Source organism: Rhodovulum sp. DZ06, assembly GCF_050586345.1.
Lineage (GTDB): Bacteria > Pseudomonadota > Alphaproteobacteria > Rhodobacterales > Rhodobacteraceae > JBOCEF01.
The window spans coordinates 1-42,345 of record NZ_JBOCEF010000045.1; the positions used below are offsets into that span (position 1 = coordinate 1).

35 protein-coding genes are annotated in these 42,345 nt (G+C 71.5%); 18 read left to right on the forward strand and 17 right to left on the reverse strand.

Annotated features, from left to right (window positions below):
- Positions 1-471 precede the first annotated feature (471 nt).
- Together ACQ5SO_RS16910 and ACQ5SO_RS16915 are read right to left on the reverse strand one after the other, a co-directional pair.
- Positions 472-3,318 carry a hypothetical protein gene (locus tag ACQ5SO_RS16910; RefSeq protein WP_430942808.1) on the reverse strand — a complete coding sequence of 949 codons (2,847 nt, stop codon included), beginning with the start codon at positions 3,316-3,318 and terminating at the stop codon, positions 472-474.
- A 69-nt stretch (positions 3,319-3,387) separates the two neighbouring features.
- Positions 3,388-4,026 (reverse strand): peptidoglycan-binding domain-containing protein, encoded by a 639-nt coding sequence (locus ACQ5SO_RS16915; RefSeq protein ID WP_430942809.1) that lies wholly within the window; start codon positions 4,024-4,026, stop codon positions 3,388-3,390.
- A 116-nt stretch (positions 4,027-4,142) separates the two neighbouring features.
- On the opposite strand from ACQ5SO_RS16915, the gene ACQ5SO_RS16920 reads away from it, so the two are divergent.
- The 4 genes from ACQ5SO_RS16920 (at position 4,143) to ACQ5SO_RS16935 (ending at position 6,640) form a co-directional block, all read left to right on the forward strand.
- Positions 4,143-4,517 carry a hypothetical protein gene (locus ACQ5SO_RS16920; RefSeq protein ID WP_430942810.1) on the forward strand — a complete coding sequence of 125 codons (375 nt, stop codon included), beginning with the start codon at positions 4,143-4,145 and terminating at the stop codon, positions 4,515-4,517.
- Positions 4,514-4,822, forward strand: coding sequence for a hypothetical protein (locus ACQ5SO_RS16925; protein WP_430942811.1), 309 nt, complete (start codon positions 4,514-4,516; stop codon positions 4,820-4,822). Before ACQ5SO_RS16920 ends, ACQ5SO_RS16925 begins: the two co-directional genes overlap by 4 nt.
- A 182-nt stretch (positions 4,823-5,004) precedes the next feature.
- A complete protein-coding gene (locus ACQ5SO_RS16930; protein WP_430942812.1) occupies positions 5,005-5,868 on the forward strand; it encodes an aldo/keto reductase in 864 nt (287 codons plus the stop codon).
- A 112-nt stretch (positions 5,869-5,980) separates the two neighbouring features.
- Positions 5,981-6,640 carry a TetR family transcriptional regulator gene (locus ACQ5SO_RS16935; RefSeq protein WP_430942813.1) on the forward strand — a complete coding sequence of 220 codons (660 nt, stop codon included), beginning with the start codon at positions 5,981-5,983 and terminating at the stop codon, positions 6,638-6,640.
- 130 nt (positions 6,641-6,770) lie between these two features.
- On the opposite strand, the gene ACQ5SO_RS16940 is transcribed toward ACQ5SO_RS16935, so the two are convergent.
- From ACQ5SO_RS16940 to ACQ5SO_RS16955, 4 genes are all read right to left on the reverse strand, one after another.
- Entirely contained in the window at positions 6,771-8,084 is a 1,314-nt protein-coding gene (locus ACQ5SO_RS16940) for a TRAP transporter large permease (RefSeq protein ID WP_430942814.1), read from the reverse strand.
- Positions 8,077-8,598: a TRAP transporter small permease gene (locus ACQ5SO_RS16945; protein ID WP_430942815.1), complete on the reverse strand. Its 522-nt coding sequence runs from the start codon at positions 8,596-8,598 to the stop codon at positions 8,077-8,079. The genes ACQ5SO_RS16940 and ACQ5SO_RS16945 overlap by 8 nt, the downstream gene beginning before the upstream one ends.
- 154 nt (positions 8,599-8,752) lie before the next feature.
- Positions 8,753-9,730, reverse strand: a complete 978-nt coding sequence (gene dctP, locus ACQ5SO_RS16950) for a TRAP transporter substrate-binding protein DctP (protein ID WP_430942816.1) — start codon at positions 9,728-9,730, stop codon at positions 8,753-8,755.
- 62 nt (positions 9,731-9,792) lie between these two features.
- Entirely contained in the window at positions 9,793-10,680 is an 888-nt protein-coding gene (locus tag ACQ5SO_RS16955) for a shikimate dehydrogenase (protein ID WP_430942817.1), read from the reverse strand.
- A gap of 173 nt (positions 10,681-10,853) precedes the next feature.
- Here ACQ5SO_RS16955 and ACQ5SO_RS16960 point away from each other — a divergent pair, with 173 nt between their 5' ends.
- From ACQ5SO_RS16960 to ACQ5SO_RS16985, 6 genes are all read left to right on the forward strand, one after another.
- Positions 10,854-11,513, forward strand: coding sequence for a TetR/AcrR family transcriptional regulator (locus tag ACQ5SO_RS16960; protein WP_430942818.1), 660 nt, complete (start codon positions 10,854-10,856; stop codon positions 11,511-11,513).
- The gene (locus ACQ5SO_RS16965) at positions 11,510-12,454 is read left to right on the forward strand and encodes an alpha/beta hydrolase (RefSeq protein ID WP_430942819.1); all 945 of its coding nucleotides are present in this window, start codon (positions 11,510-11,512) and stop codon (positions 12,452-12,454) included. Before ACQ5SO_RS16960 ends, ACQ5SO_RS16965 begins: the two co-directional genes overlap by 4 nt.
- Entirely contained in the window at positions 12,451-12,942 is a 492-nt protein-coding gene (locus ACQ5SO_RS16970; protein ID WP_430942820.1) for a DUF3237 domain-containing protein, read from the forward strand. Before ACQ5SO_RS16965 ends, ACQ5SO_RS16970 begins: the two co-directional genes overlap by 4 nt.
- A 538-nt stretch (positions 12,943-13,480) precedes the next feature.
- Complete coding sequence (locus ACQ5SO_RS16975; RefSeq protein WP_430942821.1) at positions 13,481-13,885, forward strand: CidA/LrgA family protein; 405 nt, start codon at positions 13,481-13,483, stop codon at positions 13,883-13,885.
- A complete protein-coding gene (locus tag ACQ5SO_RS16980) occupies positions 13,882-14,598 on the forward strand; it encodes an LrgB family protein (RefSeq protein WP_430942822.1) in 717 nt (238 codons plus the stop codon). Before ACQ5SO_RS16975 ends, ACQ5SO_RS16980 begins: the two co-directional genes overlap by 4 nt.
- Positions 14,599-14,764: 166 nt before the next feature.
- Positions 14,765-15,967 carry a T6SS phospholipase effector Tle1-like catalytic domain-containing protein gene (locus tag ACQ5SO_RS16985; RefSeq protein WP_430942823.1) on the forward strand — a complete coding sequence of 401 codons (1,203 nt, stop codon included), beginning with the start codon at positions 14,765-14,767 and terminating at the stop codon, positions 15,965-15,967.
- 72 nt (positions 15,968-16,039) lie between these two features.
- Here ACQ5SO_RS16985 and ACQ5SO_RS16990 read toward each other — a convergent pair whose 3' ends face one another.
- Positions 16,040-17,800: a DEAD/DEAH box helicase gene (locus ACQ5SO_RS16990; protein ID WP_430942824.1), complete on the reverse strand. Its 1,761-nt coding sequence runs from the start codon at positions 17,798-17,800 to the stop codon at positions 16,040-16,042.
- 226 nt (positions 17,801-18,026) lie between these two features.
- On the opposite strand from ACQ5SO_RS16990, the gene ACQ5SO_RS16995 reads away from it, so the two are divergent.
- Together ACQ5SO_RS16995 and ACQ5SO_RS17000 are read left to right on the forward strand one after the other, a co-directional pair.
- Positions 18,027-18,944, forward strand: a complete 918-nt coding sequence (locus tag ACQ5SO_RS16995) for a CehA/McbA family metallohydrolase (RefSeq protein WP_430942825.1) — start codon at positions 18,027-18,029, stop codon at positions 18,942-18,944.
- Positions 18,945-19,070: 126 nt separating this feature from the next.
- The gene (locus tag ACQ5SO_RS17000; RefSeq protein WP_430942826.1) at positions 19,071-19,814 is read left to right on the forward strand and encodes a nitroreductase; all 744 of its coding nucleotides are present in this window, start codon (positions 19,071-19,073) and stop codon (positions 19,812-19,814) included.
- 75 nt (positions 19,815-19,889) lie between these two features.
- Here the strand turns inward: ACQ5SO_RS17000 and ACQ5SO_RS17005 are convergent, their stop codons facing one another.
- The 5 genes from ACQ5SO_RS17005 to dctP (ACQ5SO_RS17025) all read right to left on the reverse strand — a co-directional run bounded on the left by ACQ5SO_RS17005 (position 19,890) and on the right by dctP (ACQ5SO_RS17025) (position 25,561).
- Positions 19,890-21,398, reverse strand: coding sequence for a malonate--CoA ligase (locus tag ACQ5SO_RS17005; RefSeq protein ID WP_430942827.1), 1,509 nt, complete (start codon positions 21,396-21,398; stop codon positions 19,890-19,892).
- On the reverse strand, positions 21,395-22,648 hold the full coding sequence (locus ACQ5SO_RS17010; RefSeq protein WP_430942828.1) for a malonyl-CoA decarboxylase domain-containing protein: 1,254 nt from the start codon (positions 22,646-22,648) through the stop codon (positions 21,395-21,397). The genes ACQ5SO_RS17005 and ACQ5SO_RS17010 overlap by 4 nt, the downstream gene beginning before the upstream one ends.
- Positions 22,645-23,961 carry a TRAP transporter large permease gene (locus tag ACQ5SO_RS17015; protein ID WP_430942829.1) on the reverse strand — a complete coding sequence of 439 codons (1,317 nt, stop codon included), beginning with the start codon at positions 23,959-23,961 and terminating at the stop codon, positions 22,645-22,647. The genes ACQ5SO_RS17010 and ACQ5SO_RS17015 overlap by 4 nt, the downstream gene beginning before the upstream one ends.
- Positions 23,961-24,509, reverse strand: a complete 549-nt coding sequence (locus ACQ5SO_RS17020) for a TRAP transporter small permease (protein ID WP_430942830.1) — start codon at positions 24,507-24,509, stop codon at positions 23,961-23,963. Before ACQ5SO_RS17020 ends, ACQ5SO_RS17015 begins: the two co-directional genes overlap by 1 nt.
- A gap of 74 nt (positions 24,510-24,583) precedes the next feature.
- Complete coding sequence (dctP, locus tag ACQ5SO_RS17025; RefSeq protein ID WP_430942831.1) at positions 24,584-25,561, reverse strand: TRAP transporter substrate-binding protein DctP; 978 nt, start codon at positions 25,559-25,561, stop codon at positions 24,584-24,586.
- A 133-nt stretch (positions 25,562-25,694) separates the two neighbouring features.
- Here dctP (ACQ5SO_RS17025) and ACQ5SO_RS17030 point away from each other — a divergent pair, with 133 nt between their 5' ends.
- Positions 25,695-26,393 (forward strand): GntR family transcriptional regulator, encoded by a 699-nt coding sequence (locus ACQ5SO_RS17030; protein WP_430942832.1) that lies wholly within the window; start codon positions 25,695-25,697, stop codon positions 26,391-26,393.
- Here ACQ5SO_RS17030 and ACQ5SO_RS17035 read toward each other — a convergent pair.
- Complete coding sequence (locus ACQ5SO_RS17035; protein ID WP_430942833.1) at positions 26,382-26,675, reverse strand: CcdB family protein; 294 nt, start codon at positions 26,673-26,675, stop codon at positions 26,382-26,384. The two genes, ACQ5SO_RS17030 and ACQ5SO_RS17035, sit on opposite strands and share 12 nt — an antisense overlap.
- 31 nt (positions 26,676-26,706) lie before the next feature.
- On the reverse strand, positions 26,707-26,952 hold the full coding sequence (locus ACQ5SO_RS17040) for a type II toxin-antitoxin system CcdA family antitoxin (RefSeq protein WP_430942834.1): 246 nt from the start codon (positions 26,950-26,952) through the stop codon (positions 26,707-26,709).
- 163 nt (positions 26,953-27,115) lie between these two features.
- Here ACQ5SO_RS17040 and ACQ5SO_RS17045 point away from each other — a divergent pair, with 163 nt between their 5' ends.
- A complete protein-coding gene (locus ACQ5SO_RS17045; RefSeq protein WP_430942835.1) occupies positions 27,116-29,032 on the forward strand; it encodes a PHA/PHB synthase family protein in 1,917 nt (638 codons plus the stop codon).
- A 5-nt stretch (positions 29,033-29,037) separates the two neighbouring features.
- Here the strand turns inward: ACQ5SO_RS17045 and ACQ5SO_RS17050 are convergent, their stop codons facing one another.
- Both ACQ5SO_RS17050 and ACQ5SO_RS17055 read right to left on the reverse strand, forming a co-directional pair.
- A complete protein-coding gene (locus ACQ5SO_RS17050; RefSeq protein ID WP_430942836.1) occupies positions 29,038-29,370 on the reverse strand; it encodes a hypothetical protein in 333 nt (110 codons plus the stop codon).
- Positions 29,367-30,086 carry a DnaA N-terminal domain-containing protein gene (locus tag ACQ5SO_RS17055; protein WP_430942837.1) on the reverse strand — a complete coding sequence of 240 codons (720 nt, stop codon included), beginning with the start codon at positions 30,084-30,086 and terminating at the stop codon, positions 29,367-29,369. The genes ACQ5SO_RS17050 and ACQ5SO_RS17055 overlap by 4 nt, the downstream gene beginning before the upstream one ends.
- Positions 30,087-30,592: 506 nt before the next feature.
- On the opposite strand from ACQ5SO_RS17055, the gene ACQ5SO_RS17060 reads away from it, so the two are divergent.
- Positions 30,593-31,906: an AAA family ATPase gene (locus ACQ5SO_RS17060; protein ID WP_430942838.1), complete on the forward strand. Its 1,314-nt coding sequence runs from the start codon at positions 30,593-30,595 to the stop codon at positions 31,904-31,906.
- Positions 31,903-33,003 carry a ParB/RepB/Spo0J family partition protein gene (locus ACQ5SO_RS17065; RefSeq protein WP_430942839.1) on the forward strand — a complete coding sequence of 367 codons (1,101 nt, stop codon included), beginning with the start codon at positions 31,903-31,905 and terminating at the stop codon, positions 33,001-33,003. The genes ACQ5SO_RS17060 and ACQ5SO_RS17065 overlap by 4 nt, the downstream gene beginning before the upstream one ends.
- A gap of 254 nt (positions 33,004-33,257) precedes the next feature.
- Here ACQ5SO_RS17065 and ACQ5SO_RS17070 read toward each other — a convergent pair whose 3' ends face one another.
- On the reverse strand, positions 33,258-34,265 hold the full coding sequence (locus ACQ5SO_RS17070; RefSeq protein WP_430942840.1) for an AraC family transcriptional regulator: 1,008 nt from the start codon (positions 34,263-34,265) through the stop codon (positions 33,258-33,260).
- A gap of 134 nt (positions 34,266-34,399) precedes the next feature.
- Between ACQ5SO_RS17070 and ACQ5SO_RS17075 the strand changes: the two genes are divergently transcribed.
- Positions 34,400-35,206, forward strand: a complete 807-nt coding sequence (locus ACQ5SO_RS17075; protein ID WP_430942841.1) for a crotonase/enoyl-CoA hydratase family protein — start codon at positions 34,400-34,402, stop codon at positions 35,204-35,206.
- Between the two features lie 232 nt (positions 35,207-35,438).
- Positions 35,439-42,248: a CARDB domain-containing protein gene (locus tag ACQ5SO_RS17080; RefSeq protein ID WP_430942842.1), complete on the forward strand. Its 6,810-nt coding sequence runs from the start codon at positions 35,439-35,441 to the stop codon at positions 42,246-42,248.
- The last annotated feature ends 97 nt before the right edge of the window (positions 42,249-42,345 follow it).

Genomic DNA, 42,345 nt, shown 5'->3' on the forward strand with positions numbered 1-42,345 from the left:
TGCTTTCCGTCTCCGTCCCGACCCCGTGGCGACCGCCTCGGCTCCGGTGAGGGCGGTGTATATGGGCCGCGATCAGGGGCTGCAACAGGAAAATGAGCGGGGCGGGGAAATTTTCGGAGCGGCCCGGATCGGGCCCCGCCGCCGCCCCGGCGCGGCAGGCGCGGCTTAAGCCGCTCCGGGCGCGTCCAGGGGCGCTTTCGGGCGCTTTCGGGGCCGCTGAGCGCAGGTTTCGCGCCCCCGCCCCGGGATCGCCGCCGTCGCCGATCCGCGGCGCGCCGGGGGTCTGTCGGGGCCGCGGGCGCCCCCGACAGGCCCCCGGCGCGGCGCCTTCCGTTACGGCGCCCACCCCGCCGCAGGCGAAAAAAACCGCCCCGCGCGAGTCGGATCGCCGGATTCGCCCCGCGCTTCCCCCGCTCGCCCGCCCCAAGAGACGCGACTCGCCCCCCGTCGCGACTCGCGCGCCGTCCCGGGTCAGGCGATGAACCTGTCGATGAACGCCTCGATCAGCGCCCGGCGGTCCACCGCGCGGTCCAGCGAATCCATGTAGACGTATTCAAGCCCCCCCGCCGCGCCCACGCGGATCCGCACCGCGAACCAGTGCCCCACCCCGCGCCGGCGGAAGGCCGGCCAGTCGGCGCTGGTGTGCATCACCAGGCGCAGCTCGCCCGCCGGGGGCGGCCCGACGCGCCCGCCCCCGTCCCAGGCCCGCCAGGCGTCCCGGAACAGGCGCAGCCCCGCGACCCCCGGGTCGGCCCCGATCACCCCCTCCAGCATCGCGTCGAGCTGCAGGAACTGCGCCACCACCGGGATGGTCGCGTCGTGCCCGGCACGCTCGATCACCCGCGCCACCTCGTCATCGGCCATGTTCACCGCCATGCCGACGTCAAAGCCGCCGCCCGGGGCCAGCGTCGCCGCCGCCAGCGCCCAGAGCCGGTCATGCGCGTCCGGCCCGGCCGGGTCATCGTCCAGCAGGTTGAACACCGCCCGCATCCCGCAGGTGTTCCGGCCCTGCGCCAGGCAGCGCCGCCGCCCGTTCCCCGCGGGGGTGACCGCGTCCGCCCGCCCGTCCTCCTCCGCCGGCGCCGCGAAGGGGTCGGCGGAAACCTTGCCCTTCAGCGCGCCGACATCCCCGGCCCGGTCGCCGGTCCACGGCGCCTCCCAGCCCCGCTTCGCCACGTCGATCAGCACCAGGCGGTGATCGCTGATGAACCTGCGGTGGAACAGAAGGAACAGCCGCCGGGTCTCGATCCCCAGGTCCGTGAAGCGCGCGATCTCCGCCCGGACCTCCGCGGGCAGCCGGTCCCCGAGCTCCCCGGCCAGCGCCTCCAGCGCCGCGATCAGCCCGCGCCAGTCCTCGAGGCTGCCGGGCGGCTTCTCCACCAGCGCCGCCGCCCTGGCCCGCTCGGCCGCCCGCGCCTTCGGGAAGGCGGTGCGGCTGCGGCAGGCCATGTGCCAGATCGGCAGCAGCGCCTCGCGCAGCAGCTCGACATACCAGTCGCGCACCACCTCGTGCTCCACCATCCGGGCGATGAAGGCGGCGCGCATCACCCGCTCCTCCCAGCAGGGGAAATGGACGTGGCAGGTGTACTCCCCCTCCCGCGCGCGGTTCACGTAGACGCAGTCATAGGGCTCGTTCAGGAACGCCCCGTCATCGCCCGGGGCGGCGGTGCGGATGGTCTTCTCCTGGCGCAGGGTGGTGTTCTCCACCGCGCCGCTGCGGCGAAAGCCATGGGCGCCCATCCGCGCGTCGAGATCGGCCAGCTTGCGGCGCGGCACGTTGGCGTCCCCGGCGATGAAGACCGGCCCGTCCGCCCCCGCGCCCGCCTCGGCCTGAAGGGCCAGCGTCTCCACCCGCAGGTCCTCGGGCGAGCGGCCGCGGTCCGGGTCCGGCCCGCCCCCCGAGGCGGCGGGGGTCCACATCGCGTGGATCAGGAAGGCCCGGACCGCCTCCGCGCTCATCGGCAGCTTCACGTCCCAGGCCGGGCGGCCGTTCAGCCGCCGCCCCACGGTCCGCGCCTCGGTCTCCACCATGTCGTGCAGCAGGCATTGCAGCGGCCGGCCGCGGCGCACGGCGCCGTATTTCTCGTAGCGGCCGACATAGACCCCGAGGATGCGCAGCGCGTGCAGCGGCCCGTCCTCGGGCGGCGGCCCGTCCGGGTGATCGGGACGCGGCGCCATCCGCACCCCGGCCTGGCAGATCACCGCGTGCAGGCTCAGCAGCCCCGCGTGAAACTCGCCGAGCCCCGCGACCAGCTCCATGAAATCGTCGCGCCCGATCGCCATCAGCATCCACAGGGTGAAATGCGGATGGTCCGGCGACGGCGGCGTCGCCATCGGGTCCGCGGGGTCCAGCCCCGGCGGCAGCAGCCCGTCCGCGTGCAGCGCGGCCAGGATGCGCAGGTCGAACTCCCCCGGGTCGGCGGGCTTGTCCTGCGCCTTGTCCAGCAGGACCAGCGCGGCGTGCAGCCGCCGATGCTCCTTCGCCAGCCAGATCTGCGCGTCCAGCCGCCGCTGCCCCGAGGGCGGGTCGAACACGTAATGCTCCGGCAGCATCCGGTAATACGGCAGCAGCGCCTGCAGCGCCCAGACCCGCCGCTCCACGTCCCCCCAGGCCGAGAGGTCCACGTCGAACGCCCCGGTCGGCGGCTCGACCAGCGCGCCGCTGTCGACGCTGATGTCATTGGTCCATTCGGGCCGCCCGTCGCCGGCGCAGGCGGCGTTCAGCCGGTCGGCCAGCGCGTCGAGGAAGGCCTGCGCGTCCGAGCCCATCTCCAGGATCACGAAGCTGTCGACCTCGAGGCCCAGGATCACGTCGGCGAGGAACTCCAGCCGCACCGCGTTGCGGTCCGAGTCCAGCGGCTCGCGCCGCACCTGCATCCCCTGCTTCACCAGGTCCCCGGTGAAGTTCTGCACGTTCCAGAACCCGGTGCGCATCCGCAGGCCGGGGGCGGCGAAGGTGTTCATCGGGTCGCCGATATTGACGCGGCGCGCCTCCTCCTTCTCCTCCCCGGTCTCCGACTCCGTCCCGGACCAGGACGGCGCGGCGTCGAGACCGTCCATCGCGTCCCCCTCGCCGTCGCTCTCCTCCGCCCCGGACATCTCCTCCAGCGCCTCGCGCGGGGGGGGCGAGGCGCTGCGCGCCCGCTTCATCCCGCCGCCGCGGCGCGCGGGGGGGGCGCCATAGGGCGCGGCCGCAGCGCGCAGCGCCCGCCCGGCGACGGCCCGCCTGCGCATCACGCGGGCGTTGCGCCCGGCCGGGTGCGGCCCGCCGGGGCAGTCGCACTCCGTCTCGTCCTCCTCGCACCGCGCGCAGATCATCGCCGCCCCCCTGTTCGCGCCCCTGTCCGCATACCGCCCCGGCCCGGCCCTTCCGGCCCGCCCGGCCCGTCAGGCCTCGCCCCGATAGACCTGCTCCATCGTCTCCAGCGTCGCCGCGTCGGGCCGCCCGGTCGGCTCCAGCCCCCGCTTCTGCTGGAAGGCGCGCAGCGCCGCGGCGCAGGCCTGCGGGTCCCGCTCGCCCGGGGCGAGGAGGCCGAGATTGACCATCCGCTGCAGCAGCCCGTCGGTCCCGTCCTGCGGCCGCAGCCGAGAGAAGGTCAGCGCATAACGCTCCACCGCGCCGCGCTCGGTCACCTCCAGTTCGCCGCGCTGCACGTCGGGCGGGACGGGAACCTCCAGCCGCCCATGCGCGTCGGTGACCCCCTCGTGCCGCACGCCCCCGACCAGCAGCGCGAAATCCAACCCCGCCCGCGGCCGCCCCAGCGCGTCGAGCAGGCGCAGCCGGAACAGCTCCGGGATCCCGCGCAGGCGGAAGCGGTGGCGCAGGCCGGTCCCGGCCGCGCGCTCGGCCGGCGCGATGTCGGGAATGACCACCACGTCGCCGGGGCGCAGCACCTCGCCATAGCGCCGCGCCGCGCGCAGGCCGGCATTGTCGGGATGCGCCCAGACGGTCTTCGGAAAATGCCCGTGAAGTTCGGCGATGGCGGGCAGGCACTCCCCATCGCCGCATGTATACCGGATGGCCATGCGTGTTTTTCCCCAGAAGATTCCCCAGAAGAAACGTCCCCACGTCTCTGCCTTTCGGTCTACCATACGGCGATTCGTCAGAACATCCCACCAGCAAAACGGGCGCTTGGCGCGACATGCTCAGGATTTCGCAAGAACAACTTGACCGGCTGGGGGCGGACCGGCGCGACGACTTCCGGCGCCGCCTGCACGCCCATCTCGCCGCCCGGGCCGCGGCGGCGGGGGGCGACCCGGCCGCGGCGCCGCTCGACGCGATCATCGACCAGGGGATGGACGAAGCCCGCCGCTTCGGGCTGCGCAGCGAGGCCGAGGTGGTGCGGCTGATCGAGCTGCGCACCGCCGCCCGCCCCGACGCCCTCGCCCCGCCCCTGCCCGACCCCGCCGCCCGCCTGCTGTCGCAGCATGGCGCGGACCCCGCCGACCGCCTGTCGCGCTTCGCCGCCTGGCAGCAGGCCCGCGCCCGGCGCGCCGCCGGGGCGGATCCGCGATGAGCGGGGGGTTCGGATCGCAGCCGGTCGGCGACCCGGTGCAGCCCTGCCCCCTCGGCCAGGGCGCCGACGCCCGGCCCCGCCGCTGGATCGAGATCGAGCTGGTGGACGAGGACGACCAGCCCGTCGCGGGCGAGGAGTTCCGCGTCCGCCTCCCCGACGGGCAGGAGGTGACCGGGACCCTCGACGCCGACGGCCATGCCCGCATCGACGGGCTGCGCCAGGGCGGGACCTGCCAGGTCTGCTTCCCGCAGCTCGACGAAGCGGCCTGGAGCGTCATCGAAACCGCCGCGGCCCGCGACGGCTGACCCCGCCCCCCTGCCCGGCGAGTCCGCCCCGCGGCCGTTGAATCGCGCCCATTGATGCGCGCCGCTCATCAACGGCGTGACGCGCGCCCCCCTAATGCCCGCGCCCGCCAGGGCCTACCTTCCGGTGCAACGACCCGGCGCCCCCCCGCGCGCGCCGCCCACCGGCAAGGAAAGGCGAGACCATGATCCGCTCCGAAACCTACACCCTGTCCAACGGCGTCGAGATCCCGAAGCTCGGCCTCGGCGTCTGGATGATCGAGGATGACGCCACCCCCGCCGCGGTGAAGGCCGCGGTCGACGCGGGCTACCGCCATGTCGACACCGCCCAGGCCTATGCCAACGAGGCCGGGACCGGCCGCGGCGTGCGCGAGGCGGGCGTGGCGCGCGACGCGCTCTTCGTGACCACCAAGCTCGACGCCGGGATCAAGTCCTACGCCGAGGCCGTCGCCGCGATCGACGGCTCGCTGAAGACCCTCGGGCTCGACGTGATCGACATGATGATCATCCACTCGCCCCAGCCCTGGCGGAATTTCGGCGACGAGGACCGCTTCTTCGACGGCAATCTCGAGGCCTGGCGCGCGCTGGAGGAGGCGCACGCGGCCGGCAAGCTGCGCGCCATCGGCGTCTCGAACTTCCAGCAGGAAGACCTGCAGAACCTGTTCGACAACGCCTCGGTCAAGCCGATGGTCAACCAGGTCCTCGCCCACGTCTCCAACACCCCCGCCGCGCTGATCGACTTCTGCCAGTCGAACGGCGTGCTGGTCGAGGCCTACTCCCCCATCGGCCATGGCGAGGTGCTGAAGAACGAGAAGGTCGGCGAGATGGCGGCGACATACGGCGTCTCCATCCCGCAGCTCTGCATCCGCTACCTGCTGCAGCTCGGCCTCCTGCCGCTGCCGAAATCGGCGACCCCGGCGCATATCGCCGCGAACGCCGAGGTGGATTTCGAGATCTCCGCCGCCGACATGCAGGCGCTCAAGGAAATCGAAACCATCAAGGACTACGGAGAGCACAGCGTCTTCCCCGTCTATGGCGGCAAGATGTGACGCCTGCGCGGGGGGCGGCGACGCCCCCCGCAGCCCCGTTCACGGCGTGGACGGAGAACTGGCGCCCGCCGCCCCCTTCTGGCAGGCTTCCATCCAGGGGGATGACGTTCCGATGGCCGAGGCGCGCGAGAAACTGATCGAGACGGCCGAGCGGCTCTACGCCCTGCACGGCGTCGACGCCGTCTCCATCCGCCAGGTCGTGGCCGAGGCGGGGCAGAAGAACGTCTCCGCCGTCCACTACCATTTCGGATCCCGCGACGGGCTGCTGGAAACCATCGTCGCCCTGCGCACCGAGGGGCGCAACGCGATGCGCCACGACATGCTCAAGGCGCTGGAGGCCGAGGCCCCCGACCTGCCGCAGACCATCCGCGGCGTCGCCCGCGCGCTGGCCCTGCCGCAGTTCCAGGGCCTCGCGCGCGGCCGCCCCACCTATTCGCGCCGCTTCATCAAGCAGGTCCACCAGCGCCACGAGGTGCTGAACGCGATCCTGTCCAAGGGCTACGATTCCGGCCTGCGCGCCTGTTTCCGCATGTTGCGCGCGAAGATGCCCGAGGTGCCGACCCAGGTGCTGGTCCACCGCTACATCCACGCCAACGCCGTCGCCATCGACGCCGCCGCCAATCTCGAGGACCGGATCGAGGCCGATCCCGACGCGCTCGACGACCGGCGCATCGCGCTGCATGTCGCCTGCTGCATCGATTCCGTCGCCGCCATCTTCGCCGCGCCGGTCTCGGCCGAAACCCTCGCCATCGCCGCCGACCCCGCGCCCTGAGCGCGCCCCCCGCGCAAGCCCGCCCGCCCGCAACGCGAGAGGGCGACGCGAAGAACGACGCGAAAAGGGCGCCCCGCAAGGCGCCCCTTCCCCGTCTCCGGGCCCGTCTATCGCCCGGATTCCCGGCCCCTCAGCCCTGGTAGCCGATCAGCCGCGGGAACCAGAGCACGAAGTCCGGCACGAAGGTGATCACCGCCAGCGCCGCGAACAGCGCGATGATGAAGGGCCAGACCTCCTTGATGATCTTGCCCACCGGTTCCTTCGTCACGTTCGAGACGATGAACAGCAAGAGCCCGTAAGGCGGCGTGATCAGCCCGATCATCGCGTTCACCACCGCCACCACGCCGAAATGCACCAGGTCGATGCCCATCGCCTGCACCGAGGGGATCAGGATCGGGATCACGATCAGGATGATCGCCCCGCCCTCGATCACGCAGCCCAGCAGCAGCAGCAGCAGGTTCACCGCCAGCAGGAACCCCATCGGGCTCAGGTCCAGGCTCGCCAGAAGCATCGCCAGCTGGTCCGGCACGTCCTCGCGGGTGATGACGTAGTTGAAGGTGATCGACCCGCCGATCAGCACGCCGATGGACCCGGCGGAGCGGGAGCCCGCGCGCAGCGTCTCCCAGAACGCCTTGAAGCTGACCGAGCGGTAGAGGATCACCGAGATCATCAGCGCATAGGCCGCCGCCACCGCCGCCGCCTCGGTCGGGGTCATCACCCCGCCATAGATCCCGCCCAGCAGGATCACCGGCAGCATCAGCGCCGGGAACGCCTCCTTCGTCACCCGCGGCAGCTCCGACGCCGGCACCGCGTCATCCACCGGAAAGCCCCGGCGGCGGGCGACGAGGTAATTCACCAGCCCCATCATGAAGGCCATCAGCAGCCCCGGCGCCATGCCCGCCGCGAACAGGTACCCGACCGACTGGTCGGAGACGAGCGCATACAGCACCATCGGGATCGAGGGCGGGATGATCGGCCCCACCGTCGCCGTCGCCGCCGTGATCGCCGCCGCATAGGCCGGGCTGTACTTGCCGTCCCGCGTCATCAGACCGATCACGATCTTGCCCATGCCCACCGCGTCGGCCACCGCCGAGCCGGACATGCCGGAGAAGATCACCGAGCTGACCACGTTCACATGCCCCAGCCCGCCGCGGAACCGCCCCACCAGCGCCTGGCAGAAGCGCAGCAGCCGGTCGGCGAGCGAGCCGATATTCATGATGTCCGCGGCCAGGATGAACAGCGGGATCGCCAGCAGCGTGTAGCCGTTGAACAGCCCCTGCAGCATCTGCTCGGGCCCGATCGACGGATCGAAGCCCCGCGGCAGCACCGCGTCCTTCATTATAAGGTAGAGCAGCGAGCCCGAGAACATCGCCAGCCCGACGCTGACCCCGAACAGCGCCAGCACGGCGATCAGGATCATGGAGAGCGTGAAGGGATCAGTCATGGTCGTAGCTCTCGGGATGGGACTCCACGTCCTCCGGGCGCCGGTCGCCCACCAGCCCGCCCCAGGCGAGCATGAGCATCCGCACGACGACCGCGGCGTGGAAGGGAATGTAGATCGCGAAGACAAGGTCGAACGGCCAGCGGAACGCCGCCGTGCGCTCGATCTTCATGAAGGTCACGTAGTCCCAGGCATGGGGCAGCGTCCAGGCGAAGATCCCCGCCACCGTCAGCCCGGCGGCGACGTCCATCGCCCGCCGCGCGCCGCGCGGCGCCGCGTTGTACAGGATGTCCAGCCGGATCATGTCGCCCGACCTGATGACGAAGCTGAAGCTGAACAGGATCCCCCACAGCCAGGCGATGGTCACCCATTCCACCGTCCACAGCACCGGCAGGCCGAAGACGTAGCGGAACAGGATCTGCAGGATGAAGACCACGAACATCGACAGCAGCAGCGCCGCCGACAGGTGGTTGGCCCAACCCGAGATCCGGTCGGCCCAGTCGCGCAAGGTGCTCATGGGTTAAGCTCTCTGTGGGGAGTCTCTGTGGGGAAAGGGGCCGCCCGGCCCCCGCGGCGGGGCGCCTCGGCGGAGGCGGAGGGGACGCGCGCGCCCCCTCCCGTCGCGCTTCGGCCCGGGGGGCGCCGCCCCCCGGCGCCTCGGCCGCGCGAGATCACTTGCCGACGGCGGCGATCTCGTCGATCAGGCCCGCGGGCCAGTCGGCGTCCTGCTTCTCGTCGGCATAGACCTTCTTGACGTTGTCCAGGAAGGCGTCCAGGTCGGGCGTGTAGATGACCATGCCGTTGGCCGCCATGTCGGCCTCGAGCGCCGCTTCCTGCTCGACCGTGATCTTGTCCAGCGCCGCCTCGAAATTGGTGGCGCAGGCCTGCACCTTCTCCTGCTGGGCCGGGGTCATGGACTTCCACTTGTCCAGCGAGATGGTGAACTGGTTGTTCGACACCAGGTGCGCGGTCTTGCCGATATGGGTCAGGACCTCGTCGAACTTCATCGCGCGGGTGGCGGGGAAGCCGTTGTCCTGGCCGTCGATCGCGCCGGTCTGCAGCGCGGTGTAGACCTCGGTGAACGGCACCGGCACGGTGGTGGCGCCCATCGCGCGGCCGACCAGCTGCCAGCCCTCGCCCGGGGGCATGCGCAGCTTCACGCCGTCGAGCTCGGCGGGCGTCATGATCTTCTCGTCGCCTTTGTAGCCAAGGTGCCGCGCGCCGATATAGGGGTTGGCCAGCACCTTGACGTTGGCCTTCTCCTCGATCTCGGCCAGCAGCCCGTCGAGAACCCCGCTCTGCCACGCCGCGCGCATGTGGGCGTAGTCGCGGAACAGGAAGGGCGCGCCCAGGATCTTGGTCGACGGCACCTGGTTGTAGAAGTCGAAGATCGCCAGGTTCCCCATGTCGAGGTTGCCGCGCTGCATGGCGGTCAGCTCGGTGCCCTGCTTGAACAGGGTGGCGCCGTGATAGGACTTGAAGTCGAACTCGTCCCCGAGGCATTCGCCGAATTCGGCCCGCAGCGTGGTGGTGCGGATGTCGCCCTCCTGCACGGTGTCCGAGTAGATCAGCTCGACCTTGTCCGCGGCCATGGCGGCCGAGGCGGACAGGACCAGGGCCGCGAGGCCGGAGGTGAGGGTGAAGCGCATGTCGGTTCCTCCCATTTTGCGCGTCGAAGCCGGACGGGTCCGGCGGCGTGTCGGCGGTGGTCTCAGGCGCCCATGGATTCGAACGTCGCGCGCATGCGCGCCGCGTCGGGCGTCTTTCCGGTGAACAGCTCGAAGGCGCGCACGGCCTGGAACACGGCCATGCCCGCGCCCGACAGGGTGCGGCAGCCGCGGGCGCGCGCCGCCGCCAGCAGCGCGGTCTCGAGCGGGAAGTAAACGATGTCCGCCACCCAGTGGCGGGGGTCCAGGAGCGACAGGTCGATGGCCGCGCCCGGCAGCTTGGCCATGCCCATCGGCGTCGCGTTGACGATGCCGTCCGCCTGCGCGGCGGCCGCCGCCAGGTCCGGGGCGACCTCGGCGCGGCCCGGGTCATGGGCGTTGATCGATGCGGCCAGCGCCGCCGCGGCCTCCGCGGACATGTCGGCGATCAGCAGCCGCTCCGCCCCCGCGCCCACCAGCGCATGGGCCACCGCGCCCCCCGCGCCCCCGGCCCCGAGCAGCAGCACGCAGCCCATCCCGGCCCCCGGCAGCCCGCGGGCCAGCCCCTCGGCGAAGCCCCAGCGGTCGGTGTTGTGCCCGAAGCGCCTGCCATCGCGGAACACGACGGTGTTCACCGCCCCGACCCGCCGCGCGCCCTCGGACAGCGCGTCAAGCTCCGCCATCACCGCCTTCTTGTAGGGGAAGGTGATGTTCAGCCCCGCATAGCCCTCGGCCTCGGCCCGGTCCAGGAGGGCGCCGATGGCCGGACCCGGCGGGTCCATCAGGTCGGTGTCGAGAAGATCGTAGCGCAGCGCGATGCCCTGCGCGGCGCCCTCGGCCCGGTGCATGGCGGGCGTGCGCGACCCCTGGATGCCGGCGCCGATCAGGCCGACGCGCAGCGCGCGCGGCTCGGCGCTTTCGGGCGCGCCCGGGCCCTGCTGGTCGGTCGACATGCGGCGGTCCTCCCTGAACGCGCGTCTCCCCGGGCACGGCGGGGGCCTCCACCCCTTTTTGTCCGTCCCGGTACATATGGAATGTACGATCGGTTTCATTCCGTCAAGCGTTTTGTACTGGCCCGACCATTTGCCTCCTGCTAGCTTCCCGCGACACGCGGGGAGGAGCACGGATGCCGGAACAACAGGCGGGCAAGGGCGCGCGCGGGTCGTGGAAACAGGACCCCGAGGCGGTGCAGGCGGACATCCTGCGCGCGGCGACCGAGCTGTTCGCCGAGCGCGGCCTCTCGGGCGCGCGGATCGAGGAGATCGCCGCCCGCACCCGCACCTCCAAGCGCATGATCTACTACTATTTCGGCGACAAGGACCGGCTCTGGGCCCGGGTGCTGGAAACCGCCTACGCCCGCGTCCGCGCCGGCGAGGCGGAGCTGCGGCTCGAGGGGCTGGACCCCGAGGCCGCCCTCGCGCGCCTCGTCGAATTCACCTTCGACCACCACCGCCGCAATCCCGATTTCATCCGCCTCGTGATGATCGAGAACGTCCACCACGCCGAGCACCTGTCGCGCTCCGAGCTGATCGGGGACCTGAACGCCGAGGCCATCGAACGGCTGCGCGGCATCCTCGCCCGCGGCGAATCGGCGGGCGTGTTCCGCCCCGGCCTCGACCCCGAGGCGCTGCACTGGACCATCTCGGCGCTCAGCTTCTTCAACGTCTCGAACCGCCCGACCTTCTCGGCCCTGTTCGGGGACCGCCTGTTCACCGAGGACGGCCAGGCCGCGCTGCGCGCGCAGGCCGTCGAAACCGTCGCCGCCATCGCAAGGAAAACGCCGTGATCCATCCTGAAATCGAGCCCTTCCTCGCCGCCTGGGACGCCGCCTGGGCCCGCCTCCCCGAGGGCCAGGAAGGCCCCGCAGGCCGCCGCGCCTTCTTCGAGGTGATCGCGAAAGAGATGCGGATGGAGACCCCCGCGGGCGTCTCCACCGAAGAAGAGCGCCACGTGGACAGCCCCGCCGGGCCGGTCCGCGTGCGCATCTTCCGCCCCGAGGGCCTCGCCAAAGACGATGCCGCCCCCCTCCCCGTCCATGTCTACCTGCATGGCGGCGGCTGGATGCAGGGCTCCCCCGAGACCCATTGGGACATCACCGCCCGCCTCGCCGCCTGGGGCGGCCGCGTCGTCGTCTCGGTCGATTACGCCCTCGCCCCCGAAGACCCCTTCCCCGCGGCGTTCGAGCAGGTCTGCGCCGTGCTGCGCGCCATCCATGCCGACCCCGCGGGCTGGGACGTCGACGGCGCCCGCCTCTCCGTGGGCGGCGACAGCGCGGGCGGCAACCTCGCCGCCGCCGCCGCCATCGCCCTGCGCGGCGAGGTCCCGCTGATCGCCCAGCTCCTCGTCTACCCGGCCTGCGATTTCGACATGACCCGGCCGTCTTACCTGGAAAACCCCGACGGCCCCCTCGTCAAACCCGGACCCGCGGTCGGCCGCATGTATACCGGCGGCAAGGAGGAGCTCCTCACCTCCGACCCCCGCGTCGCCCCCCTGCTGGCCGAGAGCCACGCGGGCCTGCCCCCGTCCTATGTCGCCGTGGCCGAAAACGACCCGCTGCGCGACAGCGGCGTCGCCTATGCCGAGGCGCTGCAGGCGGCTTGCGTGCCGCTGGAATTCTCCGCCGGGCCGGGGCTGATCCATGGCTACCTGCGCGCCATGCCGTTCAGCGACCGCGCCCGCACGTCCCTGCGCGCCATGTCCGACTGGCTCTCGGGCCTCGAGGGATGAACGCCGCGGCGACGGGCGCGCCGAACGGCGCCCCCACCCCCGGCCTCGCCTGGGCCTTCACCATCGACGCCGAGATCGCCGCCCCCCGCTCCGCCGGGCCCGCCCCGCATGGCGAGCGGCTGCACATCGCCATCACCGGCGGCCGGGTCCACGGCCCGCGCCTCTCGGGGCGGGTGCTGCCCGGCGGGTCCGACTGGCCGCTGATCGGCCCGGACGGCAATTCGCGGATCGAGGCCGCCTATTCCATCGAGGCGGCGGACGGCGCGCTGATCTTCGTGCGCAACCGCGGGATCCGGGTGTCCTCGGCCGAGACCCTCGCCGCCCTGCGCCGGGGCGAGGCGGTGGCGCCGGGCGCCGTCTACCTGCGCGCCGCCCCGGTCTTCGACGCCCCCGACGGCCCCCATGCCTGGCTGCGCGAACGGCTGTTCGTCTCGGTCGTCAGCCCGGGGAAAACCGCGGTGCAGGTGGACGTCTACGAGGTGCTCTGAAAGGGGGCGAGGCGCCGGGACCCGCCGCAGCCGCCGCGCGCCCGCCCTTGGACCGACCGGCCCGGCGATGATCCGCCCGGCGGCGCGGCGCGTTCCCCGGCCGGGCGTAATCCCGCGCGCGGCCCGGCGCCATGCCCCGCGCCACACCCCGCGCCGGGTCCCGGGCCGGGACGCCCGGGCGGCCGACCGCGGGCGCAGCCCGTCGCGTGACGCCCCAAGGCGCCGCCCGCCCACGCCCGCGCCGCGGCCAGTCCACCGGCGCGGACTCCGCCGGGCGCCGCTCTCTCCGCTCTCTCGCCGCCGCCTCCGCCGCGCGCCCTCCACCGAACCTCCGCGCGCGCCGCGCCGCCGCACCCCGCCGAACGCCGCGCCCGTCTTCTCCTTGCACGCCCCACGCCGCGCCCCCCTCCACCTCGCGCGCGCCCCGGGCCGCGCCCGCTTTCCACCATCCAAAAATCCATCCCACGCGGCTCGCCCCCGCGCGCCGCATGGCCCATGCTGGGCGCAGCCCCCTCCACCCGCGCCGGAGCCGCCGCCCATGCCCCTCCTCGTCCCGATCCTCCTCCTCTTCGCCTGCCAGCTGGCGGGCGAGGTCATCGCCCGCGCCCTCGCCCTGCCCGTCCCCGGCCCGGTGCTCGGGATGGCGCTGCTGCTCGTCCTCCTCCTCCTGCGCCCCCGGGTGCAGGAGCGGATCCGCGCCGTCACCGACGCCATCACCGCCAACCTCTCGCTGCTGTTCGTGCCCGCCGGGGTCGGCGTGGTCGGCAACCTCGCGGTCCTGTCGCAGGACGGCGCGGCGCTGGCGGCGATCCTCGTGGTCAGCACCCTCGCCGGGCTGCTCGCCGGGGTCGGGGCGTTCCTGCTGGCGCTGCGCCTGTCCGGCAAGGGCGGGGACGCGGACGGGAGCGGGACCGGCGCCGGAACCGGGGGGACGCGCGCATGACCGACGTCGCCGAGATCTGGAGCTACCTCTCCGCCGGCCCGCTGCTGTGGCTGACCCTCACCCTCGCCGCCTACCTGCTGGCCGACCGCATCGCCGCCGCGGCGGGGCGGGCGCCCTGGGCCAACCCGGTGCTGATCGCGGTGCTGATCCTGGCGCCCCTGCTGGCGGTCACGGGCACCGATTACGCCACCTATTTCGAGGGCGCGCAGTTCATCCACTTCCTGCTCGGCCCCGCCACCGTGGCGCTGGCCGCGCCGCTCTTCGCCAACCTCGCCGCCGTGCGGGCGACCGCCCTGCCGATGGCGGCGGCGCTGGTCGCGGGCTCGGCCGCGGGGGCGGGCTCGGCGATCCTGATGGCGCAGTGGTTCGGGCTTTCGGACGCGATCATCGCCTCGGTGGCGCCGAAATCCACCACCGCGCCGGTGGCGCTGGGGATCTCGGAAAGCCTCGGGGGGCTGCCGACGCTGACCGCGGCGCTGGTGATCCTGACCGGCATCATCGGCGCGGTGACGGTGACGCCGCTGATGAACGCGCTCGGCATCTCCGATTTCCGCGCCCGCGGCTTCGCGGTGGGGGTGGCGGCGCACGGGATCGGCACCGCGCGGGCCTTCCAGGTCAACCGCACCGCGGGGGTCTATGCCGGGGCGGGGATGGCGCTGAACGCGATCCTCACCAGCCTGATCGTCCCGCCGCTCCTGCTGCTGCTGGGCTGAGGGGGGCGGGCGGGCGGCGCCGCCCCCGGCCCGCCGCCCCGCGCCGCCGCCCGCCGCGCGCCCCGGCCCGTCCCCCGCCCCCCGCGCGACGCCCCGCCGCACGGGGCCCCTGCCGCGGGGCCTGTACCCTTGACCCCCAGAACAGGCGCAGAAAAAGGCGGACCCCATGGCCCGAACCATCGCGATACTGCTCGACGGCACCTCGAATTCGATCACAAGGAAGCGCACCAACATCCTGCGCCTCTATGGCTGCCTTTCGAAATCGGAAGACCAGGTCGTCTATTACGACCCCGGCGTCGGCGCCATGTTCGACCCCGACGGCTGGTCCCGCATCCGCCAGAAGGTCGGAGAGGCGGTCGGCCTCGCCTTCGGCCACGGCGCGGACGCCAACGTGAAGGAGGCCTACCGCTTCCTCGTCGAAACCTGCGCCGCCCGCCCGAAAGACGCCGAGCCCGACCGCATCTGCATCTTCGGCTTCTCCCGCGGGGCCTATACCGCCCGGATGCTCGCCGGCTTCATCCACGAGATCGGGCTGATCGAGCCGCGCAACCTCAACCTCGTCGACTACGCCTACCGCGCCTACAAGCGGATCAAGCCCGGGATCCCCGGCGCCCGGCTGTCGAAATCCCAGCAGGCCGCCTTCGACCAGGCCCGCGCCGCCGCCGGGCTCTACAACAACGTGCTGCGCGCGCCGCACCCGACGATCCACCTGCTCGGCCTGTTCGACACGGTGTCTTCCGTCATCGAGCCGTCCGAGGGCCTGCTGCCGCAGCGCCGCCACCACGCCTCCACCTCGGCCAACCCCTCGGTGCGCCATGTCCGCCACGCGGTCGCGATGGACGAGCGCCGCCGCATGTTCACCGCGCTCCTCTGGCCCGAGGGCGGGGAGGGCCCGGACGGAACCCAGGACGCGAAGGAGGTCTGGTTCCCCGGCGTCCATTGCGATGTCGGCGGCGGCTACCCCGAGACCGAGGCCGGGCTCGCCAAGACCGCCCTTGCGTGGATGATCGAGGAGACCCGCGCCCTCGGCCTCTCCTATGACGACCACGTGGTCGAAAAGCTGGTCCACGGCGCCGGCACGCCGGAGGACCCGCGCCAGCCCGCAAGCCACACCGCCGCGGTCCACGATTCGCTGGGGCCGAAATGGAAGCCGCTGGAATACCTGCCCTTCCCCATCGGCGGCCCGGCCTGGGCGATGACCCGCGGCGCCGCCCGCCCGATCCCCGACGGCGCCCGCATCCATGCCTCGGTGATCGCGGGGGACAAGGGCCGCGCGCCCGGAACCCCGCCCTCGCCCTGGCCGCCGAACCGGCCCGCGGGCGACCCGTCCACCTGGCGGCTCGAGGGCGATCCCGCCGATTTCGCCTGACCCGCCGACTGGGGCTGAGGCCCGCAAACGAAAAACGCCGGGGGGCCAGCCCCCGGCGTCCGTCATTTCAGCTCAGCGCCCCTTGCCGCGCGGGCCGTCCCAGTTGGGCTTGCCCCGCGGCTTGCCGCCGCCGCCCGGACCACGCCCGCCGCCCCGCGGGCCGGCATCGTCGCGCCGCCCGCGATGGGGCTTGCCGCCCCGCGGACCGCCCGGACCGCGCCCGCCGCCGCCCGGCCCGCCGGGACCGCGCGGCCCGCCGCCCTGCGGCGCCTCGGACGGGCGCGCCAGGATGCCGTCCGCCAGCTCGCCGTCCGCGCCGAGCGCGCCTTCGAACTTCGCCGCCGCGCCCTCGGCGATCTCGAGGAACGTCTCCTCGTCCCGCACCCGGATCGCGCCGATCGCCGCCTTGTCGAGATCCGTCGCCCGCAGCACCAGCGGCAGCAGCCAGCGCGGCTCCGCCCGCTCGTTCCGGCCCACCGACAGCGCGTACCAGCGGCTCGGCCCGAACGCCTGCCGCTCCTTCTTCGGAGGGCGCGCATCCGGGTCCTGCAGGTCCTCGGGGGCCGCGTTCCGCTCCCGGTGCAGGCGCAGCAGCGCCACCGCGGCGGCCTCGGGCGAGTGCTTCTCCAGCAGCCGCTTCGCGAACTCCGCCTCTTCCTCGGTCGGCGGCTCGGACCAGGAGGGGGCGGTCAGCATCTTCTCCTCGTCGTGGCGCACGATGTCCTCGGCGCCCGGCGGCACGGTCCAGTCGGCGCTGATCTTGGCCCAGCCCAGCAGCCGCTCGGCCTTGCGGAAGGTCCTGGGCGTCACGATCAGCGCCGAGACGCCCTTGCGCCCCGCCCGCCCCGTGCGGCCGGAGCGGTGCAGCAGGCTCTCGGTGTTCTGCGGCAGGTCCGCATGGATCACGAGGGAGAGGTTCGGCAGGTCGATGCCGCGCGCCGCGACATCCGTCGCGACGCAGACCCGCGCCCGCCCGTCGCGCATCGCCTGCAGCGCGTGCGTGCGCTCCTGCTGGCTCAGCTCGCCCGAGAGCGACACGCAGGCCATCCCGCGATTGGTCAGCCGGGCGGCGAGGTGGTTCACCCCCGCGCGCGTGTTGGCGAAGACGATGGCCGCGTCCTCATCGTGGAAGCGCAGCAGGTTGAAGATCGCGTGGTCCTCGTCCCCCACCGCGACGCGCAGCGCCTTGTAGGCGATGTCGGCATGTTGCGCGGCCTTGTCGATGGTGTTGATCCGCTGCGCGTCCTTCTGGAACTCCTCGGCCAGCCGGGCGATGGTCGGCGACACGGTGGCCGAGAACAGCAGCGTGCGCCGCTCCTCCGGCGCCTCGCCAAGAATGAACTCCAGGTCCTCGCGGAACCCGAGGTCGAGCATCTCGTCCGCCTCGTCCAGCACCACCGCCTTCACGTCCGACAGGTCCAGCGCGCCGCGGCGGATGTGGTCGCACAGGCGCCCCGGGGTGCCGACGACGATATGCGCGCCGCGCTCCAGCGACCGGCGCTCCTGGCGCACATCCATGCCGCCGACGCAGGAGGCGACCACGGCCCCGGTGCGGGCGTAGAGCCATTTCAGCTCCTGCATCACCTGGAAGGCCAGCTCGCGCGTCGGGGCGACGACCAGCGCGGCGGGGGCGCCGGCGCGGTCGAACCGGTCCGCATCCCCCAGCAGCGTCGGCGCGATGGCCAGCCCGAAGCCCACCGTCTTGCCCGACCCGGTCTGGGCCGAGACCAGCAGGTCCGCGCCCGACAGCGCCGCGTCCGTCACCGCCTCCTGCACCGGGGTCAGCGTGTCGTATCCGCGCTCGGCGAGCGCATCAGCAAGGGCGGGGATCATGGCGGGGACTCCGATGGGGGCGGCAGCGGACACCAACGGGCGGCCGAACGACTCAGGGGGCGCGGGAATGGGGCGTCATACATGCTCGGCGCGGCGAAGGGCACCCCATATGGCGCCGCAGCAGCGTAAATCACGCCCCGCCGGACGGAAAATCCGTCATCCCCCCGTCACGCAGCCCTGCTACGGCTTGGAATCGCCCCTGCCCCGCCCGCCACCGGAGAGCCCCATGCGCGACGCCTTCACCGCCCCCGGCCGCTTCTTCCGCGGCAACCTGCACACGCATTCCAACATCTCGGACGGCGCCCTGCCGCCGGAGGAGGTCTGCCGCCGCTATGCCGAGGCCGGGTATGATTTCATCGCGCTGACCGATCATTTCATCGGCCGCTACGGCTATCCCGTCACGGACACCATCCCTTATCGCACCAAGGGCTTCACCACCCTCCTCGGCGCGGAACTCCACTCCGGCGCGATGGAGAACGGCGAGCTGTGGCACATCCTCGCCGTCGGCCTGCCCGCCGATTTCGCCCCCTCCAATTCCCCCGGCTTCCAGCCGGTCCCGGAGCAGGAGACGGGGCCGCAGATCGCCGCCCGCGCCCGCGCCGCGGGCGCCTTCGTCGCCGTGGCCCACCCGCAATGGTCCGGCCTCACCCTCAGCGACGCCCGCTCCATCGAGGCCGCCCACGCGGTCGAGATCTACAACCATGGCTGCCACGTGGGCTGCGACCGGGCGGACGGGTTCTCCATCGCCGACCTGCTGCTGTCCGAGGGCCGCCCCCTCTCGCTCATCGCCACCGATGACGCCCATTTCACCGAGCCGGACCAGTTCGGCGGCTGGGTCATGGTGAAGGCCGAGGAGAACGCGCCCGAGGCCCTTCTCGCCGCCCTCAAGGCCGGGCGTTTCTATGCCTCGCAGGGCCCGCAAATCCACGGGGTGCATATCGAGGGCGACACCCTCTCCATCCGCTGCTCCCCGGTCGAGGCGGTGATGGTGCAGGCGCGCGGCTCCCGCGCCACGGTGCTGCACGGGCAGGCGATGACCAGCGCGACCCTCGACATCTCGCGCGTCGCCGCCTCGCCCTGGCTGCGGGCGACGGTGGTGGATCGCGACGGGCGCCGGGCCTGGACCAACCCGCACTGGCGCTGACGCCCGGGCGCGGGATGACCTCGCGGAACACCGTTCCGAAAAGGTATCGACGCCCCGCCTCCCCTGCCCTACCCTTCCGCCGAGCACGGCGCCGGGAGAGCGCCCCACCACGCCACGGGAGGCCCCATGACCGCAGACGCCCAGCCGTCCTTCGCCCCGACCGCGCAAGACGCCATGTCCCCCAACCCGATGACGTTCGACGAGGCCATCACCGCCCGCCGCTCCATCCGCGGCTTCTCCCCGCGCCCCGTCCCGCGGGAGCTGGTCGAGGAGGTGATCGCGCTGGCCAACCGCGCCCCGTCCTCGATGAACACCCAGCCCTGGCACATGCACGTGCTGACGGGCGAGGTCCTCGACCGCGTGCGCCAGGGCAACCAGTCCCGGATGCTCGCCGGGGAACCCGTGAACCGCGAGATCGAGGACCACGGCGCCTATGAGGGCGTCCACCGCGACCGCCAGGTGGAGATCGCCAAGCAGCTCTTCGCCGAAATGGGGATCGAGCGGCACGACAAGGAGGCCCGCCAGGACTGGGTGATGCGCGGCTTTCGGCAGTTCGACGCCCCCGTCTCCATCGTCATGACCTATGACAAGTCGATGGAGCCCGGCGCCACCATCGCCCATTTCGACATGGGCGCGGTGACCTTCGGGCTGGTGATGGCCGCCTGGACCCGCGGCCTCGGCTGCGTGATCAACGGCCAGGGGATCATGCAGTCCTGCGTGGTGAGGAAAGAGGCGCAGATCCCCGAGGACCAGGTGATCCTGACCTGCGTCGCCATGGGCTTCCCGGACGAAAGCTTCCCCGCCAATTCCGTCGTCTCGCGCCGCCGCGACCCGGCCGAGTTCACCCGCTTCGTCGGCTGGGACGACTGAGGCCGCAAACCCACGACAGCGCAACGCGAAAGGGGGGCCGCGACGCCCCCCTTCCCATCTGCACCGCCGGGCGCCTCAGCCCGTGAACAGCCGCGCGTACTCATCCCGCAGGATGTTCTTCTGCACCTTGCCCATGGTGTTGCGCGGCAGCGCGTCCACGACCACCAGCTTGCGCGGCCGCTTGAACGCCGCCAGCGCCTCGCGGCAGGCCGCATCCAGCGCGCCAAGGTCCGGCGAGGCGCCCGGCTCGGCCACCACCACCCCCACCGGGGTCTCTCCGAAATCGGGATGCGGCACGCCGATCACCGCGCTCTCCAGCACCCCCGGCTGGTCGTCCAGAACCAGCTCGATCTCCTTGGGGTAGATGTTGAAGCCCCCGGAGATCACCAGGTCCTTGTTCCGGCCCACGATGGACACATAGCCGTCCGCATCGACGACGCCGAGGTCCCCGGTGATGAACCAGCCGTCGGCACGCAGCTCGGCCGCCGTCTTCTCCGGCATCCCCCAATAGCCCTTGAACACGTTCGGCCCGCGCACCTCGATCATCCCCACCTCTCCGGCAGGCAAGGGCCCGTCATCGCCCATGATCCGCAGCTCCACCCCCGGCAGGGGCAGGCCGACCGTCCCGGCCCGCCGCTCGCCGTCATAGGGGTTCGAGACGTTCATGTTCGTCTCCGTCATCCCGTAGCGTTCCAGGATGCGGTGGCCGGTGCGCTCCTCGAACCGCACATGCGTCTCGGCCAAGAGCGGCGCCGAGCCGGAGATGAAGAGGCGCATGTTCGCGCACAGCTCCTTCGTGAACCGCTCATCATCCAGCAGGCGGGTGTAGAAGGTCGGCACCCCCATCAGCGCGGTGGCCTTGGGGAGCAGCTCGATCAGCCGGTCCAGATCGAATTTCGCCTCGAAGGCCAGCGCGCCGCCGGCGACCAGCGTCACGTTGGTCGCGACGAACAGCCCGTGGGTGTGGAAGATCGGCAGCGCGTGGATCAGCACGTCCTCGGCGGTGAACCGCCACAGCTCCGCCAGCGTCCTGGCATTGGACAGCAGGTTGTCCTGGCTCAGCATCGCGCCCTTGGAGCGCCCCGTGGTCCCCGAGGTATAAAGGAACGCGGCGAGGTCCTCGCCCGTGCGCTCCGCCACATCCATATCCGGCGCCAGCGCATCCGCGGCCTCCACCAGCGAGCCGTCCCCGGACGCGCCCAGCGTCATCATCGCCGCCCCGGCCGCCTCGGCCACCGGCGCCAGCGCCCCGGCCTTGGCCGGGTCCACCACCGCCAGCTTCGCGCCGCTGTCGCCGATGAAATAGGACAGCTCGGACGCCGTGTAGCCGGTGTTGAGCGGCAGGAACACCACCCCCGTCTGCGCGCAGGCGGCATAAAGCGCCAGCGCGTCGGGGCATTTCTCCACCTGCGCGGCCAGCCGGTCGCCGGGCGCCAGGCCCGCGCCGCGGATCGCCCCCGCGAACTGGCCCGCGCGGGCCAGGAAATCCGCGTGCGTCACCACCGCGCCGCCCGGCAGCAGCAGGAAGGGCGTGTCCTTGCCCGCATGGGCCCCGAACAGCTCGTCATAAAGCGGGTTGGTCATGCCTTGGCCTCCTCCAGCATCGGTTTCGCGTCGGCGCACAGCGCCTTGACCTCGTCCGAAACCGCCACCTCCTGCGCCGCGGCGAAGCGGTCCTGCCGCTCGGCCACCTTGGGCAGGTCGTAAATGTAATTCACCATCGCGCCCCGCGACTGCGCGAGGCCCTTGTCCGAGGTGTCCGCCCCGGCATGGACCGCATGGACCGCCGCGCCGTTGCCCAGGTGGAACCGCGCCACCGGGTCCAGCGGCGCGCCGCCGTCGCGCTTGGCCTCGGCGATGTAATGGGCGGCCAGCGCGCGCACCGCGTCGTCGCCCTCGGGGCTCAGCCCCGTCCCCGCCAGCCATTTCCCGAAGCCCGGGATGGGCGAGAGCGTGACGAAGGTCTCCAGCCCCGGCAGCTCCATCGCGAGATCCGCGGCCACCTGCTTGATCAGCGAATTGCCGAACGAGATCCCCGCCAGCCCCGCCTGGCAGTTGGAGATCGAGTAGAACGCCGCCGCATCCGCCTCGCCCGCCCGGATCGCCGCGCGCTCATCCGCCAGCAGCGCCTGGATGGAGCCCGGCACGCCGCGGGTCAGCGCCACCTCGACGAAGATCAGCGGCTCGTCCGGCATCGCGGGGTGGAAGAAGGCGAAGCAGCGCCGGTCGCTCGGCTGCAGGCGCCGGCGCAAATCGTCCCAGCCGCCGATGTCGTGCACCGCCTCATAGGCGATGATCTTCTCGAGGATATGCGCCGGGCTTTCCCAATTGATGGGACGCAGCACCAGGAAGCCGCGGTTGAACCAGCTGCGGAACAGGTGCTGGAAATCGAGGTCCAGCGCCATCAGCGCGTCCTCGCCCCGACCGAGCCGCAAGAGGTCCGCGCGCATCTCCACCAGCGCCCGCGTGGCGCCGGGCGCCTGGTTCAGCCGCCGGATCAGCTCCTGGCGCCGCGGCTCCGCCGCCGCCATCACCGCGCCGTAGGAGGCGCGCGACTGCCCCGCCTCATAGGCCGCGAGCGCCTCGCGCAAAGCCTCGGGCGACAGGGTCATCTCCCCCGCCATGTAGCGGAAGAACGCCAGCTTGCGCGCATCCTCCCACCCTGCATAGCGCTCGAGGATCCCGCGCGCCGCCGCCAGCCCCCGGCCCTCGGCCTTGGCGCCCACGACCGCCTCGGCCAGCTCCTCGGCCGAGCGGTCATCGGCGTCCGGGGCGGCGCCCGGGCGCCAGCGCCGCTCGAACACCGTGGTCAGCAGGTCTGCGAACAGGCTCATCGCGCCTCTCCCATCACCATGTCGGGCAGCCAGGTCGCCAGCTCGGGGAACAGGCACAGCAGCAGGATCGCCAGCACCATGCAGGCCACGAAGGGCAGCGACCCGGCCAGGATGGTCTTGAGCGGAATGTCCGGCGCGATGCCGTTGATGACATAGAGGTTCAGCCCCACGGGCGGCGAGATCAGCCCGATCTCCATGTTGATCGTCAGCACGACGGCGAACCAGATCGGGTCGAACCCCGCCGCGGTGATGATCGGCAGAAGGATCGGCGCCGCCATCAGGATCACCGCCACCGGCGGCAGGAAGAACCCGGCCACCAGCAGGAACACGTTGACCACCGCCATCAGCACCCAGGGGTTGGCGTCCAGCGTGCCGATCCACTCCGCGATGCTCTGGGTGATGAACAGCGACGAGAGCATGTAGGAAAAGACGCCCGCGGCGGCGATGATGAAGAGGATCATCACCGACTCCTTGGTGCTGTCGCGCAGGATCACCCACAGCGACCGGGGCGACCACAGCCGGTAGATCACCATCGCGATCACCACGCACAGGAGCGCGCCCACGGCGGCGGTTTCCGACGGCGTCGCGATGCCGCCATACATCGCGTAAAGCACCCCCGCGATGATGAACAGGAACGGCAGAACCCGCGGCAGGACCTCGATCTTCTCGGCCCAGGAGTACGCCCGCGGCCGCAGCAGCGCCAGGTTCCCCGACGCCCAGGTCGAATACAGCGACCACGCCATGAACAGCCCCACCAGCATCAGCCCCGGGATCACCCCCGCCAGGAACAGCCGCCCGATCGAGGTCTCGGTCGCGATCCCGTAGACGATCATCGTCACCGAGGGCGGGATCAGGATGCCCAGCGTGCCGCCAGCGGCGATGGAGCCCGAGGCGACCCCGTCCGGGTAACCGCGCTTGCGCATCTCCGGGATGCCCATCTTGCCGATGGCCGCGCAGGTGGCCGGGGAAGACCCCGACATCGCCGCGAACAGCGCGCAGGCCCCGAGGTTGGAAATCACCAGCCCCCCCGGAACGCGCGTCAGCCACCGCTCCAGCGCCTCGTACAAATCGGCGCCCGCCCGGGTGGAGCTGATCGACGCCCCCATGATGATGAACATCGGGATCGCCAGCAGCGCGAAACTGTCCAGCTTGCCGAACAGGATCTCGGGCATCAGCTCGAGGCTCCGCATCCCGTCGAAGGCCAGCAGGAACCCGGCCGAGACGATCAGCAGCCCCAGCGCCACCGAGACCCCCGAAAACAGCACGAAAATCGTCATGAAGGCGACCAGCGCCCCAAGCGTGAGCGGATCCATCACGCGTCCTCCAGACCGAACGGCGCGTCAACGCGCGTCAGCATCGCCACCATGTCCGCCACCAGCTGCAGCAGCAGCAGCGCGAAGCCCACGGGAATCGACAGGTACGGGATCCACAGCGGCACCGCCCACACGGTGTCCGAGGTCCAGCCCCGGTCCCAGGCGAAGTGCCAGTACTCGAACCCGTAGAACAGCATCAGCGCCGTGATCGCGATGGACAGGCCCAGCGTCACCGTCGCCAGCGCCCGGCGCAGCGGCATCGGCAGCGCCAGCGGCACCAGGTCCACGTTCACGTGCCCCCGCAGCCGCTGCACGTAAGGCAGCCCCACCAGCGTCGCCGCGATCACGAGATACACCACTGCCTCGGTCTGCCACACGGTCGAGGCGTTGAGCACCGAGCGCACGAAGATCATCTGGCAGGTGATCCCCACCGCCGCCACGATCATCGCGGCCGAGCACCAGCCCGCCAGCGTCGACAGCGCGGCGACCGCGCGCAGGAATGGGTTGCCGCCGGTTTTCGCCGACGACGCGTTGCTGTGGCCAGCCATGGCGCACTCCGGGTCATGTCCGTGGAAAAAGAAAGCGGGGCGGCCGCGCACGGCCGCCCCGGGGTCAGGTCAGATCACTCGACCGACAGCGCGAGGTCGAGCAGCGCCTGCCCGCCCTTCACCTCTTCGACGAAGGCCTTGTAGGACGTCTCCTTGGCCAGTTCGCGCCAGGCGTCGAACTCTTCCTTCGTCATCTGCGCGATCTCGACGCCATTGTCGGCGAAGACCTTGGCCGAGGCCGCGTCCTGCTTCTTGGCTTCCTCGAGGTAATAGGCCTGCGCCTTGGCCGAGGCGTCCATCAGCGCGGTCTGCTGCGCCTCGTTCAGGTCGTCGAAGGCGCGCTTGTTCATCAGCAGCGGCTGGTACATGAACCACAGCGCGTATTCGCCCGCCGGGGTGTAGCACTTCACCTGCTCATAGATGCGATAGGACACGAAGGAGGACGACGAGGTGTTCGCCGCGTCCAGAACGCCCGTCTGCATCGCGTTGTAGATCTCCGAGCTCGCCATCGACGCGATCGACGCGCCCGCGCCCGCCAGCATCTGCTCGAACGCCTTGCCCGCCGCGCGGGTCTGCAGGCCCGGCATGTCGTCCGGCGAGGTGATGCACTTGTCCTTGCCCGCGAACCCGCCCGCGAGATAGCCGTGGACCAGGACCATCACGTCGTCCCGCTCCATGATCTTCTCGATCTCTTCCATGAAGGGGCTGTCGTTCAGCCGCGCGGCGTGGTCGTGGTTCTTCACCAGGCCCGGCATCAGGGTCAGGTTGTAGGCTGGCTGCTGGCCGCCCGCGTAGGACAGCGGCAGGACCGTCATGTCCAGCTGGCCGCGGCTCAGCGGCTTGTACTGCTCGCGCGGTTTGAACAGCGATTTCGACGGGAAGATCTTGATCTCCAGGTCGACATTCGCAGCCGCCACGTCGTCGGCCACCATCTGCGCCACCTTGTGGCGCACGTCGGCGGTCGACCACTGGTGGGACAGGCGAAGCTCGGTCGCATGCGCGGCGCCGCCAAGCGCCAGCGCCGCCAGGGCGGCGGTCAGGGTCAGTTTCATGATTTCCTCCCAATGCGCCCGCTCTGGGTCGGGCTGCATCCTACAATCCACGCCCTGTCCACGCTGTCAACAGTTCTTGTATACAAAACCTGTGCAGTTGCATTCACGAACGCCCCTATGGTAGACGCATTCCATGGAACGCAAACGGTCGGACATCATCGCGGAGGCCATCGAAGGGCTGATCTTCGACGGGTCGGTCGCCGATGGCGACCGGCTGGACGAGACGCTCCTGGCCGAGTGGTTCAACGTCTCCCGCACCCCGGTGCGCGAGGCGCTGCACCGCCTCGCCGCCTCGGGCCTGGCCGAGCACATCCCCCGCCGCGGCGTGTTCGTGCGCCAGCCCGGCCCGGTGGAATTGTTCGAGATGTTCGCGGTGATGGCCGAGATGGAGGCGATCTGCGCCCGGCTCGCCGCGCAGCGCATCTCCGACGCCGCGCTCGAGGAACTGCGCGACGCCAACCAGCGCTGCCTCGAAGCGGTCGAGGACAACCAGCCCGACGCCTATTACGCCGAGAACGAGCGGTTCCACGCCATCATCTACCGCGAATCCGGCAACGGCTTCCTGGAGCAGGAATGCGCGCGGCTGCACAAGCGCCTGCAGCCCTTCCGCCGGATCCAGCTGCGGGTCCGCGGCCGCCTGCGCCAGTCGATGGCCGAGCACGAGGCCATCGTCGCCGCCCTCGCCGAGGGCCGCGCCGAGGACGCCGCCGCCGCGATCAAGGGCCATGTCGCCGTGCAGGGCGAGAAGTTCCACCACCTGATGGCCAGCCTGCGCCCCGCCGCCGGCGCGCAAAGCCCCCTGCCCCGCCGCGCCCAGGCCTCAGAAGCCTGAGAACACCATGTCGAGCGCGCGCCGGATCTCGTAATCGCGCCCCGTCATGTCCGCGACCGCGGCGCCGAGCATCGCCGACGGAACCGCCGCCATCTCGGCCACGTGGACTGCATAGGCGACGCCCGCCACCTCCACCGCCGGCTCCAGCCGCGGCAGGGGCGTCGGCCCCCCGTCCAGCGCAACCAGCGGCGCCACCACGCGGGTCCCCGTGTCGATGAAATCCGATTGCAGGTCGAGCGCGAGCCGCCCGCCCGGCAGGCGGTGCACGTGGAACTGCGTCATGCCCGGGCCCCGCCGGGGCGTCCCGGCCCGCTCATCCGCCCGGCTTGAACACCTGCAGGTCCGCCAGCGGCGTGCCCCGCGCCTCGATCCAGGCGCGGCGTTCGGCCAGCGCCCCGGCGTTCTCGGCCGACCAGGCCCGCGCCCGGGCCGCGCGCACCGCCGCCTTCACCGCCGCCTCGCTGATCGCCGAGACGTTCAGCCCCAGCGCCCGCGCCTCGGACAGCGCATCGGCGTCGATGGTCACGTTGGTGCGCTTTTTCACGCCGGTCCCTGGCATCCGCTCCTCCTGCAACAGCACATCATCATACACACGCCCCCGGCGCCGGGCAACGCGCCGCGCCATGACGCAGGTCAAGGCGCCGGTCCCGCGGCCGCCCCATGGTTTCCCTTCGGAGCGCGACGCCCAGATCGCCCCGCCGATTCCCTGGGGAGGGAGAGCCATGACCAGATCCGCCGAGACGCGGCGCCCCAAGCGCGCCCCCGCCAAGACCGCCGCAGAGAAAGCCGCAGAGAAAGCCGCCGCGCAGACCGGCGCGAAAACCGGCGCGAAGGCCGAGGCGAAGACAGCCGACAGGACCGGGGCCGCCAGGGCCGCCCCGGCGCCGCATCGCGCGCCCGGCGCCGCCCCCTGCCCCGCCGCGCCGACCGGCCCCGGCCACCGCCACCAGGGCCTCGACCGCTCGGTGCGCGCCGCCGCCGCGCGCATGACCGGCGGCGTGTCCCCCCATGCGCCGATCCAGGCCTGGACCGACTGGGCCCTCGCCCTCGCCCAGGCCCCGGGCCGCCAGATGGAGCTGGCCGAACGCGCCCGCGAGAACGCCCTGAAGCTCACCATGCACGCGATGCAGGGCGCAGACGCCCCCGCGCCCTTCGCCCCCAAGCCCTTCGACCACCGCTTCCACCACCAGGGCTGGGACCAGTTCCCCTTCTCGCTCTGGCGGCAATCCTTCCTCGCCGCCCAGGATTGGTGGGACGCCGCCACCGACCGGCTGCGCGGCCTCGATCCGGCCGAGGCCGACCGCACCCGCTTCATGGCCCGCCAGGCGCTCGACACCCTCTCGCCGTCCAACTTCCCCGCCCTCAACCCCGAGATCCTCGAGGCGATCCGCGCCTCGGGCGGGCGCAACCTGGCCGAGGGCGCCGCGAATTTCGCCCATGACGCGCTCCACGCCCTCTCCCAGCGCCGCGATCCCCCGGCCGAGGGCGTGCGCGTCGGCGAGGACCTCGCCATCACCCCCGGGAAAGTCGTTTTCCGCAACGATCTCATGGAGTTGATCCAGTACAGCCCGCAGACGGAAACCGTCCACGCGGAACCGATCCTGGTCGTCCCGGCCTGGATCATGAAGTACTACATCCTCGACCTGCGGCCGGACAATTCCATGGTCGGCCACCTGGTCCGGCAGGGGTTCACCGTCTTCATGATCTCCTGGCGCAACCCCACCGCGGACCAGGCGGACCTCTCGCTCGAGGATTATCGCCTGCGCGGCATCGGCGCGGCCATGAACGCCATCGGCAAGATCATCCCGGACCAAAAGGTCCACGCCGCGGGCTACTGCCTCGGGGGCACCATGCTCGCCATCGCCGCCGCCGCCATGGCCCGCGACGGGGACGACCGGCTCGCCTCCATCACCCTCATGGCCGCGCAGGTGGATTTCGCCGAGGCCGGGGAACTCCTCCTCTTCCTCGACGAATCCCAGATCGCCTGGCTCGAGGACATGATGTGGGAGCAAGGCTATCTCGACCGCCCGCAGATGGCCCGCGCCTTCTCGGCGATCCGGGCCGAGGACCTGATCTGGTCGCGCGGCGTGCGCCGCTATTTCCTCGGGATGCAGGAGCTTCCCGACGACATGGGGGCCTGGTCGCAGGACACCACCCGGATGCCCGCCCGGATGCATTCCGAGTACCTGCGCGGGCTGTTCCTCGAGAACCGCCTCTCCGCCGGGCGCTTCTCGGTCGAAGGCTGCACCATCGCGCTGAAGGACATCCGCGCGCCGATGTTCGTGGTGGCGACCGAGGCGGACCACATCGCGCCCTGGCGCTCGGTCTACAAGACGCGGCTCTTCACCGATTGCGACCTGACCTTCGCGCTGGTCTCGGGCGGGCACAATCGCGGCATCGTCTCGGAACCCGGCGGGCACGCGCGCCACATGCGCCTGTCGCACCGGCCCGCCGGGGGGCTCTATGTCGACCCCGACGCCTGGCTCGCGACCCATGCGCCCGAGGACGGCTCCTGGTGGACGCCGTGGGAGGCGTGGCTGGCCGCCCGCAGCAGCGCCGACGTTCCGGCGCGGATCCCCGGGGACGGGCCGCTCCCCGCGCTCTGCGATGCGCCGGGGACATATATTCACCAGCAATAACCCTGTCAGGACAGGGGCTTGCCCCCCCTGCCCCGCCGGATCAACCATCCAACAGCGATGATCGCGACGGCGATGCCTGCCGCGATCAAGCCGACCAGCAGGCTCACCCCCGGGCACAGCGGGTCATCGGGATAGGACCAGGTGCAGCTCGCCCAGGGGACCGCGACGACCAGCGCCAGCAGCCCCAGGACGCCGCCCGCCCAGCCTCCCGCCAGCGCAAGGGCTGCGACCGCGAGGGGCATCACCGTGAGGTGGTAGAGCAGCGCCGAACCGCCCTGCACCACCGCCCCGGCGCCCAGGGCCGCCGCCGCGGCCAGCATCACCCACGCGCGTCTCACGCCTCCGGGCCCGCCAGCGCCAGCGCACCGACCCGCACCCCGGCCTCGATCGCCGCCGCGCGCAGGTCCTCGGAATAGTGCTGGCCGACATAGCGCGCCAGGAACCCCGTCGGCGCGCGCAGCACCAGCCCCCCCGCGCCGTCGCTCTCGGCCTCGAGCGCGGCGAACCAGCACGCGAAGCGGTCGGGGTTGCGCTTCTGCAGCGCGCCGCGGATCGCCTGCCATTCCGCCGGACCCGCCGCCGGAGACGACGCGCCGCCCGCGGCCCCGGCAGGCGCGCCCGGGAACGGCACCACCTCGCCGCCCGCCGCCGCGTCCCCCTGCCCCGCGCCCGGCGCCAGCCGTTCCTCGAAATCGGGCCCGAGCGCGACCGCCGCCTCCTGCGTCGCCGCCCGCAGCGCCTCCAGCCCCAGTCCATAGACCGTGACCCGCCCGCGCACGCCGGGCCGCTTCACCACCAGGAACCCGGCCTGCTTCAGCTTGCCGATCTCGCGCTTCACCGTGCGCTCGTCCACCGACCACAGCCGCGCGATCTCCGCCCGGCCGATCGACAGCTCGTCCCGCGCCCAGTTGTACCGCGCCGTGATCAGGGTCACGAGCCGCAGCGTCAGCCGCTCGCCGATCTTCCCCCCGCGCAGGGCCTGCGCCGACAGCGCGGCCAGCAGGTCATACTTGGTCGACGCCGCCCGCGGCGACGCTCCAGTTCTCGCGCTCATCGCTGACCGCCCGTATTGCGTCCCGGTCATGGCAGGCGGTCATGGACCCGCCCGCCGCCCGGGATCATTCTGCTCGCTCCGGCCCCGTCGGCTTTTCGCCGCTCCAGCCTGACTCGGCGCTTTCCACCAAGCTGAGAGAATTAGCGTCCGTTCGGCCGCAAATGTCAAGCCGTCCCGGATTAGCGTTGGATCGGATCGCCCCTTCCCCCTTTTTCATTCATGAAAAAATTGGTGTCCAAGGTGTAGGGGGACAGCCCATGCGTCCCCCTTTCGGGGCTTTCATGTCCCCCTTTCGGGCGAAAAGGGGCCGATCTTGTCCCCCTATTTCCCGCGGGCGCTAAATCGAGCCTCCCGCGCGGGGCCGTTCTCCGGCCCGCCGCCCGGCCGCCGCCGATTCGCCAGGCCCAACGCTTTTCCCGGGGAACGCAGAATTGGCGTTTTGCGTTTTTCTGCGATTCAACGTAAATCATAGGCAGAGCAGAAACAACGTTCCGAGGCGTCCCCCAATGTACGACCACACGGATCTCGCGGCGATGCAGGCCCAGTCTCTGAAGATGCAGAGCTGGATCCGCAAGCAGACCTTCTCGCCCGAGCATGAAAAGACCCTGCGCCGCTTCTCCTCCTGGGAGGTGGCCGAGCTGATCTTCAAGGTGAACCAGAGCACCTTCCGCGGCAAGCTCGCCGCCGACCCGTCCCTGCCCGGCGGCGAGGTCGAGGAGGAGGGCCGCCAGCGCTGGTTCTCGCTCGAGGAGATCAACGAGCTGCGCCGGCGCATGAAGTTCTCGCGCAAGCCCCTCCTGCCCCACCGCCCCGCGGGCAAGCGGGCCGTGCGCGCCGCCGTCGCCAACTTCAAGGGCGGCGCCGGCAAGTCCACCGTGGCGCTCCACTTCGCCCATGCCGCCGCGCTCGACGGCTACCGCGTGCTCCTGGTCGATTTCGACCCGCAGGCCACCCTCTCCCACTCCATGGGCCTGACGGACGTCTCCGAGGATCACACCGTCTGGGGCATCATGGCCCGCGACCTGGTGCGGGAGACCGACCGCATGAACGCCGCCCCCGCGGGCGCCGCCACCGGCCGGGCCGCGCCGAAGCGCACCCTGCCCGCCTCGATCCGCGATCTCGGCCTGTCCGAGCTGCGCCCCGGCGATTTCATCCACCGCACCGCCTGGTCGACCATCGACATCATCCCCTCCTGCGCCAACGCCGCCTTCGTGGAATTCGCCTCGGCGCAGTACCGGCACCTCAACCCCGAATGGTCCTTCTTCGCCTGCGTCGCGCGCTATCTCGACGCCCTGCCGGACGAAGACTACGACCTGATCCTCTTCGACTGCCCGCCGGCCATCGGCTACCAGTCGATGAACGCGGTCTTCGCAGCCGACATGCTCTATATCCCCTCGGGCCCCGGCTACTGGGAATATGACAGCACCACCTCCTTCATCGGGCAGCTCTCCGAAGCGCTCGCCGACCTCTCGGACGGGTTCGCCGACTTCCCCACGGGGAAGGTTTCGCTGCCGAAGGCCTTCCACGACATCCGCTTCCTGATGACGCGGTATGAGCCCGGGAATGACCTGCACGTCGCCATGTTCGACGCGTTCCGCAAGGTATTCGGCGACAACGTGGCCGAGCACCCGGTGGAGCTGACCCGCGCGGTGGAGCAATCCGGGCGGTTCCTGTGTTCGGTCTACGAGATCGACTACCGCGACATGACCCGCGAGACATGGAAACGGGCGCGCAAGAGCTTCGACCGCGCCTACGAGGAATTCAGGGACGCCATCCACCTGACCTGGGACGGCATCGAGGCCGAGGAGACCGCAGCATGAGCCGCCGCCGCGTATTCCAGATCGACCTGCCCGAGGACGAGCCCGAGACCGAGGTTCCCGCGCCGACCCCGTCGCGCCGCGGCGCCGGGCGGCCCGGGCCCATGGCCTCGGCCGTGCGCGAGAACGCTGAAAGCCTGCGGGAACGCAAGGCGCTGGAGGAAGCCATCCGCGCCGAGAACGACGCGCTGGCGCATGAACATGTGCGGCTGAAATCCGAGGGGCTGGTGCTCGAGCGGATCCCGCTGGATGCGGTGGACGCCGAGAAGCTGACCCGCGACCGCGCGCCGGGCGAGGACGCGGAGCTGCCCGAACTCATCGCCTCGATCCGCGAGTTGGGCCTGTCGAACCCGATCCGGGTCGAGCGCCATGGCGACCGGTTCGAACTGGTCCAGGGCTGGCGCCGGCTGCAGGCCTTCAAGGCGCTGCTGGCCGAGACGGGGGAGGCGGCTTTCGCCACCATTCCCGCGGCGATGGCGCCGGAGCAGGACCTCGAGACCGCGTATCGGCGGATGGTGGATGAGAACATGGTCCGCAAGGACATCTCCTTCGCCGAGATGGCCGAGCTGGCCCGCGCCTATGCCGCCGACCCGCAGATCGCGTGCGCGGACGCGGACAAGGCGGTGGCGACGCTGTTCAAATCGGCGGGCTACCAGAAACGCTCCTATATCCGGGCCTTCGCGCAGCTGCTGGAGGCTCTCGGCGGGCGGTTGAAATTCGCCCCGGCGCTGCCGCGGAACCTCGGGCTGGCGGTGCGGGCGCGGATCGAGGCGGAGCCGGGCGGGCTGGCCGAGCTGATCCAGGCGCTGGAGGCGCACCCGGACCGCGACGCGAACGAGGAGCTGGCGATCCTGCGCGGCTTCACCGCCGCCGACGACTTGGCGCATGACCCGGAGCCGGGGGCGGCGAAGCCGAAGCCGAAGGCGCGCAGCGGGCGGGCGGGGAAGATGACCTTCCGCCTGTCGCGCCCGGATGGCGAGGCGAAATGCACCGCCGCCAACGGGCGGCTGGAGCTGCGCGGCGAGACGGATTTCACCGCCTATGACCGGCAGCGGCTGGAGCGGGCGGTGGCGGCGTTCTACGCCGCGCTGGACGACTGAGCGGGGAAATCTTCCCCGCGGGGAAGATCAAGGACGAACGGGGAAGGCCGCGGGGCAGGGCGCTCCGCGGCCTTTTTCATGCGCGGATCTTCCCCGTGGGGAAGGTGGGATGCGGGAGAGTCGTCATTTCGCGTTTTCTTGGGTTTTCGTGAATATGCGGCTGCGCAAGTAGTAATTTGCAATGAAGTGCGGCGAAAATTCCCAACTTCCAAGTAAAATCCCCGAGCGTTAAGTAAACGCAGGTTTCTATTCGGTTAAGACTTCGCCCCGCGCCGCACCGTCCCCGGCGTCGTCCCCGTCCAGCGGCGAAAGGCGCGGTGGAAGGTGGCGGCCGAGGCGAAGCCGAGCTCCTGCGCGATCGCCTCGATGCTGCGGCCGCCCTGGGCGAGGTCGCGCAGCGCGATGTCCCGGCGCAGACCGTCGCGGATCGCCTGGAAGGAGGTGCCCTCGGCGTCGAGCCGGCGCATCAGCGTGCGCGGGGTCAGGTGCAGCGCCGCCGCCGCGGCGGGGAGCGGCAGCGACAGGCCGGGCGAGAGCTGCACCAGCTCGCGCACCCGCAGCGGCAGGGCGTGCTCGCGGAAGCTGGTGAAGATCCAGTCGCGCGGCGCGCGCTCGAGAAAGGCGCGCATCTCGGCGTCGGTGCGCGCGGCGGGCAGGGGGGCGAACTCGGCCGACAGGCGCAGGAAGGCGCAGGGCGCGTCGAAGGCGACGGGGGCGGGGAACAGCACCGCGTAGTCGGCGGCGAAGGGCGGGCGGGGGAAGGGCAGGCCCACCGCCTCGACCGGCAATTCGCGTCCCGCGAGCCAGGAGGCGATGCCATGGGCGAGCTTGAGCATCAGCGCCTGGCCGAAGCGGTTCGGCGGGGCAGGGGGGGCGTCCCCGGAAGGGCGCAGGGCGACGGTGAGGCCGGGGCCCTCCAGCGCCAGGCGGTGATCGTCGAGCAGCAGGTTCCAGAAGGTGGTGAAGCGGTAGAGCGCGGCGCCGAGCGAGGAGGCGCCGCGCACCGAGGCGCAGAGGTGCTTCAGCGCGCCCGAGCGGATCGGGCGCGACCAGAGGCCCATCATCTCGTCCCCCGAGCCGGTGGCGGCGAGCTGGTAGAGGCGCACGATCTGGTCATGGGTCACCCGCGTCGCGGGCGAGGCGGCGGGGGCGAGGCCGGCGCCCTGCAGGAAGCCGCGCGCCTGCGCCGGGGGCGCGATGGCGGCGATGGCGCCCAGCCAGTCGCCGATCAGGGCGCGGGAGACGGTCGGCAGTATCGGCATGTCAGGGACGCTCATGGGGCGTGAAGATGGCCGATTTTGTCACTTTGGGCAAATCATCCGTCCGCGGCGGCGATTGGCGGGGCGGGGCGCGGCGGGTTAGGGGAGGCGCGGAACACCAGCAAGGAGCCCGCGCCATGGCCGTCACCCTCGACCCCGCCCAGTTTGAAAACCTGCTGCTCGAGCCGCGCGACGACGGCGTCTGGGTGGTGACGGTGAACCGGCCGCACAAGCGCAACGCGCTGGACCCGGCGACGATCGAGGAGCTGGTGGAGTTCTTCTCGAAGGCCCGGTTCGCGGGGGTGAAATCGGTGGTGCTGGCCGGGGCGGGGGACCATTTCTGCGCCGGGCTCGACCTGATCGAGCACCACGACGCCGACCGCGCGCCCGAGGATTTCATGCATGTCTGCCTGCGCTGGCACGAGGCGTTCAACAAGATGGAATATGGCGGCGTGCCGGTGATCGCCGCCTTGCAGGGCGCGGTGGTCGGCGGGGGGCTGGAGCTGGCGAGCTCGGCCCATGTGCGGGTGATGGATGACAGCACGTATTTCGCGCTGCCCGAGGGGCAGCGGGGCCTGTTCACCGGCGGCGGCGCGACGATCCGGGTGGCCGACCTGGTGGGCAAGGCGCGGATGATCGACATGATGCTGATGGGCCGCGTCTATCACGGGCAGGAGGCGGTCGACGTGGGCCTGGCGCAGTACAAGGTGGACAATGACGTGTTCGGCAAGGCGCTGGCGCTGGCGCAGCGGGCGGCCGAGAACCTGCCGCTGACCAACTTCGCCATCTGCAGCGCGATCAGCCACATGCAGAACATGTCGGCGCTGGACGCGGCCTATGCCGAGGCGGTGGTGGCGGGCGTGGTCAACACCCAGGCCCCGGCGCGCGAACGGCTGGCGGCTTTCGCGGACAAGTCGGCGGCGCGGGTGCGCAAGACGGACTGAGGCGCCTTCATCGCCGCTGAACCCCGGTCCAGCGGCGCCGCCGGGTCGCGCCGCCCCCTGCGGGCGCATTGCAACGGCGCCCGCGCCCCGGCCCCGGATTTCAAGCGAAACCCCCTGTGCGGCAAGGTGAAGAAAAGGTTAGCTTCGGCGTCAGACTCATGGCGCCGGGGCCGCCGCCGATCTGGGGAGAGACGGCCGCCCGGGCGCTTGCGCATTTCTGGGGAGCGCCCGCATGACCGATCCGATTTCCACCGCCATCACCTTTCTGCCCGATGACATCACCATGTCCGTGGGGGCGGGGGACACGGTGCCCGACGACACCTCCTCGACCGTGGGGATGCCGATCGACACCTATGTCGTGGGGACCATCGAGGACCCGGCGGACGTGGACGTGTACCGGGTGTGGCTGGTCTCGGGCGCGGAATACGTCTTCGACATGTGGGGGGGGACCGGGGCCGGCGAGCTGGGCGACACGGTGCTGACCCTGTCGGACGCGGCGGGCGTGACGCTGGTGTCGAACGACGATTACTACGATGACGGGCTCGGGCAGTTCGTCCTGCACCATTCGTATATCGAATACACGGCGGTGACGACCGGCTGGCATTACGTCTGGGCGGACGCGTACGGCACGCTCTCCTATACCGGGGCGTACGAGGTCGGCTATGGGCGGATCTCGGGCCCGGCCCTGCCGAATTTCCAGATCGTGGAGGGGTCCATCATCCAGTCCGGGCCGGCGGTGTCGGCCTGGTCGGTGGGCGACGAGATCACGATCAGCTGGACGGTGCGCAACACCGGAGACGGGTCGGGGCTGGCGCTGTCGGGATTGTACCTGTCGGCGGACGGGGCGGTGGACCCGGGCGCGGACCTGGTGATCGCCTTTCACGCGATCCCGACCCAGATCCTGCCGGGGGGCGAGCAGGTGGTGACCCGCACCATCACCGTGACCCAGTCGATGATCGACGCCATCGGCACGGGCGTGACCATGGGCATCGGCGCCTATGCCGACCCGACCGGCTACGAGGGCGAGAGCGACGAGGGGGACAACGGGTGGATGTCCGCCCTCACCGCCCAGTTCATCGTGGACGACCACGGCGAGAGCGCGGCGTCGGCCGAGCTCTGGGACCTGGCGGTCGGCACGGGCTACTGGGACAGCGCGGTCGGCAGCATCGAGGCGGCGACGGACGAGGACTGGTTCGCGCTGACCCTCACCGCCGGGGTGGAGTACGTGTTCGAGATGACGGCGTTCTCCGGCGGCGCGGGCACGCTGTCGGACCCGGTGCTGCACCTGCGCGATTCCGCGGGCGCCGAGGTCGCGGTCAACGACGACATCGATTTCGGGGCGGGGAACCTGGATTCGCGCATCACCTACACGCCCGGCGCCTCGGGGGTCCATTACGTGGTGGCGGACGGCTTCGGGACCGAGACGGGGACCTACACGCTGACCGCGACCTCGCTGGCGCCGAACCTCGACATCACCGCCTATGCCGGCGGCGAGGGGGACAAGCTTCTGTACGACCGGCTCTCGGCCGAGATGGACGTCACGAACGAGGGCGGGTCGGCCTCGGGGGTGTTCGCGGCGGAGATCTGGCTCGAGAGCGACGTGGACGGCACGCGGGTGCTGCTCGAGCGGTTCGAGGGGCTGGAGCTGGACGCGGGCGAGACGGTGACCCTGTCGCTCGATCCCTACCAGAGCCATGACCTGACGGCCCTGCCGCTGGGCGGCGCGTCGGTGATGTTCTACGTGGACCCGGACGACGTGGTGCTGGAGTCCAACGAGACGGACAACCAGGGCGGCGCCCTCTACCAGACCATCCTCGGCGACCAGCAGGGGGAGAGCTCGGATTACGGCTGGCTCTCCCCCGGCGCGCGGGTCTGGGGCGCGATCGAGGATGCGGCCGACGTCGACTCGTTCGAGATGAACATGATCGCCGGGACCACCTATCGCATCACCATGCTGGGCCAGGACGCGGGCGGCTACCTGCTGGAGGCGCCGCGGCTGGAGCTGCGCGATCCGGGCGACGCGCTGGTCGCCGTGGACTACCCGTTCGGGTCGGATCCCGCGACGTCGATCCTGTACCGGGCCGAGACCACGGGGGTCTACCTGGTCGGCGCCTCGACGCAGACGGGCGGGGGGGATTACGAGCTGACGGCGTGGATGGAGCCGACGCCGGACCTGGCGGTTTCCAACTTCGTCATCGACGAGACGGTTCTGCGCAGCCACGAGCTGCTGGAATACAGCTTCACGGCGACCAATGTCGGCGACGCCGGCACGGCCGCGTTCACGCCGCTGCTGCAGGTGTTCGACACCGCCGACGGCCTCAAGGAGAACGGGGAGCTGGGCCCCGAGATCGCGGGGCTTTTCGCGGGGGAGAGCCGGGCGGTCTCGGGGGTCTCGGCCCTGCCCGCGGAGCTGACCCCGGGGGTCTGGGAGTTCGACCTGGGCCTCGATTTCTGGCGCGTGGTCGGCGAGTACGACGAGGACAACAATTATTCCGAGCGGGTCACGGTGACCATCGTCGCGGACGACCACGCGGACGACGCCGACGGGGCGACGCCGCTGGCCATCGGCGAGACCCTGGGCGGGGAGCTCGAGATCTGGCGGGACGTCGACATGTTCGCGGTCGAGCTGGTGGCGGGCCGGACCTACGTGTTCGACATGATGAGCCAGGATTCGGGCGTCGGCTCTCTCCCGGACCCGTGGCTGGGGCTGCGCGACGCGGACGGGACCTGGCTGGAATTCAACGACGATATCCCGGGGGGCGGCGCGAACCTGGAGTCGCAGATCACCTGGGTCGCGACCGAGACGGGGACCTTCTACCTCTCGGCCGAACAGGCCGGGGCCGGGGGCGGGACCTACCAGGTCAGCGCGGCCATCGCGCCGGGGCCGAACCTGGAGGCGAGCCTGCTGTCGCTGGTCGATGCGTCGCTGGTGCACGGGCAGTACCTCGATGCGAGCTGGGACGTGGTGAGCGGCGGGACCGCGGATGCGTCCTCCTCCGTCTCGCGGCTGTACCTGTCGACGGACGCGGTGGTGGACGCCTCGGATGTCGCGCTGGCGACGGACAGGGGCTATGAGCCGCTGCCCGCGGGCGCGGGTTTCGTGGCCGGGGGCGGCTGGACCGTGCCCGAGGGGCTGGCGCCGGGGACCTACTGGGTCGCGGCGATGGTGGACCCGGACGGCGCGGTGGCGGAGGTCGACGAGACCGACAACTGGACGAACGCGGTTCAGATCACCATCGCGGCCGAGGATCACGGGAACGATGCGGGGTCGGCCACGGCGGGCGTGCTGGGCGCGCCGGTGACCGGCGTGGTGGATTATGCGGGCGACGTGGACGTGTTCGCCTTCGACCTGGTGGCGGGTGTGCGCTACGACTTCCAGCTGCTCGGGGATGGCGGGGATCCGCTGGTCGCGGCCGACCTCGAGGCGCGCGGGCCGTCGGGGGACTGGCTCGGCGAAGACACCGCCCGTCCGGGGGGCGACCCGGCGCAGCTGAGCTTCGTCGCGCTGGAGACGGGGCTGCACAGCATCGCGGTCTCGGGGCTCGGGGGCTTCGGCCCCGAGGCGCTGGGGCGCTATGCGCTGACGGCGGTCGAGGCGCCGCTGCCGGACCTGACGCCCGAGATGTTCCAGGTCGCCGCGACCGAGATCATCGACGGCGCCAGCGTCGACGCGGTGTGGAACATCTGGAACCACGGCACGGCGGATGCGCCGGCATCCGTCTCGGCGGTCTACCTGTCGACGGATGCGGTGGTCGATGAGTTCGACACGCGGCTGGACGTCGCCTACGGCACGGCGGTGTCGATGGGCGGGCTGGACCGGGTGTATTCCACGCTGTCGATCCCGCTGGGGCTGCCCGCGGGGACTTACTGGGTCGGCGTGATCGCCGACGCGTTCGGCGACGTGGAGGAGCTGGACGAGACCAACCAGGTGTCGAACGTGATCGAGATCACGGTGGTCGAGGACGATCATGGCGACTGGGCCTGGGAGGCGTCCCCGGCGGTGATGAACGGGACCGTGACGGGCGAGGCCGAGGCGGTCGGCGACCCGGACTGGTTCGAGGTGGAGCTGGAGGCCGGGCGCGAATACCGCATGACGCTGTCGGGCGACGGGGCGTCGCCGCAGCTGGCCGGGCACGTGGCGGTCTACAACGCCGACGGGAACCTGGTGGCCGAGGATTACGGTTATGACGGGATCGACCCGACCGAGGTGGTGTTCACCGCCGCCCGGTCGGGGCTGCACCAGGTGCTGGTCGAGGGCGACTGGATCTCCGGCGGTGACGCGCTGGGGGGCTATGCGCTGGAGGTCGCGCGCACGCCGCTGCCGGATCTCGTGGTCTCGGCCGTGAGCGTGGAAGGCGGGGCCGACTGGTCCGACGGCTCGGCGGTCGAGCTGGGCTTCGACGTGGCCAATGCCGGGGACGGCGACGCCGCGGCGGGGTGGCGGGTGGCGTTCCGCCTCTCGGCGGATGCGGTGATCGACGGCTCGGACCGGCTGCTGGGGGCGCTGACCTGGACCGGCGGCGCCCTGGGCGCGGGCGGGGTGCTGGCGGATCTCGCGACCTCCGGGGTGCTGGACCTCTCGGGGCTGGCGCCGGGGGATTACTATGTCGGCGCGATCATCGACCCGCTCAACGCGGTGGCCGAGAGCGACGAGGCCAATGCCGGGCCGGGCACGCGGATCACCGTCTATGCGGACGAGGCCGGGAACACGGCCGCGGGCGCGGGGGCGGCGTCGGTGGGGACGCCGGTCCACGGGTCGATCGATGTCGACCATGACGAGGACTGGTGGGCGGTCGAGCTGCTGGCGGGGCGGGTCTACACCATCTCGATGACCGGGGACCCGGCCGCGGGCGATGCGCTGCACGACCCGGAGCTGTTCCTGCTCAACCCCGCCGGGGACGTGGTGGCCGAGAACGACGATTTCGGCGACGGGCTGGATGCGCAGCTGACCTTCTCGCCCTGGGCGACGGGGGTGTTCCACATCTCGGCCAACGAGGTGGGGCTGGGGACCGGCGATTACGTGATCGAGGTGGTGGCGCTGGACGACCACGGGAACGACGCGGCCTCGGCCACGGTGGCGCCCGTCGGGGGGCTGGTCCGGGCCGGGCTGGAGACGGCGGAGGACGAGGACTGGATCGCGGTCGACCTGGAGGGCGGGGTCGCCTACGAGATCACGAGCGGCGAGGCGCTGTCGGCGGAGTCCAGCGCGGCGACCCGCGGGGTGAAGGTGATCGATGCCGAGGGCGCGGTGATCTACGACGCGGTGCTGCCGCTCGGGGCGTCCTTCAGCCTCGAGGTCACGCCGCCCGCGGACGGGCGCTATCACGTGGTGTTCGACGCCGACGGCGCGGGCCATGCGGAGGATTCCAGCCTGCTGGTCCGGCCCGTGGCGCTTGCGGGCGCGGGCGCGCGGACGATCATGGAGTTCCACGAGACTTCGCTGAGCGACGCGGCTTATGCGCTGAGCTTCAACGAAACCTATGACGACCCGGTGGTGATCGCCTTCGTGCAGAGCCGGCAGGGATTGCAGCCGGTGACGGTGCGGGTGGACGAGCTGACCGGGACCGGCGCGACGCTGCGCTTGCAGGAGCCGAACCATCTCGACGGCGGCCATGCGGCCGAGGCGGTGACCGTGATGGTGGTCGAGGCCGGGACCTGGCTGATGCCCGATGGCTCGGTCATGCAGGCGGGGGTCGCGCAGCTCGACGGCACCACGGCGAACGGGTTCGAGGCGATCACGCTCGAGCGCGGCTTCGACGCGGCGCCCGTGCTGCTGACCCAGGTGCAGAGCAGCAATGGCGCGGATTTCGTGGTGACGCGGACGAAGGATGTCGGCCCGGACGGGTTCAGCATCGCGATGCAGGAGGAAGAGGCCAACAACGACAGCTGGCACGCGCAGGAAGACGTGGGCTGGGTCGCGCTCGAGGCCGGGACCGGCGCCTGGGGCGACCTGGTGTGGGAGGCGGGCTCCGTCTCCGGCGTCAGCCATGTGCCGAAGCTGGTGGGCTTCGATCATGGGTTCGAATACCCGGCGGGCGTCGTGGCGGGGCTGAGCAGCTATGCCGGCGCCGACCCGGCCCATGCGCGCGGGACCGCCGTGACGCAGGAGGGGTTCCGGGTCTTCGTCGAGGAGGACACCAGCGCCGACGCCGAGATCGGCCATTTCGGCGAGACGGTGGATTACATCGCCGTGTCCTCGACCGGCGCGATGACGGTCGCGGGCGCGGAACTGCGCCCGGTGATCGAGTTCGGCACGGTCCAGATGAGCCACAATCCGGTCAGCGTCGATTTCGACGCGAGCTTCGAGAACCCGGTGCTGATCGCCTTCGTGGCGGGCGTCGCCGGGGCCGCGGCGGTGGTCGTGCGGATCGACGGCCTCGACGGCGACGGCGCGGTGATGCGCCTGCAGGAGGACGGCTCGGGCGACGGGTTCCACGCTGTCGAGACGGTCAACTTCATGGTCGTCGAGCAGGGGTCCTGGATGCTGCCGAACGGCGCGCTGATCGAGGCGGGGGCGCTGGAGACGGCGAAGCTGACCTCGGCCGGGTTCGAGACGGTGGTGCACCAGCCGATGAACGACGCGGCGCTGTTCGCGCAGGTGCAGACGGTCAACGGCGTCGATTACGTCTCGACCCGCATCCGCAATGACAGCGCCGACCGGTTCGAGGTGGCGATGGAGGAGGAGGACCTGCTCAACTTCGGCGGCCACGCGACGGAAACCGTCGGCTGGGTGGCGATCGAAAGCGGGGACCATTTCGACTTCATGGCCTCGGATGCCGGGTCGCTGAGCCACCAGGTGGCGCAGCTTGCGGCGCTGCCGGGATACGAGGACGGGTCGCTGATCGGGCAGGTCTCGTCCTTCAACGGCGCCGATCCGGTGCATCTGCGCGGGGCGGGGCAGGGGGCCTCCGGGCCGCTCGCCTTCCTCGAGGAAGACCGGAGCCGGGACGCCGAGGTGGACCACGCGGTCGAGGACGTGGACTACCTGCTGTTTGCCGAGGCAGGGGTGATCTTCGGGCTGGATGCGGGGACGCCGCTCTGAGGCGGGCGTTGCTCTGAGCTGCGGGGGGGGGGGGGGGGGGGGGGGGGGGGGGGGGGGGGGGGGGGGGGGGGGGGGGGGGGGGGGGGGGGGGGGGGGG

Coding starts and splice junctions, on each gene's coding strand:
- ACQ5SO_RS17020 (WP_430942830.1), bottom strand. CDS start 24,509: ATGGCTGGCCACAGCAACGCGTCGTCGGCGAAAACCGGCGGCAACCCA.
- ACQ5SO_RS16995 (WP_430942825.1), top strand. CDS start 18,027: ATGCGCGACGCCTTCACCGCCCCCGGCCGCTTCTTCCGCGGCAACCTG.
- ACQ5SO_RS17040 (WP_430942834.1), bottom strand. CDS start 26,952: ATGCCAGGGACCGGCGTGAAAAAGCGCACCAACGTGACCATCGACGCC.
- ACQ5SO_RS16970 (WP_430942820.1), top strand. CDS start 12,451: ATGAACGCCGCGGCGACGGGCGCGCCGAACGGCGCCCCCACCCCCGGC.
- ACQ5SO_RS16910 (WP_430942808.1), bottom strand. CDS start 3,318: ATGATCTGCGCGCGGTGCGAGGAGGACGAGACGGAGTGCGACTGCCCC.
- ACQ5SO_RS17000 (WP_430942826.1), top strand. CDS start 19,071: ATGACCGCAGACGCCCAGCCGTCCTTCGCCCCGACCGCGCAAGACGCC.
- ACQ5SO_RS17065 (WP_430942839.1), top strand. CDS start 31,903: ATGAGCCGCCGCCGCGTATTCCAGATCGACCTGCCCGAGGACGAGCCC.
- ACQ5SO_RS17070 (WP_430942840.1), bottom strand. CDS start 34,265: ATGCCGATACTGCCGACCGTCTCCCGCGCCCTGATCGGCGACTGGCTG.
- ACQ5SO_RS17010 (WP_430942828.1), bottom strand. CDS start 22,648: ATGAGCCTGTTCGCAGACCTGCTGACCACGGTGTTCGAGCGGCGCTGG.
- ACQ5SO_RS17015 (WP_430942829.1), bottom strand. CDS start 23,961: ATGGATCCGCTCACGCTTGGGGCGCTGGTCGCCTTCATGACGATTTTC.
- ACQ5SO_RS17035 (WP_430942833.1), bottom strand. CDS start 26,675: ATGACGCAGTTCCACGTGCACCGCCTGCCGGGCGGGCGGCTCGCGCTC.
- ACQ5SO_RS16935 (WP_430942813.1), top strand. CDS start 5,981: ATGGCCGAGGCGCGCGAGAAACTGATCGAGACGGCCGAGCGGCTCTAC.
- ACQ5SO_RS17030 (WP_430942832.1), top strand. CDS start 25,695: ATGGAACGCAAACGGTCGGACATCATCGCGGAGGCCATCGAAGGGCTG.
- dctP (WP_430942816.1), bottom strand. CDS start 9,730: ATGCGCTTCACCCTCACCTCCGGCCTCGCGGCCCTGGTCCTGTCCGCC.
- ACQ5SO_RS16980 (WP_430942822.1), top strand. CDS start 13,882: ATGACCGACGTCGCCGAGATCTGGAGCTACCTCTCCGCCGGCCCGCTG.
- ACQ5SO_RS16920 (WP_430942810.1), top strand. CDS start 4,143: ATGCTCAGGATTTCGCAAGAACAACTTGACCGGCTGGGGGCGGACCGG.
- ACQ5SO_RS16960 (WP_430942818.1), top strand. CDS start 10,854: ATGCCGGAACAACAGGCGGGCAAGGGCGCGCGCGGGTCGTGGAAACAG.
- ACQ5SO_RS17080 (WP_430942842.1), top strand. CDS start 35,439: ATGACCGATCCGATTTCCACCGCCATCACCTTTCTGCCCGATGACATC.
- ACQ5SO_RS17060 (WP_430942838.1), top strand. CDS start 30,593: ATGTACGACCACACGGATCTCGCGGCGATGCAGGCCCAGTCTCTGAAG.
- ACQ5SO_RS17075 (WP_430942841.1), top strand. CDS start 34,400: ATGGCCGTCACCCTCGACCCCGCCCAGTTTGAAAACCTGCTGCTCGAG.
- ACQ5SO_RS17045 (WP_430942835.1), top strand. CDS start 27,116: ATGACCAGATCCGCCGAGACGCGGCGCCCCAAGCGCGCCCCCGCCAAG.
- ACQ5SO_RS16940 (WP_430942814.1), bottom strand. CDS start 8,084: ATGACTGATCCCTTCACGCTCTCCATGATCCTGATCGCCGTGCTGGCG.
- ACQ5SO_RS16955 (WP_430942817.1), bottom strand. CDS start 10,680: ATGTCGACCGACCAGCAGGGCCCGGGCGCGCCCGAAAGCGCCGAGCCG.
- ACQ5SO_RS17005 (WP_430942827.1), bottom strand. CDS start 21,398: ATGACCAACCCGCTTTATGACGAGCTGTTCGGGGCCCATGCGGGCAAG.
- ACQ5SO_RS16975 (WP_430942821.1), top strand. CDS start 13,481: ATGCCCCTCCTCGTCCCGATCCTCCTCCTCTTCGCCTGCCAGCTGGCG.
- ACQ5SO_RS16945 (WP_430942815.1), bottom strand. CDS start 8,598: ATGAGCACCTTGCGCGACTGGGCCGACCGGATCTCGGGTTGGGCCAAC.
- ACQ5SO_RS16925 (WP_430942811.1), top strand. CDS start 4,514: ATGAGCGGGGGGTTCGGATCGCAGCCGGTCGGCGACCCGGTGCAGCCC.
- ACQ5SO_RS17055 (WP_430942837.1), bottom strand. CDS start 30,086: ATGAGCGCGAGAACTGGAGCGTCGCCGCGGGCGGCGTCGACCAAGTAT.
- dctP (WP_430942831.1), bottom strand. CDS start 25,561: ATGAAACTGACCCTGACCGCCGCCCTGGCGGCGCTGGCGCTTGGCGGC.
- ACQ5SO_RS16915 (WP_430942809.1), bottom strand. CDS start 4,026: ATGGCCATCCGGTATACATGCGGCGATGGGGAGTGCCTGCCCGCCATC.
- ACQ5SO_RS16930 (WP_430942812.1), top strand. CDS start 5,005: ATGATCCGCTCCGAAACCTACACCCTGTCCAACGGCGTCGAGATCCCG.
- ACQ5SO_RS16990 (WP_430942824.1), bottom strand. CDS start 17,800: ATGATCCCCGCCCTTGCTGATGCGCTCGCCGAGCGCGGATACGACACG.
- ACQ5SO_RS16985 (WP_430942823.1), top strand. CDS start 14,765: ATGGCCCGAACCATCGCGATACTGCTCGACGGCACCTCGAATTCGATC.